This is a genomic window from Flavobacterium collinsii (assembly GCF_902804485.1).
Taxonomy (GTDB): Bacteria; Bacteroidota; Bacteroidia; order Flavobacteriales; family Flavobacteriaceae; genus Flavobacterium; species Flavobacterium collinsii.
In genome coordinates, this window is the sequence record NZ_CADCST010000084.1 from 1 (window position 1) to 43,732 (window position 43,732).

Sequence of the window (43,732 nt, forward strand, 5' to 3'; positions counted from 1 at the left end):
TATTTATACTATTATAATCATGAAAGACCACATCAGGGAATTGATGGAAAAAAGCCAATTGAAATGATAAATCCGTTACCGAAATAAGTAACTTTTACAGAAATGACAATATTGCGTAATATTGTATAATCTAGCATAAAAATAACTGCCCAATAAAAAATAAAATGCATCATTTAGGTTTCAAATTAATTACAATCAAAGAAGTTAAATCGCGATATCCAACTTTAATCGATCGAGAAGGTTTCGATTATTTTGAGGAATGGGAAGATGAGGATTTCTTTTTGGTTGCACCCGAAAGTGTAAATTTTGAAGGCAACTTTTACTTGGACCTTTATGAGGATAAAGAGAAAAAATGGCTTGCTAATGTATTAAATCTTCCCTTAAAAGAAATGGGAGATCTTAGAATTGAGGGAGTTTTAATAAATGGAAATCTTTCTGTAAGCGGAACAATTATAAATGCCGAAGGCGATTACGGTCCTTATGTTTTTATTAAAGGAGACGTAAGTTGTCAAAGTATGTTGTTGGGAGGTTCGTATGTCGAAATTGAAGGCAACGTTACTGCGAAAGAAGTAGTAATGACTTCCTACAATCACGGTAATTTTAAATGTTTGGGCTGTATTGAAGCTTCGATTTTTATAGTAGAAGATCATTATACCACATTCTCAAGCCGTAATAACAATTTGTTCTATTATAATGATAAAACAGACGATATGGATCCTGAAAATGAATCCGAATATGATGAGGACAGTGACGAAGAAGTTATTTCAATGGAATTGCGCAAGCATCTGGAGAACCCGCTTATAACAACTTTTGAAGAGCTAAAAAGAGAGTTGGAGGAAGGGGAGTTAGTTTTAAAAGGAAGTAATCCGTTACCGAAAAGCCAGGAATATTGGCAAAAGAGAGTTTCGTCAAATTACAGAGATTTAAAAATAGTTCCGCTCCAATTTAAAACAGCAGTATTGTGCGAGATGGCACTGAATATCACCCATCATGCATTACCGTTTGTGGAGGAAAATTTTCTTACACCCGAAATTTGCGAGAAATTAGTTAGTAAAGATGGTTTTGCAATTCAGGTAATTCCCGATCAATTTATAACCGAAGAACTTTGCTGGAAAGCGGCTCAAAGTGGGACATTGGTTTCATTGATTCCCGGGCGTTTTTATTCGGAAGAATTAATTATTACAACTTTTAAAAAAGGTAAACACGAACCGAACATTAATGATGTGCCTTCTGAATTTATCACCGATAGTCTACTTGCAGCATATGTAAAAATCGGCAAAGGATTGTGGCTCGACAAGATTTGCAAAGAAAACGAAAAGGATAAATTATCCATTTTAAAAAGTGTCATCGATTCCGGAATACAGCATCTTGACACTATTTTTGGGAATCACTTTAGTAAAGAAGTTGTTGATTATGCAACTTCGGTTTATGATTATGAAATTTATAAAGAGGAATGGAATGCTTATGTTGTGAAATATAAGCAGAAATTTGAGCGAATTGGTTAAAAAAAAAATCAAGAAAAATGTTTTACGGTCAGCCCCATATTGATACTAAAATAAGTTTATTTATAGTCGTTTTTCGTTTATTTGCTGTTTCGGCGATGATGTCAGTTGTCATTATCACTGTTTTTAAAAAATGGAAAGAAATAAGCTTTTCCGACATAATAAAATCGAATCTTATTTTTTATGGAATATTTGTGTTATTGTGCTTAACTAGCTTTTTCCTGAACTTTTATATTTTGAGTTTTAGTCGAAAAAATGATTTCATTGAAAAAATGATTTTCATATTATTATTTTTAATTTTCTTTACTTTTCAAGCATATCTGTTTTTGAAATTCTGGAAAAAAAGGATTGTCGGCACATTCTTAAAAAGATATACTGTTTTGACAATAGGGTTCTATTTTTTCTCTTTAGGGTATATTATTGTAAGTTATTTTCCATCAGATGCATGGGATAAACATTTGTTATTTTCTACAAAGTATTTTTTTCAGCCTAATGTTAAAGAGGTTTTGTTGCTTGATAATTCAAAACTACAAATAGACTCTGCAATCACAGTTATTGATTCTTTTAGTAACAGGAGAAGTTATAGAGAAGAAATTTTGTTTACTATTTATTTTAATTCTCATTATAAAGAAGAGGTTCCATTTTCTTTTAAGCTTTTAGATAGTTTGAATTCTACAGGAGGAACATCTAATGAAGTAAAATTTAAAGATCTTTATTTGAAGAAGCTAAATGATTCGATTGGAGTTGTAGTTGAACAAGTTGATTTTGTAAATAAGATAGGTTGGGACAATCCAAGAAAAACGGATACCATTGAGTTTGTAAAAAAGAAGATACGAAAAATTAATAGGCAGGATTTGTAAATAGTTTTAGGAATGTGAGTCTGTTGTAAGTATTTCTATGGCAAGTAAACATTTTAAAACCTAACGGAGTTGTTGGTGTATATGAAAGAACTTATTTTTAATAGAAGGGTAGAAAATGATGGAAAATCGAAAAATCCAAATCAGAAAAGTAGAAAAACAGGATTTAGATTTTGTTTACCAAGCTATAAACGAGCTTGAAAACGAAGTTTTAGATTTTGAAGTGTTTAGCCAAATATTTGATGAAAACATTTCAAATCCTAAAAATCTCTATCTAATTGCCGAAAACGAAACAGAAGGGTTAGGTTTTATTAGCTTTCACACCCAAAATCTTTTGCATCATTGCGGTTTGGTGGGTGAAATCCAGGAGTTTTTTATTCATCAAAACTATCGTGGGAAAGGCATTGGAAGGCAATTAATAAATGAGATTTTGCAGTATGCCGATCGGAACAATTTGAAAAGTATTGAAGTAACCACAAATAAAAGACGAGTAGAAAATGTACTGATTTACGAAAATCTTGGCTTTGGGTTAACGCATAACAAGTTTACGATTTATAAGTAACGGAAAAAATGGGACATAGTTGTTCTCTAGTTAAATGAAACAATTGAATACATCTCTAAAACACAATCTAATAGTAGGTTTACTTCTTGCCTTATGGATTTTTGTTTTTGCTTTTATCATAAGACCATTCGATGATGGAACATTGAATTTCAGGACCTGGTTTTTAATGAGCATCGGTTTTAGTGTAACAGCATTGATATGTTACGGTATTCTTGCTATTGTCCAGAGGAGACTTTATGAAAAAATATCAAAATGGAATACTGGTCTTGAAGTAGCAAGTCTTATCTTTTTTTATCTGATCTATTTCATTGCGGTTTATGGATATTACAAAAGCCCGATTTTAAACGGAGGCTATCGTTTTGCGAAGTTCTTCATTATAATATTTATCAAAGTTGTATTAGTTTTAACTCCCATAATCGTTCTGGCCAGAAGATATTTGCTTAAACTGATTCCGGTAAAAGAAGATCTTTTAGTTATTAAAGGTGAAAACAAATTAGACATTTTAAAAATCAAAACAAGCGATTTGGTTTGCATCTCTAATGCGCAAAACTACGTGGAGATTTTTTATACCGAAAATGATCAGCTACGTTCAAAATTGATTCGCACTTCGCTCAAAAAACTTCAGGACGATTTTGCTTTTTTAGTTCAAATACACCGTTCACATTTGATAAATCCATTGCATTTTAAGTCCTGGAGAAATCAAAATACGATTGTGCTAACCCAAATTGAACTTCCGGTTTCTAAGAGTTTTAAAGAAAATTTACTGACCTTATAATTTCGTACCTAAAACGATATGTTTTGTACCTAAGTCAGTAAATTAGGCAATTAAGCTGGTTTTTCGTTTTAGTTTTGCTTTCTCAATTTTTAAAATAAATTATGAAAACAAAACACTTTTGCCTCCTCGGATTGCTATTTTTCGGGATCAGTTATTTACTATTTTCTAAAGTTTTACCGGACATTCAAAGTCCAATCGATTTTGCACATTGGTTCAATCTTATCGGAGCTTGTTTTTTAATAGCATTTAATGATGTTTTTCCTAAAAACAAGTTGAATGCTGTTGCTTCTTTTATAACAACTTTGGGGGTTATTGCACACATTGGTCTTTGTACGATTGATTTTATAATGTCGAGTTTTGGAGATAACGATGCCGCGAGAGAAGCTTTAAGCATTCATATTAGTAATACACCCTTGATTTTATATCCGTTTATTATTGTTGGGCCCTCATTGCTTTTTATAGGTTTGGCGATTCATGCTTTAAACTTTATAAAAACTCATTTGATCCTTGTATTAATGGTTGTTTTTGCTGGGCCTGCAGTTGGTTTTTCATTTTTTGTTTTAAAAAATGGCGTTTTTATGTTGTTGAGTTGTATTGTTTTTCTAGTAGGATTAGGTTTGCTTCTTTATAGAAAAGAGACCCCGGAAGCAAATACAGTAGAAGTCAATTGAGAAATAGTCTTCTAGTAGATTAGAACTTTTGTTTTAATTCATATCTTCGCTTTCATCTTGTATAAAAATGAGGATAGAAAAAGCAAATACAACCGATAGCGAAATTCTAACACAAATAACCAAGAAGTCAAAAGCTTATTGGGGATATTCGGCAGAGCAAATTCAAAAGTGGGAGGTGAGCCTTACTATTTCTCAAGATTATATAAGGGAGCATGATGTATTCAAATTGGTAAAGGATAACGTAATAATTGGTTATTATTCTTATCTTTTTGAAGATGGAAAGAATGTAAAAATGGATAATTTATTTATCTTGCCTGAATATATAGGGAAAGGTTTTGGTAAATACCTGTTTCTCGATTTTTTAAACCGAATGAAAGAAGCTGAAATTCAAACCATTCAACTCGATTCAGAGCCAAATGCTGAAGGTTTTTATTCAAAAATGGGATTTGTGAAAATTGGAGCATTCGAAACTTCAATAAAAGACAGGTTTATGCCCGTTATGGAAATGAAATTATAATAAATCAAACCAAAATTGAAAAACTATACAAAATACCTACTTTCGCTCTTTCTGACTTTTGTCGTGATTGCGAGTGATGGTACTTTAGTTTCTCCCTCAAAATCGGCAGATTATTACCAATCTTCATTTGTGATTTTGAGACGAGAATTAGATTTTTCTAGTTCCCGATTATACAAGTTTGCAAAATCAACTTCCCGAACAAAAACAGTGTTTTCGATTGTTCTTGATTATCTTTCTAATAAAGATGTTTTTAGTTTTCAAATTCGGGTAATTCAAAATTTACAAATATTTCTTTTTCAGAAATTAAGTTCATTTATAAAACAATCTGTTTTTGTAAATGAAACAATTCATTCCGGTAATTTCAAAACAAGTTTATACATAGCTTAATTTTTTGGGCTTTTATGCGCTTCAACGCATACGATGATAAAATAATGTCTAATCATTTATCATTTTTAAAATGTATAAACACAATAATCAAACACGTTTAGAGCAATCTAAGCGACCACTTCATTGGATAAAAAGAAAATTTATAGTAATACTAACTGCTTTTATGCTGGGAATGTCACACGGAATGAATGTGCATGATGAAGCTCTTAAAGGAAATCAAAACTATACGGAACAACATAAGAAGGATTGATTTGTTGTTTAACCGCAAAGCGCGCAAAGATTTTGTCTGTTTAATGTTTTAAAAACGCAATGTTTGCAAAGTTTTGTGTTTATAGATCGTACAAAACTTAGCGAACATTGCGTAAATCTTAGTGTTCTTTGCGGTTAAATCTAAAAGTTAAGTTTAATAAAAAAACCGAAGCAATTTGCCTCGGTTTTCTATTTATTGGAATTTAAAAAGTTTGGAATTTTACTTAATCTATCCACTTATAATATCTCGCCCCAATCAAATTTGGGATCTCTTTTTCGATTCGGTCTAGAATCCATTCGTTTTTTGGAGTTCTGACACTTTGTTTTTGTTCTTTTTTATGAAGGCCTTCGTAAGTGTTGAAATCAATTTCTGTGCTTTCTTCCAGATTTTCAAAAAGCTTCACGTTTTCCAGTGCAGATTTCCATTCCGGCTGGATTGTACCTTCAAAAACTTTCGATTTCGATCCGCTTCCGTAAGCTAAGAATCCGAATTGAGTTCCGGCGATTTCTTTATTGGTGTCATAAAAATGAGCCAAAGTCGATAACAATCCCATGAAAATAGAGCCTGTATAAAGATTTCCAATTAAAGAGGAAGCTAATTCAGCAGGTTGTAATTTCCCGGTTACAAAATTTCTGTATTCATCAGATTTTGCGACTTCCTTAATTTTAACCTGATAATCTGCCGGCTCAATGTTTTCTGAAATGATTTTTTCGGCACTGTCTAAAGTGTAAATTTCAGATAACATGCGTCGTCCTTGAAACGAATAGGGAAGATGCATGATAATGCTATTCCAGGAATTGTATAAAGTTTCAGTTGTATTCTTTAATTTCTTAAATGAAAAATAAGCAGCTCTCGTACGATCCATATAACATTGATTCGAATACTGACCATCAAAAACAGGCTGGTCTTTATGGATTTCGATCTCGGCTTCTAAATTATCAAACCACGAGTCGTTGTTTATGTTTTTTGTAATCGCTTCTTTTGAAATGCTTCGGTAGGGTTTGAAAAAATCAAAGACTCCTTTTGTACTTGTCGCCCAATTGTTATCAAAAGCAATGATTCTCGGGTTCGAAGTCACTAACATTGCTAATGCTCCGGCGCCTTGTGTGTATTCTCCGGTAGAGTTTAAATCGTATTTGGCAAAGTCGGTTGTTACGACAATTGCTTTTTTGGCCGGATTCAGTTTTACAAAATCAATACAGTTTTGCAAAGCGTCAACACCGCCAATACAGGCAAAAGTAAAATCGACTACATCGCATTCTGCCAAAGTATCCTCGCCGAATTTTTGCTCTATCAAACTAATTAAGAACGAACTAATAGGCTTCGAACTGTCGATGGCGCTTTCGGTACCCACATAGATCCTGCTAATTTCGTTTAGATTGATATTGTGGTCAAGAATAAGTTTGGTTAAAGCATTGGCTCCAAAAACCACCGCGTCCTGATGAACGTCAGGTAAAGTCATTTTAATTAGTCCGAGGCCTTTTTCTAATTTTTCAGGTTCTATATTTCTGGCAAGAGCCAAAGTTTTTATGGGCAAATGTATGTTGGCTACATCAAAAGAAATAGCGTCAATTCCTGTTTTCATTATCATTTTTTTTGAAGCGGATAAAGGTAAAATTATGCTCTTAAAATTCGGTTGTTTTAATTCAATAAAATTCAGCATCGCTTTATTTTTGAGGAAAACAGCTCAAAAAGGGGCAAAAAATAGCAATTTGGTAATTACATAAAAATTAAGAATTCGTTAAAATGGCTTGTGAAAAATTTCTATTTTCTTGTTTTTAAATAATTTGCAATAATATCGGGGAAAGCTCTTTAAAATCATTATAAATAACAGCGAAATGGTTGTAGTTGATGTCTAATTGCTTTATTTTTGTCTAATTTTTTAAAACAAACTACTTTAACACTTATGGCACAATCTGCACTATTGAATGCTTCCATCTTAAAGAAAGTGGCTATGGCTCTTTCGGGAATATTCTTAATCACGTTTTTAGCGCTGCATGTTTCCTTAAATTTTATTTCTATTATTAGTGAAGACGTTTTTAACGAAGCTTCTCACTTTATGGGATACAATCCGCTGATTCAATATGTAATGCAACCTGTTTTGGCAATCGGAGTAATTTTCCATTTCGTAATGGGATTTGTATTGACTGCTCAAAATAGCGCGGCAAGACCAATTGCTTATGCAAAATACAACGGAGCTGCTAATGCTTCATGGACTTCAAGAAATATGATTATTTCGGGGTTGGTTATTTTGGCTTTCTTAGGATTGCATTTCTATGATTTTTGGTTTCCTGAAGTTACTTACAAGTATATTGCAGGTACAGCACCAGATGCAACAAGATATTATGGAGAGCTAGTGCATAAGTTTCATGACCCGATTCGTACAGGTATCTATTGTGTATCATTTGTGTTGTTAGGGTTTCACCTTTGGCACGGATTCAGTTCATCTCTTCAATCTGTAGGGATGCACAATAAGTATTCTCGATTCTTAAGTAAAGTTGGTTATGGATTTGCGGTTGTAGTACCGGCACTTTTCGTTATCATCGCATTATTTCATCATTTCAATAATTAATATCAATTATAATGGCATTAGATTCAAAAATTCCAAATGGTCCAATATCGGACAAATGGACAAATTATAAAGATCATATTAATTTAGTAAACCCTGCTAACAAACGTAATTTAGATATTATTATTGTTGGTACAGGTTTGGCTGGAGGTTCTGCTGCGGCTACTTTGGCTGAATTAGGATATAACGTAAAAGCTTTCTGTTTTCAGGATTCACCACGTCGTGCGCACTCTATTGCAGCACAAGGGGGAATCAATGCAGCAAAAAATTATAAAGGTGATGGTGACTCGGTTTACAGATTATTTTATGATACTGTAAAAGGAGGTGACTACCGTGCACGTGAGGCAAACGTTCACCGTTTGGCTGAAGTTTCTGCTAATATTATTGACCAGTGTGTGGCTCAAGGGGTGCCATTGGCTCGTGAATATGGTGGATTATTGGATAACCGTTCTTTTGGTGGAACATTGGTTTCCCGTACATTTTACGCACAAGGACAAACCGGACAACAATTATTGCTAGGAGCTTATTCTGCAATGAACCGTCAGATTGGTCGTGGAAAAGTAAAAATGTACAACCGTCACGAAATGCTTGACATTGTTATCGTGAACGGAAAAGCGAGAGGTATTATCGCTCGTAACTTAATTACAGGAGAAATTGAAAGACACTCTGCTCACGCAGTAGTAGTAGGTTCAGGAGGATACGGAAACGTATTTTTCTTATCTACAAATGCTATGGGAAGTAACGCAACAGCAGCTTGGAAAATACATAAAAAAGGAGCGTATTTTGCGAATCCTTGTTACACACAAATTCACCCAACTTGTATTCCGGTTTCAGGAGATCACCAGTCTAAATTGACTTTGATGTCTGAATCGTTACGTAATGACGGTCGTATTTGGGTTCCTGCGAAATTAGAAGATGCTAAAGCAATTCGTGAAGGAAAGAAAAAAGCAACTGATTTATCTGAAGCGGAAAGAGATTATTTCTTAGAAAGAAGATATCCTGCTTTTGGTAACTTAGTACCTCGTGACGTGGCGTCTCGTGCTGCAAAAGAAAGATGTGATGCTGGTTTTGGAGTTAATAAAACCGGAGAAGCTGTTTACTTAGATTTCGCAGCAGCAATTCAACGTTACGGAACGGAAGATGCTTACGTAAAAGGTTTGGATGATAAAGACACTGCTTTGGTGACTAAGTTAGGAGCTGCGATCGTGAAAAGTAAATACGGAAACTTATTCCAGATGTACTACAAAATCGTTGATGAGGATCCTTATACAACGCCAATGATGATTTATCCAGCAGTTCACTACACTATGGGTGGAACCTGGGTTGATTATAATTTAATGACTACAATTCCGGGATGTTTCTCAATTGGAGAATCTAACTTCTCTGATCACGGAGCAAACAGACTTGGAGCTTCGGCTTTGATGCAAGGTTTAGCTGATGGATATTTCGTATTGCCTTATACTATTGGAGATTATTTAGCTCCGGATATTAAAATGGGAGAAATTTCTACAGAGTTACCGGAATTCTTAGAAGCAGAAAAAGCAGTAAAAGATCAAATCGACAGATTTATCAATAATAAAGGAACTCATTCTGTAGATTATTTCCATAAGAAATTAGGAAAAATCATGTGGGATAAAGTTGGTATGGCTCGTAATGCTAAAGGTTTGACTGAAGCTATCGAAGAAATTGCTGCTTTACGTGAAGAGTTTTATAAAGATGTAAAAGTGCCAGGAAGCGCTAACGAATTTAATCAGGAATTAGAGAAAGCGACACGTGTTGCCGATTTCTTAGAATTAGGAGAATTGTTCGCGAAAGATGCTTTACACCGTAATGAATCTTGTGGAGGTCACTTCCGTGAGGAGTACCAGACAGAAGAGGGAGAAGCACTTCGTGATGACGAAAACTTTGCATACGTTGCAGCTTGGGAATACAAAGGAAAACCAAGTGATGCCGTATTACACAAAGAACCTCTAATTTACGAAAACATTAAATTAGTACAGCGTAGTTACAAATAGCAATTAGTCAAAAGACAAAAGTCTTAAAGTCAAATGGCTCAATGTTAACTGACTTTCGACTTTCGACTTTATGACCTTCAAACTAAAACAGTATGAAACTTACATTAAAAATATGGCGTCAGAAAAACGCCCAAGATAAAGGAGGAATAGTTGATTACCCAATTGACGGAATCGAACCAGATATGTCTTTCCTTGAAATGCTTGACGTTCTTAACGAACAATTAATCAATAAAGGTGAAGAGCCGGTTGCATTTGACCACGATTGTCGCGAAGGAATTTGCGGAATGTGTTCATTATTCATCAATGGTGAAGCACATGGACCAGATAGAGGAGTAACTACTTGCCAGTTACACATGCGTATGTTTAAAGATGGAGATACGATTTTTATCGAGCCATTTAGAGCGAAAGCTTTCCCGGTAATTAAAGATTTAGTAGTTGACAGAAGTTCTTTTGACAGAATTCAGCATGCAGGAGGTTTTATCTCGGTGAATACTTCTGGAAATACAATTGATGCCAATACAATTCCAATCAATAAACACGATGCAGATAAATCATTTGATGCTGCAGCTTGTATTGGTTGTGGAGCTTGTGTAGCAACTTGTAAAAACTCATCGGCAATGTTATTTGTTGGAGCAAAAGTTTCTCAATATGCATTGTTGCCTCAAGGTAAAGTTGAAGCAGTTGATCGTGTTTTAAACATGGTACACCAAATGGATTTAGAAGGTTTTGGTAACTGTACCAATACAGGAGCTTGTGAAATCGAATGTCCAAAAGGAATTTCTCTTGAGAATATTGCACGTATGAACCGTGAGTATTTATCAGCAAGTTTGAAAGGATAATATGTTTTTTATATAAAAACAAAAGAAGCTATTTTAAAAGAATAGTTTCTTAGCGGTTAAAAAATAAGGGTCGTCTCACTTTTGAGACAGGCCCTTTTTTTGTGAGCTCCAGGAGAGTGAAATATTTGTAGAAAAAAACAGGCGTTTGTATAAGCTCCAGAGGAGCGATATATTAGATCGTAAATGTATATCGCTCCTCTGGAGCTTTTTTTTATCGGTTTTGTTGAAATTCTATAAATATTTTGCCCCGGTGGGGTCTTGTTGTTGGTGTTTTTTAGATTTTTTTGTTCAATCAAAGGAGTTGTTATTTTAAGGTGCCGCTTTCTTTACTTTTATTCATAATAGAATTGCGAAGCGCTAATTTCCTGTTTTTCTTTTCCTTCCAGCTGAATGAAACAGTTTAAAGTTGTTCCGCCAATCTGATCAAAATAACTGATATTGATTTTATGAAAACCTTTTTCAAGTTTTGCAGTTCCATAAGCTTCGTTGAGCCAATGAATCCCGTCATTGTTAACGATTAGCTCATTGTCGATAAAAAGCTTCGATCCGTCGTCTGAAAGCGTTGAAAACGTATAATTTCCGGTTTCCGGGATATAGAGGTATCCGTCGAATTTTAAGCCAATATAGCGTTCTTTTTTCGTTTTCCATTTTTCACTGCTCACAGTGCCTTCAAAAATTCCGGAATTTACAGGTTTTACTAAATCTAAATCCTGAACCTGCTGGAATAGTGCTCCTGTAAAATACTCGTATTTTAGTCCTTTCTTAGTAGGTTTTTGTGCTAAAGCCGGTTTTAAATCCGGATTTCGGATTATTATTTTGTTGATAGAGCTTCTTCTTCCGCCCGGGCTAATCTGAACTGTTTTGATGGTTCTGAATTCTCCTTGTGGAATATTTATGGCTACCGGTTTGGTGTATAGTTCTGCTGTCTCATCCGGGTTATAACCGTCTATGGTGTAAAAAATTTGCCCGTTTTTGATCGTTGGTTTCAGATCTAAGGTGTATTTTGAAGTGATCAAAGCTGTTTCATTTGCGCCAAAGGGTGTTGGGACTTTGTAGAGCCTTTTTTGTGCTTCTAATTTTTCTAAATGATGCGGCATGCGATTGAGAGCAAAATTATCATAATTTTTATTTTGTGGTTCTGTCCATGCGATCTCTGCTAAAGCAAACATTCGGGGATAGAGTTGGTAGTTTAATTTGGCAGGACTGGTTAAATACTCCGACCACAAATTAGACTGCACACCCATAATGTATTTTTGTTCGTCAATCGTCAGACTGTCTACAGGAGTGGGGTTGTATTGGTACATTTTTTCTACGGTCACTAATCTTCCAACGGTTAAAGGCTCATTTGGAGAATACGCCTGGTTATAGTCAAGATACAAAACTTGCTCCGGATTCATGATTACGAAGTGTTTTTGTTTGGCTGCGGCAATTCCTCCCGATTCTCCGCGCCAGGACATTACTGCTGCGTTTGGAGCCAGTCCGCCTTCCAGCATTTCGTCCCAGCCCAGAATTTGTCTTCCGTTGGAATTCAGGAATTTTTCGATTCTGGTGGTGAGATAACTTTGTAATTCATGTTCGTTTTTTAAACCTAAGTCTTTGATTCTTTTTTGGCAATTCGGGCATTCTTTCCATCTTGCTTTTGGGCATTCATCACCACCAATGTGAATGTATTTGCTTGGAAACAAAGCCATAACTTCGGTTAGAACATCTTCAAGAAAGGTAAAAGTTTCTTCTTTTCCGGCACAGAATATGTCTTCAAATACGCCCCAGTATTCAATAACTTTATAGGAACGATCGGGGAAACAGGATAAATTTGGATAAGCAGTAACTGCTGCTGTGGCATGCCCCGGCATTTCGATTTCCGGAATAACGTTTACATAATGCTCTTCGGCAAATTTTACAACGTCTTTGATTTCTTCCTGAGTGTAAAAACCTTCGTATGGATTTCCGTCAAAAAAATAAGGAAATCTTTCGAATTTATTTCCGACTAAAGTTTGTGCCCGTTTAGATCCTACTTCGGTCAATTTTGGGTATTTTTTAATCTCAATTCTCCATCCCTGATCGTCAGTTAAGTGCCAGTGAAAGTTGTTTAATTTATAACTGGCCATTTGTGCGATAAAATCTTTTATAACATCAACAGAGAAAAAGTGACGGCAAACATCTAAGTGTAAACCGCGATATCCGTATCTGGGCTCGTCTTCGATAGTAACACAGGGTAATTTTACCTCTTGATTTTTGGGTTTGTTCGGAAGCATTTGTAATAAACTCTGAACTCCATAAAACAGTCCCTCTTCACTTCCGGTAACGGTAATTTTTTTTGAGGTAATACTTATTTTATAGGCTTCTTTTTTTAACGATGCAGATGGGTTTTTAGTAATAAATAAAACTTCAATGTTGCTTTTTTTATTGGGCGTATTTGTGTTTATGGCGGATTCAAAAAGGTTCGCAGTTTTTTGTTCTTTGGTACTGAATTTATTGTGCTCAAAAACTACTTTAATTTGTCCGTTTAAACGAATGCTGTCCCCGGTTGCTTTATAAGAATTGGGAGCAGGAATTATCGAATTAGTAGTAGAGGAAGTTTGAGCACTTCCAAAGGAAAAACAAAATATTAAAAGGAGAAATATATTTTTTCGCATGGTTACTTTTTATGTTCGTTAAACAAATTTAAGGTTTGTTGGTTAATTTGCATTTTTTTTGCAAAAGCTATTTACGTTTAAATGTCTTTATTATAGATGAATTAACTTTTTTATTACATTGTATTCTAATTTGTTTCGCAATAATATTGCATTAATTGTTTACATTTGCTTTAATAAAAATGAATTTGCATGAATAATGATAATGAACTGGTTAATTATACCAAGGAAGAACGTAAAAATCTTATTTTAAAAGAGATTAACCTACACACTCGTGTAAGTTTTGAAACCCTTTCGGTTAAATTATGTGTTTCAGAAGATACCGTAAGACGCGATATTAATGAACTTGAATCAGAGTCTTTATTGATTAAAGTAAAGGGTGGTGCAATGACAAAGGCATATCACCATTCTTCTTCGAATCAAACTTATGCAGGCGAATCCAAACAAACCATCGCGCAAAAAACATTAGGTTTGCTTCATGACGGAATGGTTTTGTTAATTGGCGGTGGAACTACCATCAGAGAATTCATCCGATTGATTCCGGATACTTTAAATCTGACCATTTTTACGGTTACTGTTTTATCGGCAGTAGAACTTCTGGACAAACCCAATGTTAAAATTATCATGATTGGCGGCAGCATTTCTTCGTACAGCCAAATGTGTGTGAGCGGCGACGTCTATAATCAGTTGGCGAATATTAAAGTTGATTTATTGATATTAGGAACTAATGCTTTAGATATCGAAGGCGGATTTTCAGATTCTGACTGGGAAACGGTTCAGGTAAAAAAAGCTATGATTCAGGCTTCTGAAAAAACAGCGATTCTTACTATTTCTGAAAAACTGGATACGGTTCTAAAAATGAAAATTGCCAACTTATCCGAGGTTGATTATGTGGTGACGGAAGTCGATCCCGATCACGAAAAACTACAGGCGTATAAGAAGGCAGTTCCCAGTTTGGTTTTTATTTAGTCCCAATTCTTTATTAAAAAGTTAATCCAGTTCTGGTGAAAGATTTTATTCAGATCTTCGTCTGAATAACCATGACTTTTAAAAATCAGAACTAATTTTTGCAAATCGGCAATGGTGTTTAAATCGTATGGCGATTGCTCTGTACCAAAAGCTCCATCAAGATCAGAGCCTATACCAATATGATTGGCATTTCCGGCCAATTGACAAATATGATCCATGTGCTTGAAGACTGTCTCAAGATTGCAGTTTGTTCCTTGTGGAGTCGAAACACCTCTTTCCCAATCCGGAACCAGCATCCATGCATCTAAAGCCCCTCCAATAACGGCTCCTCGTGAAATCAGGGCTTTGATCATTTCATCGCTGTATTGGCGGTTGTGATTTACAAGACTTCGACAATTGTTATGACTTGCCCAAACAGGTCCGTTATAATGATCCAATGCCTGCCAGAAAGCATCGTCACATAAATGTGTTGCATCTAAAATAATGTTCAGACGTTCCATCTCTTTTAGCAAGTCGATTCCGTTTTGTCGCATTTTTCCAGTGGCATCCGTTCCGTTTGCATATCGCCCGGGACCGTAATGTGCCGGTCCAATAGCTCTTAATCCGTATTGATGTGCTTTTTCTAAGTAAGAAATGTCAATAATAGAATCAGCACCCTCTAAGCTTAAAATATAACCAATGGGTTTTTTGTCATTTGGCGTTCCGTCATTCCATAAATCGATTTGTTGCAGCAATGATGTTTTGTCTGTAATTGGAGTTATTTCTCCGGCTTCTTCCATGGTTTTGTACCACGCGAGCTGTCCCTGTGTTTGTGCCCAGGCCTGCTCAGGTGAATTCCAGCCGGGAATAATGCTGCCGGGTTTTACAAATCGTGCAATTTGAGTGGCAACTACAATTCCGATATTTCCTCTTCGCAAATCAGGAAAAGAAACCGTTGCACGCTCGCGATCCGGTTTGTCAGTCATTCCTTTTTCCAAATGGCGCAAAGTAGGTACGTCATTTCTTAAATCTCGATTCCATTCCATCGCATTCATGCTAAGGTCTAAATGGGCGTCTATTATAAACATAGTATTTTTTTAAGGCACAAAGGTTCAGAGGTTTTCTGCAAGGTCTATAATCTTTACTCTATTCTCTTTCCTCTTCGCTCTATTTTCTATTTTTTTTCTCTGTTGCTAGATATTAATTTTTCTGCTGCGGGCCACAACCTGCCATTGATCGCAGATCTGATGTTCATTATTTACAACCTGAACGGAGTCATAAAGGGCACAGGTTGGGCAAACATGATAAGGTTGTGCGTAAATAGTATCGCCGATAGCATATTCGTTTTTTCCTTTGTTTTCGATAATCAAATGTTCTTCTGAATGTCCGGTGGGGATTAGATTCTCATCGTTTAAAATCACAAGTCTTTTATCGATTGGGTTTTCAGAAGCTATAGCTTTGTATCCAATATCAATACAAAAAGTAGAAGAAGTTGGTTTTGAAACTATGGTTCCGACAATGACCAGTGCGGGTTTGAAATTTTGCTCCGGTAGATGAATTTGATAATTGGAATCCCAGAAAACAAAAGTTCCGGGACTGCATTCTACATTTTTCTGAGCCGAATAAAATGGAAAAGTATTAGATCCTCCGGCAACAATTTTCAGTTCGTAATCAAATTTTTCCTGAATAGTCTTTATTTCTTCATTGATACTGAAGAAAATATTGGAAGCTATTGATGTTCGGTGTTCGATATCACCTTTTAAATGACCGTCGTAAATGTGGATACCTGCGAAATGAATGTTTTTTAACTTAATAATTTCGTCAATTAAGGCTCCCCAATTTTTAGAAATTGAGATTCCGGTTCTGTTCATTCCGGTATTCAAATCCAGATATACAGTTAGGGTCAGATTGTTTTTATGCGCGATGGTATCCAGTGCTTTTGCCGATTCGAAATTATCTACAATTGTCGAAAAAGCGATAGCTGGATATTTTTGAATTAACGAAATCCATCTTTCTTTTTTAACACCAACAGGTTGATAGGCGAGAAGCACATCCGGAATTTCGTGTATGGCGGCAAGTTCAGCTTCGGCAATTGTAGCACATTTAATTTTGTTGATGTTGTAAGTTTTAAATAAATCCAGAATTTCCCCAATTTTATGGGTTTTGATATGTGGTCTTAATTTTTGAGTATCACCGTTTACAGACTCAATCAAATGCTCAATATTGGACTGAATGCGATCTTCGTAAACAGCCAAAAATGGAGTATCAACACGGATTTCGGAATTTATTTTCCACCAATTGTTTCGCATAATTTAGGTTCTTGTTTTTTTGACAACTTCAATTAAATTTTGAAAAGCCTGAAAGGATTGCTCATAACTTAAATTTAGCAGCATTTCTTTTGTAAATAAATTAGAACCAATCCCAACGCAGACAACTCCGGATTTGAACCAGGATTTCAAATTGCTTTCTTCTAAGGTTACACCTCCGGTTGGCATTATCTTTAAATTCGGAAAAGGAGCTCTGATGGCTTTTACATATCCGGGACCGCCAATTTTATCGGCAGGAAAAAGTTTTACAATTTCAGCCCCTAATTTATTGGCGTGAAGTACTTCGTTTAAGGTAGCAGCTCCAGGAATCCAGTAAATGTTATTTTTAAAACAATAATTTCCAATTTCGAAATCGGTATGCGGGCATACAATACAATCTGCCCCTAACTGATGAAAGGTTTCGGCATCATGAACATTTAAAATAGATCCTACGGCTATTTTAACCTGCAGATTATTGGCTTTTCTAAAAGCAATCATTTGAGTAAAAACTTCTTTTGCATTATCTGCACGAGCAGCAAACTCGATAATTTTTATGCCAGCATCAGCCGCCGATTGCAAGACTATTTGGGCTGTTTCAATGTTGATTTGTGTGACTAACGGAAGTACACCTTGCGTTTTTAATATGCTGTACATGTTCTTATTTTATCTGTTAATTCTATTACTTGAGCCGTTTTTAATAAAATGACTTACTTCATCAAGAGTGCTTATAGCAAAATCTCCGTGAATACTTTGTTTGATTACACCGCAGGCAGTTGCCCATTCGATGCATTCCTGACCGGATAATTTATGGGTCAGTCCGTATAATAATCCCGCGTTGAAGGCATCTCCGGAACCAATCTGGTCTGTTACGACATGTATTTTGTGTTCGGGTGTCTGATAAAAGTTGCCTTCGTGAATCAGCAATCCTTTGTATAAATGCGCCGGTCCGTCTGACTTTCTGAAACTCATTGCCAGTGTTTTTAAAAAGGGCATTTTTACTTTTAACAATTCGAATGTTTTTTGAAAACGATCAGCATCGGATTCGTTTGGATCTGTTTTGATTCCGAAATAAATTTCAATAGCATCTAAATCGGCAACAGTAATTGTGCTGTACTGAAGTAAATCAGGCATGATTTCAGAGGGATGTTTTCCGTATTGCCATAATTTAGAACGGTAATTAAAATCGGAAGAAATTGGAAGTCCTTTTTGATGTGCAGCCAAAATAGCTTCTTTACAGACCTGAGCTGCTTCATCCGAAACTCCCGGACTTATTCCGGACCAGTGAAAATGGTTTACATCGGCTAATGCCAGATCCCAGTTAATCTGATCTTTTTGTATGGTTGCAAAAGACGAATTGCTTCGGTCGTAAATAACTTGTGATTGTCTGATTTGATTTCCGGCCTCGACAAAATATAAACCTAAACGGTCTCCGCCATAAACACATTTCGAGGTGTTTACTTTGTATTTCTGAAGTTCGTTTACAGCCAATTGGGCTAAGTCATTTTGAGGCAATCGGGTAATGTAATCGGTAGGTATTCCCAATTGGGATAGTAAAACACAAACATTTGCTTCGGCACCGCCCACGTAAATTTTTATTTCGTTGGCCTGTGTAAATCGATTTCCGTTGGCAACATTCATCCGGAGTAATAATTCACCGAAAGTTGCGATTTTTGTTTGTGAGGTATTTGTATTCATTGTTGTCTTTTTTTAGCCACTCCCGATAGCTGTCGGGATTATATTGATTTATAAACTTAGCGTTTATTTTTTTTAACACATAGAAGCATAGTTTTTGAAACCTTGTAATAGGCGTTTCACTTGCATTAATACACACAGCTATATGTGAAAACGAGTTTTTTTGTTATCCTCAATGAAGTAAAAAAAAATATGTTTCTATGTGTTTAATTCTTTCGCCACGAATTTCACTAATTTTCGCAAATCAGTACGTGAAAAATTAATTCGTGTTAATTCATGGCAAACAAAAAATAATCCTTTTTTATTATGTAATCTGTGGCATAACTTTTTTTAATATAATTCGAAAACGGCTTCTACTTCAACGGGAATATTATCCGGTAAAGATCCCATACCTACGGCACTTCTTACTCCGATTCCGTTTTCCTGTCCCCAGACTTCGGCAAATAATTCACTGCAGCCGTTTATTACATAGGGATGTCTTAGAAAATCGCCATTGCAATTCACCATTCCAAGTACTTTTATCACTTTTTTTACTTTGTTCAGGCTTCCAAAATTGGTTACAATTGTAGAAAGCATTGTTAATCCGACTTGTCTCGCTGCTAATTTTCCTTCTTCGATATCCATGTCATCGCCAATTCGGCCAATGATTAGTGATTTGTCGTCTCTAACAGGCCCGTGACCTGAAAGGTATAAATATTTACCATCAACCAAATAGGGTTTGTATATACCCAAAGGCTGAGGCGCCGGAGGAAGAGACAAACCAAGTGTTTCAAATTTTTCTTGTGGTAATAAATTCATGATATTAATGTATTATAGAGTTTAAAATAAAAACGAAAATGATTCCTAAAACAGATACTAAGGATTCCATAACGGTCCATGATTTGAAAGTATCTTTCAGGCTGATGTTAAAATATTCTTTGAACATCCAGAAACTTGGGTCGTTTACGTGCGAGCACATTAAACTTCCTGCTCCAACAGACAAAACCAGTAAGTTAGGATCAAGTCCGGTTGATTGTAGTAATGGGAGTAAAACACTCGCGGTCATTAATCCTGCCGCTGTCGCCGAACCTACACAAACGCGAATAATCGCTGCCATCATCCAAGCCAATAAATAAGGATGAATGTTTATTTGTGTTAGAGCTGTAACGATAGTTTCGTTTACGCCGCTTACAATCATGACTTCTTTTAGGCCGCCCGCTCCACCAACGATCAGAACAATTAAGGCAACATCTTTGATGGCAACGGCGTAGTCATCCATTACCGAGCTGATGCTTCGGTTCATTCGGATCCCTAAAGTATAGGTACAGATCAATAAAGAAATCAGCATGATGATACTAGGCTCTCCAATTGTTTTGCAGATGTCAGCTAAAGTTTCATTTTTAGAAATCATAGGTAATATCGAAGTCACTGTTAATCCGAAAACCGGAAATAAAGCAGAGAACAGACTAAGTGAAAAGCTTGGAAGTTTGCCTTCGTTTACAACTTCTTCAATATTTAAGATTTCGTGATCTGATTCGGTTTTAATGTTTTTAAGTAAATTCGAAAACAGCAAACCTGCAATAAAAATGGTTGGAATCGCAATGATGATTCCATAAACCAAAACAAGTCCAAGATCGGCATTAAAAATACTGCTTAAAGCCATTGGAGACGGATGTGGGGGTAAGAAACCGTGTGCTACTGAAAGCGACGCCAGCATTGGAATACCAAGATATACTTTTGACAATTTAAATTGGTGGGCTACTGAGAAGATTAAGGGTACTAACAAAACAAAACCAACACTATAAAATAGAGGTATCCCAACAATAAATCCGGTAATCATTAAGCCAAGGCGAACGTATTTTTTACCCGTCCATCCCATAACAGTTTTGGCAATAACATTGGCGGCGCCTGATGAAACAGTAAGTTTACCAATACAGGTTCCGAAAACAATAATCAGCGTAATAGATCCTAACATTTCGCCCAAACCTTTTTGAACGGTTTGTGATAAAGTGTTTATCGGCAGACCTAAAAAAAGACCTGCTAATAAAGCTGTAATGATAAAGGCAATAAACGGATTGATTTTAAGCCAGGCTATCTGGACGATTAGAAACGCAATGCATGCCGTAAGAATTAAAATGCTCATTTATCTGTTGTATTATTAACTCCGCAGAGTGTAATTCGTATAAAATTGATTAAACACATAGCAACATAGATTTTTTTACTTAATAAAAGAATAATAAAAAAAAATTAGCTTTTAAAACATAGTAACTATGCGTATTAATGCAAGTGAAACATCTTTTTAGGATTGCACGATCTATGTCTCTATGTGTTTAAATTAATTATATCAATGGATTTTTATTGTTTATCCCACCAGATTCTTGTAGTAAAAGTATCAGGTCCTTGTTGTTTAACTGCTTCTGCTAAGTTAATTGTATTTACTGAATATTCACTGGTTGGATATCTAAGACGCCTTGGTATTGTGCCATTTGTTACATTTCCAGGGAAATTTACGGGAGTTAAAACAGGGTATCCGGTTCTTCTCCAATTGGCATAAATTTCCTGTTCGTCTACAAATAAAGCTACATAAATCTGGGTATGAATTTGATTCATTTTGGCTTCAAAATTCCCTGCTGCATTATAAGGATTAGCAGTTAAATAAGGAGTTGCATCTGTAATGGCGTAGGATGTTCCATAAATTCCCATATTTAGGAAAGATGCTTTCACTCCTTTTTCATATAAATCCTTATCGGTTTCGGCGGTGTACCATCCTCTTGCAGCAGCTTCGGCCAGATATAAATTAGTTTCGGCATTGCTTATTAATACCAGCGGAGCATCGAATCTTAAAATGGTATTTTGATTTGGCTCAGAATAAGTAGCTTGCTCTAATGGTGCTAGTGCTGTTGTGGTTCCATTTGGGAAACCTTTTTGCACGGCTGGGTTAGTATTTTGTACAGTTCCTTGCCAAACTCCGGCGTAAACACTGATTCTCGGGTCAGCAGTAGTTTTTAATAAGTCAATGAAAGTTTTGGCTAGTTTGCCTCCCTCAGTGTTAGTTTGACCGTATGATCCGTTTGCATAATCTCCGGTTCTTGAGTCAAAAGCAACGGGGTTTCTGTTGAAGTTATTTGGCCCGTCGCTATAGTTCATGATGGCATTGTCTGCTCCATTAACGATTACTCCACCTGCAATGGCTTTGGTAACCCAGGTTTTTGATAAAGCGGGATCCACTTTAGTTAAACGCAAGCCTAAGCGAAGCATTAAGGAGTAAGAGAATTTCTTCCATTTGGCAACATTTCCCTGATAGATAAAATCGGCAGTACCGAAACTCGGTTTCGCTGGATCCAGTGCAGTCGCAGCTTCATCAAGCTCTTTTAGTAAATCTTTATAGATGAATTCTTGCGAGTCATATTTTGGAAGAAATAGATTTGTAGTGTATGCCTGTACTGCTTGGGAGTAGGGAATACTTCCGTACAAATCTGTAATTTTATGATATAAAAAAACTTTCCAGATTCGGGCAATATTAAGTTTGTTGCTGTCGTTCGGCGTGTCTTTTACGGCATTAATTACGATCTCAGTTTCATTTAATGCTGTTGGGTATGCCTGATTAAAGTAACCGGAATAGTATTTTTCTCCATCTAAGTATTTATCACCCACTCCGGAGACTTCTTTGTAAGTGGCATAATGTTGCAGTATTCCGCCACATTCAAGAATGTTTGTAAAAAAATAATTATTGGCTAAGCCGTCAAGTTGCGCCCTGCTGAAAATAAAGTTGGTATTTGGTTTTTCAACAGCATTGGGATTGGAGTTGATTTCTTCAAAATCTTTGGTACATGCTGTCAGGCTACCCAACAGTATGCCTGAAATGTATAATAGGGTTATCTTTTTCATGTCTTTTAATTTAAAAATTAGGGATAGGGGGTGTTTAAAATTTAACATTTAAATTTAAACCGAAACTTCTGGTTCTAGGAACTCCAAATTGTTCTATACCCTGAGCATTTCCCGCACTAAATACAGATTCCGGGTCTACGTTTGGAGTCTTTTTGTAAAGAATGAATAAGTTTCTTGCTATGAAAGAAATGGATATGCTTTGAAGTTTTGATAAACTGCTTATTTTTTCAATAGGGAATTGATATCCAATAATAACTTGTCTTAGTTTTATAAAGCTTGCATCGTAGACAAATTCTGATGAAATGTTTTTTAGTCCATCATAATAATTTCTAAGGTCTTTAGGAGCAATTACCATATCTACCGGATTTCCTTTAGTATCAACTCCCTTAATTGGTAAGCCGTTTTCGCGACCTTCAAGTGTTAATTTGGTTAATCCCATACGGGTTCCATATAAATCAGTTCCGGAGTATAAACTACCACCAAATTTACCGTCGATCAGGAAGCTAAAAGATATGTTTTTGTATTTAAATTCATTATTAAGTCCTGCTGTCCAGGGATGAACACCCTGTCCCAGCTCCTGAAGTGGACCTCTTGCTACGGTTGCGGTATTGCCACTTACATTGTAAACTGTATTTCCGTTTGCATCTTTAAGAGGTTTGTATCCTTTTATAGTACTGTAAGGGCGTCCTACATCACTTGTAATAAGGGCATAATCGTTTACGGAAATTGCCATCGTAATCGAGTTTAATTTGTCTGTAAGTGCTTCAACTGTGTTTTTATTATAGGCTCCGTTGATACTTGCGTCCCAAGAGAAGTTGCTATTGTTTATGATCTTACTGCTAATTAATAATTCTACTCCTTCATTTCTCATTTTTCCAATGTTGAGTAAAGCAGTATTTGCGCCTGACGCATTTGAAATGGTTGTTTGTACAATGTCGTTTGTGGTAGCACGGTTGTACCAGGCGAAGTCAAGATTCAAACGATTGTTAAAGAAGCCTATATCAGTTCCAATTTCAAAGGTGGTTGAAGTTAAAGGACTTAATGTAGAATTTGGCACTCTCGTTCCTGTAGGGACTTGTAGCTGTTGGTTGTTGTGGCCTCCCTGAACCATTGAATACGATCGGTTTAGTGCGTATGGGTCTGGTGTAGCGCCTCCAACCTGGGCCCACGAAGATCTCAGTTTTGTAAATGAAATCCACTCCGGCATTTTTATAATATCAGAAAGAATGATACTAGTTCCTATGGATGGGTAGAACACTTTATTGTTTTCTTTAGATAGGGTTGAAAACCAATCCTGACGTCCTGTAACGTTTAGGAAAATTACATTTTTGTAATCCAGATCTGCGGCAGCATAAACAGAGTTTGTTTTTGTTTTTCCATAAGGATAAGTATACGATAAAGTAGTAAAATTGGTTGGAGCGAAAAAATCATCAAGGACAAAATTTGAACCCTCAAGGCTAACTTCATCTCGTAAGGTTGTACGGGAGTTTACTCCAAGTAATGCATTCAGAGAAAAATCTTTATACAAGTTCTTTTTGGTATAGTTTAGTATAGCTTCGGAATTCAGGTTTGACAGCTTTACGCGGGAACCTTGTGCGTATCCAATTGGATTGTTTAGGCTTGTCTTTGGAATGTATCCAAAGTAATCGTAATCGGTGTAATCCTGTCCAATTCTTCCCTGAAGAAATAGTTCGGGTGTAAAGTTTAATTTTACGTTTAACATTCCAAGGAAACGATTTTTAGTGTCCCTGTTTTTGATTTTATTGATGGTGAAGTAAGGGTTTGTTGCAACTGGAACAGGATTCCATGCTATTTCCTTGCCGTTTTCGTCATAACCGGGTGAAAGATTTCTAATGTCTACAGTGTTACCAAGCAGATAGGTGGCCCAGTTCGGGTTGGCTTCTGCATCTGAAACCGTAATTCTGTTGTTTGATTTCTCTATGTTGTATTGTGCGACTACGTCAAATTTTAACCAATTGGTTAAGTTTACATTGCTGGCAATGTTGACACTTTTACGGTTGAAATCAGAATTTGGTACAATCGACTGGTTGTCTGTATTAGAGAAGGAAAGACGTCCTGAAGCTTTTTCGGTTCCTCCTGAAAGTGCGATAGAATTGATAAATGTTGTTCCGGTTTCGTAGAAGTTTTTGATGTTGTTTTTTTGTGCAACATAAGGTCTTTTTACGCCGTCAAATTGAATAACATCAGTTCCGTCTATTTTTGCTCCCCACGACCAGCGACCAAATTCTATAGCTTTTTCTTTCGTTAATGGTTTTTGTCCTGCATCTCCGGCTCCGTACTCGTACTGCCAGTTCGGGATCACAGCTGGGGTTTCAAAAGTATAAGAGGAATTGAGTTCTACACCGATGCCTTTTTGTGCGCCTCCTCTTTTGGTTTGAATAAGGATTACACCATTGGCAGCATTTGCTCCATAAAGCGCTGCTGCAGTTCCTCCTTTTAATACAGTGATGCTTTTAATGTCATCAGGATTGATAACAGAGGTACCGTCACCTCTATCGACGTTCATTCTTGGTGAGCCTGCTCCATTTCCGGTTCCAGGCAGGTTAAGTTGTGTATTGTCAATTGGTAAGTCGTTTACTACATACATGGGCTGGTTATTTCCGTTTAGGGAACCATTTCCACGAATGACTACTCTGGTCGATCCGTTTGCGCCTGTTGCAGAGCTGCTTACGTTTACTCCGGCAATTTTACCTACTAAAGCGTTTGTGATATTGGTTTCTTTTGCCTTGGTGAATTCAGTTCCTTTTAATTCGGTAACAGCATAGGCAACTGCTTTGTTACTCTTTTTAACCCCTAATGCGGTTACTAATACTTGCTCCAATACATTTTCGGCAGGTTTTAAGCTTATTAAGACATCTCTAACATTGTCTAGTTTGTATTCTAAAGTTCCATAACCCATGTAAGAAACGATAATGTGAGTTTCGTTTTCCGGAACATTTAATTTAAATTTTCCTGTTTCATCGGTTATAGTGGCTGTTTTCTTATTGCCTTTGGCATAAATAGTAGCTCCGGCAATTGGCATTCCGTCGTCCTGACCAATGACTTGGCCCGAAATTTCAATCTGACTGCTTTTTTGTTCAAAGAGGTGCGTTTTAATTGCAGCTTCTTTTGCATTTGCTGAGAAGAGTACTCCCCCAATAAATACTAATGAAATTAGCTTTGTTTTCATAATACTTTGGTTTTCATGTTTTATTTTGGTTTTATTGGCGATCAAATATATATATTATTTTTATTCATTTGCATTTTTTTTGCATAAAGTGCATTTTTTTTGCAATATTTTTTTCTGAAGTGTTTTTATAATCCAAAAGAAATGAGGTTTCTAAAGGTGTTTTGAGAAAATTTTGCAGAATAAGCCTTTTTTGAAAGACCTCATTTTAATCTTAAAATTCGTATTTTTAGAATAGGAGGATTGGGTATTTTGGTTTGTTTTTGATCGTGAAAGCCTAAAAAAATACCATTCATAATTCAATCTGAATTACGAATGGTATTATGGTCAACATGAAATTAGTTGTACTGGATAAGGTTTAGAGGTTTAATCGACATCCCACCAAAGTTTAGCCAGCCAGCTGTTGTTGTTGTATTTGGCACTGGCGGCTAAGTAGTTTTGCCTATTACCAGTAGATTCTTCAGGCGGGTAAGGCATTCTTGATGGCATAATTCCGTTTGTTGTTGATCTTACGGTTGTTATTTTAATCAAAGTTGGAAGATTTAGGCGTCTATGATTACTGTAAGCTTCCATTCCGTTTAAGAATAAAGTGAGCCACTGCTGGGTTGCGATCTCTTCTAGCTCTTTTCCAGGTGTAAGGTTTTTTGTGGCTAAAAAGGCAGTAATAGCATCATTATCAATAATGCTGGCATCTTTAAAAATAATCCATTGTCTGATTCCGGCTTCAATTCCTTTTTTGTAAAGATTCTTAGTGTCACCTGTATATAGATTTCTAAAAGAAGCTTCTGCCAAAAGGAGTTGTGTTTCAGAGTAGGTGAGGTGCAGGTACGGAGCGCTGTTTTCGTATAGATAAGGTTGTATTTTAGATAGACCATTGTTTCCTCCGGGTACGAATTCGTATCCGTAGATGTTTGGGTTAATACCAACATAATTGCCGTTAGCTATGGGTAAGAACCATATTTTTTTTCTAGGATCATCTCCCAGTGCATTTAGTATAGTGATGGTTGCACTGTCGTATAATTCATTGCCTTTGAAGGCATGAGAAAGTCCATTACCATTGTTTGTGGCACCAGCTGTTTCGGGAGGAGTCGAGTCGTGTTTCATGAAACAATTGTCGCCATTGCCTGCAAATATGCCATTCGTGACTGCTTTTTGAATTTGCTCTTTGGCGAGGGTGGGATCTACTTTTGAAATTCTCATCGCGCAGCGTAATCTCAATGAATTAATCATTTTTTTCCATTTTGTGATATCACCAGCATAAAAAAGATCTCCTTTTATTGGATCGGTTCCTGATTGTAGTTGGTTATAAGCTTCGTCCAGAAGTTTAAAAAAGTCAGTGTAAATATCCTTTTGGCTGTCATATTTTGGATAGAGAATCTCTTTGTGATAGCCTAAGCCTGCTTCAAAATACGGGATATCGCCATATAAATCTGTGAGGCGCTGAAAAGCCATAACTTTGAGCGTTTTTGCTAAGGCATTTGTATTTTTGTATTCCGGTTTTCCGTTGGTTCTCTCGGTGAGATCTATGACATTGCGTATCAGTCCTCCACCATAATTTGCGTTCCAAAGTGCTCCTTGATATTCCGTACTGGCAGCGTAAAAAGAACCGTAAGTTGTAGTTGCCCATGCTGCGCCCACGTGCTGAACAAATCCTTCGCCATATATAAGATTGGCTCTCCACTGTTCAAAAATTCCGCCTGAAAGAGCGGCCTCAACTGCGGTCAATTGTAAGTGAGGAGCTACAGTTAAGAAAGATTCAGGATTGGTATTGGTTTCTCTAAAAAGTTCGTCGTTTGAACAATTGGTCGTGCTAAGTAATAGAATTACGCCCAGCACGCAGTTCGTTAGATGTATTATATGTTTTTTCATTTGGATCAAATTTGAGAATTAGAATGATAATTGTAAGTTAAAGCCATAAGATCTTCTGTAGGGTAAAGAACCATACTCAAACCCTTGCCCGTTTCCGTTAGTATAGGTAGATTCCGGATCGATATTCGGAACTTTAGAATATACATTCCATAGATTTCTACCGATAATAGAAAATTTAAATCTTTCGAATCCTGTGCCTTTTAGCCATTTTTTTGGAAAATCATAACCTATAGAAGCTTCTCTAAGTTTAACATAGGAGGCGTCATAAACAAAAGGTTCCGGTGTAGTGCTGTCACCATACAAACTTCTCCAGTACGTTTGAGGATTTACAGGTCTTGTATTGTTTTGGTAGGTTACATTTCCATTTGTGTCTTTAACTTCGGTTACGCCTGGTACAATAAGACCTGCGGTTGGAGTTAATTTGCCTATGTCTTCTAATGTTTTTCCTGCTGCAACCTGCTGGGCAACCCATGCATTGTATCCGTCTCTTCCTTCCAGGGTTTCATTTGTTAGTCCGTTATAAGCGGCATAAGCATTGGTCATTGAATAAACCTTGCCTCCAAATTTCATGTCAAAATTGGCTCGTATACTAATTCCTTTATACGAAAATTCATTGGTTACGCCGCCAATCCAGTCTGGAGCAGTTCTTCCTAAACTCTCATAGCCATCGGTTAAAAGTGGAAGTCCGTTCGATCCGATAATGACTTGTCCATCAGGCGATCGCTGTAATTTTCTTCCGTAAATTTCAGTAGAACTTTCTCCTACTTTGGCAACAATTTGCGCGCCGGCCCATCTTGCGTTGGATACTACTTGTGTGTTAGTTTGATCTGTTAATTCCAGTAAAGTGTTTCTGTTTCTTGCAAAGTTCAGGGTCATGTCCCAATTGAATCCATCGGGATTTCTAAAAATTCCCCCAGTTATTAAGGCTTCAAAACCTTTGTTTTCAACTGCACCGGCATTGGCATTAACCCCTACAAAGCCAGAGGCCTGTGAAACGTTTAATACGATTAACTGGTTTTTAGTTCTGGTGTAATAATAGGACAAATCAAGCTGTAAGCGATTTTTAAAAAATCCTAAATCAGCACCTACCTCGTAACTTGTGGTAAATTCGGGTTTTAAGGTATTGTTCGGAAGAATGCCGTTTGTTATAGAGCCTATAGAATTGCCGTATAATGGTTTAGATTGTATGTTGTAATAAAGAGCTGTATTGTAAGGAGTCTCCAGTGCTTTTGCGGTTCCGGCCCATGAAGCCCTGATTTTTCCAAAGGTTAATACATCGCTTTTAATATCGAAACCATCAGTAAAGATAAAGCTGGAAGATATTGACGGATAAAAGAAGGAATAGTTATTATTGCCTGATGTGCCAACAGCTGAGGCTAATGTTGAATTCCAGTCGTTACGTCCCGTAAAATCTAAAAACAGATAGTTTTTATAATTGGTTCTTAAATACGAGTATATAGAGCGTACTAGTATTTCGTCGTTTGTTTTTGGACTTAGTATGCTGGATACAAAATTAGCTTGTTTGTTGATTCCGTTCGTAATCATATCACTAAGTGCAGCTCCCGAGATTATTCTTTGGGAATTTCTTTGATTGGCTCCAACACCAAAGGTTACGTTAAAATCGCCAAACGATTTTTGAGCATTTAATAAAGCTTCTGTGTTGTATTCCTGGAAGGTGGTTGTGTTGTTGATTAAGGATCCAGTTTGTCTGGATAACCATGTGCTTCCGGCGTTGACAAAATCGGAACTTTCAAATGTAAAGCGGTCAATTCCTGCTCTTGCGGTAGCGCTTAACCAATTGGTAATAGCGTAAGTGGCACTGAAATTTCCTAAAATTCTGTTCTTTTGCGTTTCGTTTTTATTTTCGTTTATTACAAAATAGGGATTTAGTCTGTTGGGGTCTGCGTTCCATGGATAATATCTGCCGTTTGGGTCTTCGTAATTTTTTAACCAAGCCTGGTCAATGTTTGGAGCTATTGCGGCTACAGATAATCCGAGATTTCCGGCATCATCTGATAAAGAAGGTCTGTTATCTGTGTTTTCGGTAACATAGCTAAACTTTGCGTCCAGAGTTAATTTCTGAATTTGAGAGTTAACTCCTAACGTGAAGGTATTTCTTTTTAAGCCGCTTTTAGGAACTATATCAGTAGCGTCGAGATTGGAATAATTTAATCTAAAGCTGGTATTGTCTCCTCCTCCTGATAAACTGAAGCTGTTATTAATACTTACCCCGGTTCTGAAAAAATCTTTAATGTTATTTTTTACATTTTCATAGGGTTTGTAAGATCCGTCAAAGATTCTTGTCGTTGTGTTGCCAGCTGATCCGAATTTTGGCCCCCAAGCACTGGTAGTGGCGTTTTTTCCATTCGCAATATCATTTGGATTTGGGAGTAGACCATTTGCTCCCGTACCATATTCTCTTTGGAAATCTTTATAGGTTGTATTGATATGATCAAAGGTAGTTGTACCGTTGTATTCTGCTTTTAAAGAGTTTCTTTTTCCTTTTTTTGTGGTGATAACAATAACCCCATTGGCTCCTCGCTCGCCATAAAGTGCGCTGGCAGCTCCTCCTTTCAGAACAGAAATATTTTCAATGTCGTCCATGTTTAAGCTGGATAGTCCGTCCCCATTGTCGGCTCCTTCTGAGTATCTTCCCGATTTAGAATCGGTTATTGCGGCTAATCCGGTATTTCCTAAAGTAACACCGTCGACTACAAATAAAGGTTGGTTGTCGCCGCTAATCGATCGGTTTCCTCTTATGACAATGCGGGAACTGCTTCCAAACCCCCCTGTAGTTTGTGAGATGTTAACCCCTGCGACTTTTCCGTATAAAGATTGTGCTACGCTTAGTGTGGGATTATCTGCTAAATCTTTTCCTTTTACATCCTGAAAGGAATAGCCAAGTTCTTTTCTTTCTCTTTTGATGCCTAATGCGGTAACTACCACGCCGGAAAGGGCTGTTGCAGCAGCTTCTTTTAGTTTTATGTTGAGGTTGTTAGAATTGCCTATTAGGATATTTTGTGGTTCTAATCCTAAAAAGGAAATTGTCAGTGTTTTTCCTTCTTGTACGTCGATAGAGAATTTACCATCAAAATCGGTTGTAGTGCCTCTTTTTTCTTCTTTTATGCTTATGGATGCTCCCGGTATCGAGATGCCATTGGTATCGGTCACCGTTCCTTTGATGGTTTTTACTTGCGCCTGGGTGACCTGTATCGCAAAAAAGAACATAAATAATAAAATAGTTTGTTTCATTCTTTGGGTTTTTAGTTAGTTGAGGTTTATTGATTGATTGTTTTTTTGTTTCACTGGTGAGGTGAAAGAATTTCTTAATTCGTTTCCTGAAGACGAATTATTACAAATAGAATCCTGCTACTTTTACTACAGTTGTGGTCTTTACTGTAGCTTTAGTATTATGCTTTAAAGAACAAGGAATCTACTTGTGTTATTTTAGTGATTTGCTTTTTTATTGCAAATGATTCGTGACTGTTTGTAAGAATCATTGTTGGCGGTGCGCCCTTTAAAACTGGGTGTTTTTTCATAATTAAGTGTTTTTTAAGGTGTTGTGTTTTTTAATCAGCGGTCAAATATATATAAATTATATTCATTGTTAGCAATATTTTCGCATAAATTGTGCAAGATTTTTGCATAATTTTTTCAAATAATGTTTTTTTATTCTGAAAAATCCGATATTTACTAGGCTTGTGGCTCTTTGTAGGAGGGTTTGTGAAACTCAAATCTTGTTTGGGCTTTTTGTTTTAAAAAAAAGGTATTTTTACCATATGAAAATCGCACTTATACAATCAAATCTTTACTGGGAGAATGCTTTAGAGAATAGAAGGCAATTTGAGGCCAAAATCAATTTAATTGATGCTGACGTTAATCTGATCGTGTTGCCGGAAATGTTTTCAACGGGATTTACGATGAATGCCGCAGCTGTTGCCGAAACGATGCAAGGGGAGACTATCTCCTGGATACAGTCTTTGGCGAAACAAAAAAATGCAGCTATTGTGGGAAGTCTTGTTATTGTGGAGAACGAGAAGTATTACAATCGAATGGTATTTGTTTTTCCGTCAGGTGAAATTCAATATTACAACAAGCGCCATTTGTTTTCGCTTGCAGGAGAAGATCAGTTTTATACCAGAGGAGATGAAAAAGTAATTGTGAATTATCTGAATTGGAAGATTTGCCTGCAGGTTTGTTATGACTTGAGATTTCCCGTTTTTGCCAGAAATGTAGAAAACTACGATTTATTGCTGTATGTGGCCAACTGGCCAAAAGTGCGAACCAATGCTTGGGATGTTTTGCTTAAAGCCCGTGCGATCGAAAATCTAAGTTATGTGATTGGGGTTAACAGAGTAGGGCTGGACGCCAATAATTTTGAACATACTGGACATTCGCAAGCGGTGGATTTTTTAGGAAATTATATTCTGGAACCACAGGAAACTGAAGATACTTTTGTGGTGGAATTGGATAAAAATTCGATGTTGGAAACCCGAAAAAAACTTGATTTTTTAAGTGATAAAGACCAGTTTAGAATCGATTTTTGATTCTAATTCGAAAGCTTATTTTTGAGGTTCTTCTAAGACGATAATTTCGTTTTCAGGATTTTTGGTGCGGACAGTAATTTTTTGGTACTTCCATTCTGTTCCTTTTTTGATAGCAGAAAGGTCTAGTTTTCCCTTTCTTTTGGCTCCGTTGATTCTAACGGATAAGCGGACAGTATTGTGGTTGTTGGAATAAAGAATGTTGCCTTCTAAAATTGCTAATTGATCAATCGGCTCAATTTTTCCAACATTTTCAAGGACGTTTGGGTTCTTGTTGGCTTTTTCAATTGCCTGTTCAAAAAGCAAATTGTCGGAATATGCCTGAGCGATATCGGTTATGTTTTCTTTGGAAGTTGAAGCTGCCAGGATTCCGATTAAAAAAAGTACAGCTATCAGGATTATAGGTAAAACCCATTTCCAGTTTCTTTTTAACCAATTTTCTTTTTCAATCAAATCGTTTTCCATATTGGTGTATTCGGGCGTTAAAATCTAGAAGGCTTTTCTTTTCTTCTCGTCTTCTTTTTTCTTTTTCTCGATCTGTTTTTTCTCCACTTCAGGGTTGTAGGGAACGCTTAAATCAATGGCCTGATCGACATCCCAATTGGTTCGGACATCTACATTGGTTTGAAAATAGAATACTTCTTCAGCGTATTTTTTATTCAGGAAATCACCCGAGTCATATATTTTGTTCTTATTGTCGTCATAGATTATTCGAATCGTAAATTTATCAGGGACTAATAGATTAAATTCAATTTTAGTTTTGCCTTCCGAGTAATCACTTGCATATACCACATCTCCTTTAGCGTTAGTCGCTTCGACTATAATTGGAAAACGTTTCACATTTTGCAGGTTCAAAACAAGATTTCCGTAATCGGCAGGTACTTTTGTGCTTAGTTTAATGGCAAGGGTATCGTTAGATTTTTCATAAAAATCAGTCAGTGCACCTGGGAAAAAGGTTATATTGTATTTTTCAACAGGCTCTTTTTTGAAATCAACATAGAATTTTTGTTCAAATTCATCATATTCTGTGGTGAAATCTACAGCAACTGAGTCCTTGTTAACCAGTTTAATTTTTGATTTGTCAAACTTTACCAGCGGAGTGGCTGATTCTAAGGTAAAACGATCTCTGAAATTGATGTTTCCGTTTTGAACGGCTGTTATGTTTAAAGTGTCTTTCTTTTGGTCTTTAATTTTTAGGCTAAATCTTTTGTTGTATTTGTCTTTGCTGACTTCTAGAGATAAAGAATCGGCTTTTAGGGGTTTGTACCAAATTTGTAAGGAATCTTTTTTAGGAAAAGCGGTAACAATCGTTTGCAAAGTTTCATTGCCGTGTTTCAGGACAACTTTGGGTTTAGAAAGTTTGAAGTTTTGTTTGCCTTCGTAGGGAAGATAGAGTTTATTTCCTGATGCCTGTATTGGTTTTAATGCTTTGAAAGGAAGTACTTCCTTGAACAATTCGAGCTCAAAAATAGTATCGTTCGGAACGGTGATATAATGTTTGATAAACCCGATTTTGTCATCTTTAGGGTTGTATCGGTTGTTGTTTCCTTTGTCTTTCATTGCTACCAACAGGTATTTTCCGGCCTTTAAATTTTCTAATTTAAAAGTACGCAAACTGTCCAGAGTGTTTGTGATGTAGCGTGGACTCTGTTTGTAAATCAAAGAATCTTTATAAGTATCGTTAACTTCATATAGCATTACTGAAACAAAATTATCAACGTTTTTTTCATACGAATCTTTGATTTGCCCACTTATAGAGAGAGAATCAATATACGGGCCTGTCGAGAAAACATATTTAAACTGGTTTATCGAGTTTCCTTCATTATTGTCTGCAATACTTTGTCCGAAGTTAAAACTGTACGTAGTGTTTGGCAGTAAAGTATCTTTTATTTTGATGGTGATTACTTTACTTGCGGTAGTTGGTAAAATTAACGGCTCACGTTTCATAGGAGGTGAAATGATAAGCTGTTTGTTGAGGTTTTTAAGTTTTACGTACTCATCAAATCCCAGAATAATTTCATTTCCTTTAAAATCAGTACTGAAATTTTTAGGCGAGCTGTATTTTAAAACCGGAGCCAGCGTATCTTTTAGTCCGCCGGTAATGCTTCCGCGTTTGGCACAGCTTAACATAAAAAAGACCAGTAAAAATGCAATATATCTAAAGTTGTTTTTCAACATAACGGTTTCTGAATTTGATTGCACAAAATAACAATTATATTTGCTTTAATTGAAACTTTTTAGCCATTTATTAGGATTTACAGCTTTTGCAAATTGCTCTTTTTTTTAAAATTCAAAACCATAACAGCGAAGAATTTCTTACTTTTGGGTTTAAAATGTAATTTTTCCTAAGTTTTGATCAAAAGATTTTTTATTGGTTTCTTAATTCTTTTTCTGATTTCCTGTAGTAAGAATGAAAAGCCGGTTGTTGCTTTTTATTACTGGAAAACCATTCTGAAATTATCTGAAACGGAGAAGCTTGCTTTGAAGCACAATGAAGTCACTAAACTTTATATTCGGTATTTTGATATTGGCCAGCATCCCCAGACCAAAGAGCCCATTCCGCTTAGTCCGATTCGTTTTCAGGACGCCGTAACCAAGTTCGAAATTGTACCCGTAGTATTTATTCAAAACAAAGTTATGTTGCCTTCTTCGCTTGATGTAGAGGATCTGGCACAGAAAACAGTTCGTTTGATTGAAGAAATCAGCACGAAGAACAAAATTACATCTCAGGAAATTCAGATCGATTGCGACTGGACCCTTAAAAGTAAAGACAACTATCTTAAATTTATTGAGAGTGTTAAAAAGCTTTCCGGAAAAAAACTCTCCGCAACAATTCGCTTGCATCAGGTAAAATATTTTAAGAAAACTAAAATTCCCAACGTAGATTCCGGAGTTTTGATGTACTACAACATGGGGTCAATTGCTCCCGATTCTTTAAATTCGATATACGATCAGAAAATTGCAGAACGCTATTTAAAAAGTCTGAAAAAGTATCCGATGCATCTCGATTTTGCCTTACCTATATATTCTTGGGGAATTCATATCCGAAACCAAAAAGTAATTGGTTTACGTTCTAAAATGAATGTAGCTGAACTCAAAAGGGATTCAAATTTTCAACAACTAAGCGGAATCTTTTTTAAAGCGAAAAAATCCAATTATAAGAATGGAGTTTTTTACGAAGAAAATGACCTCTTAAAAATGGAGGTAATTACGGCAGCAGATTTAAAACAAATGGCAGAAGAACTGGGCGAGAATACCGCGCAGCAGCCAAAAGAAATTATATTTTACGATTTAGACGAATTCAATTTAAAAAACTATGAAAAGAATATTTTTGAACAAGTTATTTCTTGTTTCTAGTGCGGTTTTACTTTTTGCATACGGAGTAATTTATGCCTGTGCAGATGGCGATTGGGATTATTTTGGATCGTACAGTTCTAATTTTACTCCCGAAACTTTTGCAGACAAATCCTATTCACCGCTTTTCCTGTCGGGTGGAATTTTCTACGGAATTGGTTTTGATACCGAGCACAATTCCCGTTTCAACAAAGATATTAAGTCTGATTGGGGAACGTATCTTAAAGGGAAAATCGATACCACTACCGTAAATTATTTTTTAATTGGAGAAGAAAAACCGGATTATTATTCAGAAAATAAAAGTGCGATAAAAAACAAGGAAGAAATTAAAGATCTTCATACGTTTTATAAAAACAAAAAGGAAAATAAATCCTCTTTGAAATGGGGGAAAAAGATCTCGCTGAAGGATGATAAGGTAAAAAGCTTTGTCGAGTTTTTGTATCTGGCGCAAAAAATAGAAACCGTTTCTATTAACAGAGATTACTGGAGTTACGATCCGGTGGAGGCAAAAACGTTCAACGATGCCAAAATGATTCAGTCGATCGAGAATGTGTACAACACGACTTCAGATCCTTTTCTGAAAAACAGATATTGGTTTTTGACTATGAAAGCTCGTTTTTACAGCAACAATAAACAAAAAGCCGTTGATTTTTTTAATAAAACAGAAAAATCGGTTCCTAAAAATGTACTGTATTATCGAGCACTTTCCTACGTGGCAGGAGTGAATCACAAGCAAAATAAATTTGCAGCTTCAAACTATTTGTACGCACAGGTTTTTGATAAATGCCCGGAATTGAGAATCGTTACCGCTTATTGTTTTAGGCCAAAAAATGAAACCGACTGGAATAAAGCGTTGACGATGGCTAAAAATAATAAGGAAAAAGCAGCGCTTTGGGCTGTTCGAGGTTACTACAAAGACGAAAAAAAGTCCATTGAAAAAATCTATGAATTAGATCCTAAAAGCGAACATCTGAATTATCTGGCAACACGATTAGTGAACAGACAAGAGGAGGCGATAAACAATTCTTTTCAGAAAGATGGAGGAGAAAATCAGCCTATGAAAAAACTTAGTGTGGCCGAAAACAAAACCGAAAATCAGGTGAAGGTGGATCAAAAAACATTGGATTTAATTGCTAGAATTTCAGCAGCAGGAAATACAGACCGACCTTACTTATGGGATTTGTCTCTGGGGTATTTACAGACTTTAAAAGGAGATTATGCCAATGCAGATAAGAATTTTGATAAAGCGGTAAAAACGCTTCCTAAAACAGAACTGGCAGGAATGCAGCTTCGTTTGCTTCGTTTTGTAAATAATTTGAGCAAAATAGACAAGCTTACGGATAAAAACGAAAAAACAATCCTCGCCGATTTAAACTGGCTGTATTTTGAACTTCCTAAGAATTACAAAGGGCAGGAATTTCGTTATCAGAATGCTTCTTCCTGGAGCAGAAGTTATTTGTCAACGCTTTACCGAGAAAAGGGAAATCCGGTGATGGCTGAAATTTATGGCGAATCGCGCTACAGTTACTGGAACGATGGAAATTCATTTTATGACAATGAAAAAGTTTTATTAGACATGAAAGCTTTCTTGTCTAAATCCAATAAATCTGAAATTGAAAGTATCGGTGCAGGGATTTATAGTTTAAAACTAAAAGATATTAATAATTTTCAGGCGGTTGAGGCAACCTTTAAAAACAAGATTCCGGAAGCTATTGAGTACATGAAACAGACAGATTCGGTTCAATACAGCAAGTTCTTGGGGAATCCGTTTAACGGAAATATAAAAGACTGTCACGACTGCGATCACACGGCGTATCAAAAAAGAAAATATACTTTTATGGATTTCCTGACTACGGTAAAGGAAATGCAGGGTAAACTGGCTCAAAAAGAAGATGTGTACACGAACAGTCTGCTGCTGGGAAATGCCTTTTATAATATTACACATTTCGGAAACGGAAGAACTTTTTATGAAATCACAATTATAGGTTACGGTTCAAGTCCATATTCGTTTAGAGATTCGATGAAGCGAATGATAACCAATTGTGATCTTCCTAAAATGTACTATCAAAAAGCGTTGGAAGCGGCCACAACAAAAGAGCAAAAAGCAAAATGTATTTATATGCTGGCCAAATGCGAACGAAACGAATATTACAATAATAAGTACAACAACCTTAAAAACTGGTGGGAAGCTGACGACGATAAAATTAATTTTATTGCCTGGAGCGGTTTTAAAGCGTTGCAGAAAGACTATTCGGATACGAAGTATTATCAGGATGTTATTGCCGAATGCGGTTACTTTAATACGTATGTAAATCAATAATTGAAATTAAAATTTAGAGGTTATGGTAAATAAAATTGAGCATATCGGAATTGCCGTGAAGAATATGGAGGACGCCAATGTGCTGTTCGAAAAATTACTGGGCGTTCCATCCTATAAAATGGAGTCGGTAGAGAGTGAAGGAGTCTTAACCTCGTTTTTTCAAACCGGAACCAATAAGATTGAACTTTTGGTGGCGACGAATCCTGAAAGCCCAATTGCAAAGTTTTTGGAGAAAAAGGGGGAAGGAATTCATCATATTGCTTTTGATGTCGAAGACATTCATGCCGAAATCGCCCGTTTGAAAAACGAAGGTTTTGTACTGATTAATGACGTTCCTAAAAAGGGAGCCGATAATAAATTAGTGGTTTTTTTACATCCAAAGAACACAAATGGTGTTTTGGTCGAGCTTTGTCAGGAAATTAAATAAAAAATTTTCTTTTTCTGATTCGAAATAAGCAGTTGAAAATCAATTGTGTTTTAGGAAACACAGGGTATTGTTTGAAATTAAATGCAAATCATCTCCCAAAATATTTGGTGTGAATGAAAAATAGTAGTAATATTGCATCCTCAAACCGGTCCTATAGCTCAGCTGGTTAGAGCACCTGACTCATAATCAGGTGGTCCCTGGTTCGAGCCCAGGTGGGACCACAGAAATTCAAGCCTTTACAGCAATGTAAAGGCTTTTTTGTTTTCTTTGTCCATCATATTTTTGGAGACCAAACGCAATTAGGGTTAGACTATATAAAACTTTTGTATGAGAAACCTACGCAGACTTTGCCAATTCTTTGTTTAGTGAGCAAAGAGCGATCAACAGGAAAAAGCTCGTTTATAAAGTGGTTGAAAGCTATTTTTGGAATGAATATGACTTACATAAAAGGCGATTCGTTTGGCTCGCAATTTAATTCTGATTGGGCAAGTATGTTGCTTGTAGCGATTGATGAAGTATTTTTTGATAAAAAGGAGATTACAGAACGATTAAAGTATCTTTCTACGACTGACAAAGATAAAATGGAAGCAAAAGGCAAGGATTGACAAGAAATTGAATTCTTTGCAAAATTTATTCTTTGTTCTAATAATGAAGATAATTTTATCTAAATAGACGAAGAAGAAATCCGTTTTTGGATTCGAAAAATCCGTGTCATAAATACAGAAGATGTATTTTTTCTTGAAAAACTCAATAAAGAAATTCAAATGCAACAAATTCAAAACGATAAGATAAGAAAAACTTGGGGATATATGTATACTACTAATAATAAAGAAACTAAAAAACTCATGGAAAAAGCTTATTTCAACTCATTAGAGAGTAAATAATGATGGAAAAGGTTCGAAACGGCTATTCTTTATATATTTTTATTTTTATAAATTTCAATTATTTCTTTCAATTCATTTATTCGTTTTTCATATTGCTCAATTAGTTTATAGGATAGTTCCTGAGCCGAATATGTTGAATTTAATTTTTGTTGATTATCATTTCCGTCCAACAAATCTCTTTTGATTAAATCTTCTGGATAAATTGTGAAAATTTCGCAAATTCTTAAAATATGGTTTGCCCACGAATGATTCTCACCATTCTCCATTCTGGCATAAGAAGATTATGATATATTCAGGTAGTCTGCCATTTCCTCTTGTGAAAAACTTTTACTCTTTCTGAGTTTTTTAAACCTATTTCCAACCAATGCATTCATGTCCTTTAAGTAATATTTTTCCTAAAAATATGGAGAGCCGATTTGCTTTTAAATACTCACTAGATCGTGTTTTTATTTATGTAAGAAAAAAAACAAAAAAATTGGGTAAAATTACCCGTTTAGAGCATAAGACAAATCATCATAAAAACATAAATTTGAATTTATTAACAATTTAACTATTATATTTATGAAAAAATTAGAATTAAATCAAATGGAAAATTTGAACGGAGGACGACCTACTAAACAACAAATAGGATGTGCGGCCTCACTAGCTGGTCTAGCTTTAACTTACGCTGGAGCATTTGCTATTACTGCCGCTACAGGTGGCGCAGGATTATTTGCTGCTGCTTTTATCGTTGGATCAATAGGTGTAGGAACATCTTGTTAAGTTAAATTAATCTTTTAATTTATTAATGATTTTATTAGCGATAAAGCACTAATTAACTAGTTTTAGAACATTGTAAAAAATATACAACATGACTTTAAAAACAAAAAAATGGTTTTACTTTAACCTTATTTTCGTTAGCGGAGGTTTGGGGGGGTTTTTAATTGGTCATATGATAAAAAATGGTTTTTCAATTGGAATGGCTTTTACTGTGGCCGGTCTATTGATGACAACTTTAGCATCATACATCCAATGGAAATATATTGTAAAAACATTAACTAGCCAAAAATGATTTTATCTTAAATAATCTGAAATTTATTTTTCAAAAAAAATCGTGATAAAAAAGATAGCTTCTAAATAGACCTAAGCAATATTTTATGGATTGTTGATAATCGTAAATTATTTTACGAAATTCTGTCCAGAAATTAATAGTTTTTTGATTTTCGTGACTTTCTTTTGTTATCTCATTTTTAGGTAAAAAAAATCTTTACTTGGAGTTCGTTTATTTAAAAATAAATCAACTCCACAATTAAAAAAACAGCAACTGAAAAGTTGCTGTTTTTCAACCCTACAATTTTATATTTATGAAATCTCCATTTATAAAATGGTTAGTGCTTTCTATTGTCTCAATTTTAATTGCTGAAATTTTAAAAAAAGCGACACATTTTGATGATTTATTTTACAACTCACTATCCGAGCAACTTACTTCTCAACAAATAGAAAGTTTTCTTGGATTTCAGAAAAAATGGCAATGGGTTGGCGATTTATTTATTCCTGTTTTGATGCTAATCAAAACATCGATAATCGCTACCATACTTTATATTGGTTTGTTTTTCTCTAGTAAAGATTTAAAATTTAGAAACCTTTGGAACATTGTCTTAAAAGCAGAATTTATTTTTTTGTTAGTTCCTGTTTTTAAAATAGTTTGGTTTTATTTTTTTCAAACCAATTATAGTTTAGATGATGTTCAAAATTTCTACCCTTTATCAGCTTTGAATATCGTAGGGTATGAAAATTTGGAAACTTGGTTTCTTTATCCGTTTCAAACTTTAAACTTATTTGAGTTAGCCTACGTTATCTATTTAGGATATCAAGTCGGAAAGCTAACAAACACTAAACCAGACCATGGCTTAAAAATAGTTGCATGCAGTTATGTGCCTGCATTATTACTTTGGGTGGTAACCATAATGTTTTTTACGCTTAATTATTCATAAAACTTCATGAAAAAAAAACTAAAAATAATATTGACTATATCGTTTATATGTATTCTTGCTTTTTTTACTTATCAAATTGTTATCAAAATAAATCACAAAAAAGAAGCAGCAGAAAACATCAAAACCATTCCTGAGTTTTCATATAAAAACATAAACGGAGGTTTTTTTACCAATCGGGATATAAAAATCAATACTCCAACTTTGTTTATTTACTTTAACAGTGAATGCGAATATTGCAACGAAGAGGCCAAAATGATAAAAGAAAATGCAGAAAAATTCCAAAATGTTCAACTCATTTTTGTTTCGTTTGAAAAACTGGAACTTATCAAAACATTTGTCACAAAACACCAACTTACGTCTTATGATAATATTCATTTTTTATGCGATAACAAAGTTACTTTCTCTGCTACATTTGATGTTAAATCTTTGCCTTGTTTAGTTTTATATAATAAAAATCAAAAACTAGTAGAAAAAATAAAAGGACAAACGAAAACCGAAATTCTTCTAAAAAAATTGACTTCAGAATAAATTCTAATGAATCTAAAGCATATCGAAAAAACACATACCCTGCAACTTGACCAATCAGATTGTGGCGTTGCTTGTTTAATGAGCATCATAAAATTTTATCAAGGCAATAATACTATTGAAAAAATTCGTGGACTAAGTGGTACAACCAAACAAGGTACTACGATGTTAGGTTTGTATCAGGTTGCAAACGAATTAGGCTTTACTGCTGAGGGTTGCGAAGCCGATATTCAGGGACTTATAGAGCACAAACAACCAGTACTTTTACATGTTCTAATTGAAAATCAACTCAATCATTATATAGTTTGCTATGAGTATGACGAAACAAAAGGCTTCCTAATTGGCGATCCGGGAAAAGGTGTTTTTTATTTATCGATAAGTGAATTAGAAAAAATTTGGGTTTCAAAAACCTGTCTCACTCTTGAACCCAATGAAAGTTTTATTAAAGAAAAAACAGAGAAAAACGCTCAAAGAAAATGGTTTTTAGAAATTCTGAAAGAAGACTATAAACTTTTATGGATTAGTATTTTATTAGGTGTTTTTGTTGCAGGTTTAGGAATGGCAATGTCACTATTCTCTCAAAAACTAATTGATGATATTTTGCCATCTCACAATATTAAAAAATTAATTTCGGGTATTGGCTTGTTGACTATTTTATTATTGGCAAGAGTAGGGTTAGCTATTTTGAGAGAATTCTTTTTATTACAGCAATCTAAAGATTTTAATAACCGAATCAACAATCAATTTTTCGGTTCTCTTTTGTATTTACCAAAACCGTTTTTTGACACTAGAAAAATTGGGGAGTTAGTCGCCCGATTAAACGATACACAACGTATACAAAGCGTTATAAAAATATTAACGAGTTCTTTTGTTATAGATGTTTTGATTTCTCTTATATCGCTAGGATTTCTGTTTGGCTATTCCTGGACGCTGGGATTAATTTCTTTGTTGAGTTTGCCTATTTATTTTTACATCATCTACAGAAGCAATAAAAAAATAATCAATGCTCAAAAAGAAGTGATGCAAAGTTATGCTTTTAACGAAAGTAATTACATTAATACTATTCAAGGAATTTCGACTATAAAAAATGATAACAAACAAGCAATTTTCGGCAAAATCAACAATCTGATTTTTGCTAATTTTCAGGAAAAAATATTCAATCTCGGAAAAATAAACATTACTCTTTCCTGGCAATCAGGTTTGGCAAGCGTTTTCTTTTTGATAGGTATTTTAATTTATACTTCCATACAAGTATTTGATAAAGAAATAAAAACCGGGGAGTTAATTGCAATTTTAGGGGTTGTCGGTTCACTTTTACCATCAATTGCAAATCTGGCATTGGTTGCCATTCCCATTAACGAAGCCAAAATTGCTTTTAACCGAATGTATGAATTCGCATCAATTGAAAAAGAGAAAAAAGAAGGACTCGAAATTTCAGGAATTGAACAAATATCTATTCAAAATCTTTCTTTTCGTTTTGCAGGAAGAAGTGAATTATTTCATAATGTTAATATAGAAATCAAGAAGGGAAAATTTATTGCGATTGTTGGCGAAAGCGGTAGTGGTAAAAGTACATTAGGGCAAATTTTACAGCGATTTTATAATTTTGAAAACGGAAATATCATTATAAACAACAAACACGAACTTTCGGAAGTACAAGTAAAAAACTATAGAGATCTAATAGGTGTTATTCCGCAAGAAATAATCATTTTTAATGGTAATGTTGTCGACAATATTTTACTTGGAGCGATAGAAACGTCCGAAAACTTAATCGAGTTCATAGAAAATTATGGTTTTGATGTTTACTTTAACCAATTTCCACAAGGATTAGCTACAATTTTGGGCGAAGAAGGAATTAATTTATCTGGCGGACAAAAGCAAATTATTGCTTTAGCAAGAGTACTTTACAAAAAACCACAGTTCTTAATACTTGACGAAGCTACTGCGGCAATGGACAGAAACACTGAAAACTTTACAATGGATTTATTCCAGAGAATAAAAAAAAATTGTTCTATATTTTTTATTTCGCACCGCTTAAATATGCTTAAAAATGTTGCGGACACTATTTATGTCTTAGATAACAAAACCATAAGTCATTTTGGAAATCATCAGGATTTAATGACTACTTCAAATTTTTATAGTGATTATTGGAAAATTGAATAATATAAACAGAAAGATTTCACTTTAAAGTGAAATCTTTCTGTTTATATAAAACGCTATAACATTTCCCATTATTGAATACTACTTAAAGCTATTAAC

The 43,732-nt window shown here is 35.4% G+C and carries 36 protein-coding genes, 1 tRNA gene and 1 pseudogene; 22 read left to right on the plus strand and 16 right to left on the minus strand.

The window, feature by feature from the left end:
* The first annotated feature begins 164 nt into the window (after positions 1–164).
* The 7 genes from FLA105534_RS11665 (at position 165) to FLA105534_RS11695 (ending at position 5,271) form a co-directional block, all read left to right on the plus strand.
* On the plus strand, positions 165–1,505 hold the full coding sequence (locus FLA105534_RS11665; protein WP_173966297.1) for a polymer-forming cytoskeletal protein: 1,341 nt from the start codon (positions 165–167) through the stop codon (positions 1,503–1,505).
* Between the two features lie 17 nt (positions 1,506–1,522).
* On the plus strand, positions 1,523–2,362 hold the full coding sequence (locus tag FLA105534_RS11670; RefSeq protein WP_173966298.1) for a hypothetical protein: 840 nt from the start codon (positions 1,523–1,525) through the stop codon (positions 2,360–2,362).
* Between the two features lie 118 nt (positions 2,363–2,480).
* Positions 2,481–2,921 (plus strand): GNAT family N-acetyltransferase, encoded by a 441-nt coding sequence (locus FLA105534_RS11675; protein ID WP_173966299.1) that lies wholly within the window; start codon positions 2,481–2,483, stop codon positions 2,919–2,921.
* A 34-nt stretch (positions 2,922–2,955) separates the two neighbouring features.
* Positions 2,956–3,696, plus strand: coding sequence for a LytTR family DNA-binding domain-containing protein (locus FLA105534_RS11680; RefSeq protein WP_173966300.1), 741 nt, complete (start codon positions 2,956–2,958; stop codon positions 3,694–3,696).
* A 101-nt stretch (positions 3,697–3,797) separates the two neighbouring features.
* Positions 3,798–4,367, plus strand: a complete 570-nt coding sequence (locus FLA105534_RS11685) for a hypothetical protein (RefSeq protein WP_173966301.1) — start codon at positions 3,798–3,800, stop codon at positions 4,365–4,367.
* A 67-nt stretch (positions 4,368–4,434) separates the two neighbouring features.
* Positions 4,435–4,884: a GNAT family N-acetyltransferase gene (locus tag FLA105534_RS11690; RefSeq protein ID WP_173966302.1), complete on the plus strand. Its 450-nt coding sequence runs from the start codon at positions 4,435–4,437 to the stop codon at positions 4,882–4,884.
* A 15-nt stretch (positions 4,885–4,899) separates the two neighbouring features.
* Positions 4,900–5,271: a hypothetical protein gene (locus FLA105534_RS11695; RefSeq protein WP_173966303.1), complete on the plus strand. Its 372-nt coding sequence runs from the start codon at positions 4,900–4,902 to the stop codon at positions 5,269–5,271.
* Between the two features lie 473 nt (positions 5,272–5,744).
* Here FLA105534_RS11695 and FLA105534_RS11700 read toward each other — a convergent pair whose 3' ends face one another.
* The gene (locus tag FLA105534_RS11700) at positions 5,745–7,106 is read right to left on the minus strand and encodes a hydroxymethylglutaryl-CoA synthase family protein (RefSeq protein ID WP_173966304.1); all 1,362 of its coding nucleotides are present in this window, start codon (positions 7,104–7,106) and stop codon (positions 5,745–5,747) included.
* A gap of 321 nt (positions 7,107–7,427) precedes the next feature.
* On the opposite strand from FLA105534_RS11700, the gene FLA105534_RS11705 reads away from it, so the two are divergent.
* The 3 genes from FLA105534_RS11705 to FLA105534_RS11715 all read left to right on the plus strand — a co-directional run bounded on the left by FLA105534_RS11705 (position 7,428) and on the right by FLA105534_RS11715 (position 10,944).
* A complete protein-coding gene (locus FLA105534_RS11705; protein WP_173966329.1) occupies positions 7,428–8,093 on the plus strand; it encodes a succinate dehydrogenase cytochrome b subunit in 666 nt (221 codons plus the stop codon).
* Positions 8,094–8,104: 11 nt separating this feature from the next.
* Positions 8,105–10,105, plus strand: a complete 2,001-nt coding sequence (locus FLA105534_RS11710) for a fumarate reductase/succinate dehydrogenase flavoprotein subunit (RefSeq protein ID WP_173966305.1) — start codon at positions 8,105–8,107, stop codon at positions 10,103–10,105.
* A 92-nt stretch (positions 10,106–10,197) separates the two neighbouring features.
* The gene (locus FLA105534_RS11715) at positions 10,198–10,944 is read left to right on the plus strand and encodes a succinate dehydrogenase/fumarate reductase iron-sulfur subunit (RefSeq protein ID WP_173966306.1); all 747 of its coding nucleotides are present in this window, start codon (positions 10,198–10,200) and stop codon (positions 10,942–10,944) included.
* A 332-nt stretch (positions 10,945–11,276) separates the two neighbouring features.
* On the opposite strand, the gene FLA105534_RS11720 is transcribed toward FLA105534_RS11715, so the two are convergent.
* Positions 11,277–13,580 carry a family 20 glycosylhydrolase gene (locus FLA105534_RS11720; RefSeq protein WP_173966307.1) on the minus strand — a complete coding sequence of 768 codons (2,304 nt, stop codon included), beginning with the start codon at positions 13,578–13,580 and terminating at the stop codon, positions 11,277–11,279.
* Positions 13,581–13,769: 189 nt separating this feature from the next.
* Between FLA105534_RS11720 and FLA105534_RS11725 the strand changes: the two genes are divergently transcribed.
* Positions 13,770–14,546: a DeoR/GlpR family DNA-binding transcription regulator gene (locus tag FLA105534_RS11725; RefSeq protein WP_173966308.1), complete on the plus strand. Its 777-nt coding sequence runs from the start codon at positions 13,770–13,772 to the stop codon at positions 14,544–14,546.
* On the opposite strand, the gene FLA105534_RS11730 is transcribed toward FLA105534_RS11725, so the two are convergent.
* The 11 genes from FLA105534_RS11730 to FLA105534_RS23940 all read right to left on the minus strand — a co-directional run bounded on the left by FLA105534_RS11730 (position 14,543) and on the right by FLA105534_RS23940 (position 30,985).
* Positions 14,543–15,613 carry a dipeptidase gene (locus FLA105534_RS11730; protein WP_173966309.1) on the minus strand — a complete coding sequence of 357 codons (1,071 nt, stop codon included), beginning with the start codon at positions 15,611–15,613 and terminating at the stop codon, positions 14,543–14,545. The genes FLA105534_RS11725 and FLA105534_RS11730 overlap by 4 nt on opposite strands.
* 105 nt (positions 15,614–15,718) lie before the next feature.
* Positions 15,719–16,834: a D-TA family PLP-dependent enzyme gene (locus FLA105534_RS11735; protein WP_173966310.1), complete on the minus strand. Its 1,116-nt coding sequence runs from the start codon at positions 16,832–16,834 to the stop codon at positions 15,719–15,721.
* Between the two features lie 3 nt (positions 16,835–16,837).
* On the minus strand, positions 16,838–17,485 hold the full coding sequence (locus tag FLA105534_RS11740) for a beta/alpha barrel domain-containing protein (RefSeq protein ID WP_173966311.1): 648 nt from the start codon (positions 17,483–17,485) through the stop codon (positions 16,838–16,840).
* Between the two features lie 9 nt (positions 17,486–17,494).
* Positions 17,495–18,526: a sugar kinase gene (locus FLA105534_RS11745; RefSeq protein WP_173966312.1), complete on the minus strand. Its 1,032-nt coding sequence runs from the start codon at positions 18,524–18,526 to the stop codon at positions 17,495–17,497.
* A 327-nt stretch (positions 18,527–18,853) separates the two neighbouring features.
* Positions 18,854–19,321 (minus strand): RidA family protein, encoded by a 468-nt coding sequence (locus tag FLA105534_RS11750; RefSeq protein ID WP_173966313.1) that lies wholly within the window; start codon positions 19,319–19,321, stop codon positions 18,854–18,856.
* Positions 19,322–19,325: 4 nt separating this feature from the next.
* The gene (locus FLA105534_RS11755; protein WP_173966314.1) at positions 19,326–20,645 is read right to left on the minus strand and encodes a GntP family permease; all 1,320 of its coding nucleotides are present in this window, start codon (positions 20,643–20,645) and stop codon (positions 19,326–19,328) included.
* 212 nt (positions 20,646–20,857) lie between these two features.
* On the minus strand, positions 20,858–22,390 hold the full coding sequence (locus tag FLA105534_RS11760) for a SusD/RagB family nutrient-binding outer membrane lipoprotein (RefSeq protein ID WP_173966315.1): 1,533 nt from the start codon (positions 22,388–22,390) through the stop codon (positions 20,858–20,860).
* 34 nt (positions 22,391–22,424) lie between these two features.
* The gene (locus FLA105534_RS11765; RefSeq protein WP_173966316.1) at positions 22,425–25,580 is read right to left on the minus strand and encodes a SusC/RagA family TonB-linked outer membrane protein; all 3,156 of its coding nucleotides are present in this window, start codon (positions 25,578–25,580) and stop codon (positions 22,425–22,427) included.
* 363 nt (positions 25,581–25,943) lie between these two features.
* Positions 25,944–27,446, minus strand: coding sequence for a SusD/RagB family nutrient-binding outer membrane lipoprotein (locus FLA105534_RS11770; protein WP_173966317.1), 1,503 nt, complete (start codon positions 27,444–27,446; stop codon positions 25,944–25,946).
* A gap of 18 nt (positions 27,447–27,464) precedes the next feature.
* Entirely contained in the window at positions 27,465–30,698 is a 3,234-nt protein-coding gene (locus FLA105534_RS11775) for a SusC/RagA family TonB-linked outer membrane protein (RefSeq protein ID WP_173966318.1), read from the minus strand.
* A 158-nt stretch (positions 30,699–30,856) separates the two neighbouring features.
* Complete coding sequence (locus FLA105534_RS23940; protein WP_262888449.1) at positions 30,857–30,985, minus strand: hypothetical protein; 129 nt, start codon at positions 30,983–30,985, stop codon at positions 30,857–30,859.
* Between the two features lie 240 nt (positions 30,986–31,225).
* On the opposite strand from FLA105534_RS23940, the gene FLA105534_RS11780 reads away from it, so the two are divergent.
* Positions 31,226–31,993 (plus strand): nitrilase family protein, encoded by a 768-nt coding sequence (locus tag FLA105534_RS11780; protein WP_173966319.1) that lies wholly within the window; start codon positions 31,226–31,228, stop codon positions 31,991–31,993.
* 15 nt (positions 31,994–32,008) lie between these two features.
* On the opposite strand, the gene FLA105534_RS11785 is transcribed toward FLA105534_RS11780, so the two are convergent.
* Together FLA105534_RS11785 and FLA105534_RS11790 are read right to left on the minus strand one after the other, a co-directional pair.
* The gene (locus tag FLA105534_RS11785; RefSeq protein ID WP_173966320.1) at positions 32,009–32,455 is read right to left on the minus strand and encodes a cytochrome c oxidase assembly factor Coa1 family protein; all 447 of its coding nucleotides are present in this window, start codon (positions 32,453–32,455) and stop codon (positions 32,009–32,011) included.
* 24 nt (positions 32,456–32,479) lie between these two features.
* Positions 32,480–34,168 (minus strand): Ig-like domain-containing protein, encoded by a 1,689-nt coding sequence (locus FLA105534_RS11790; RefSeq protein ID WP_173966330.1) that lies wholly within the window; start codon positions 34,166–34,168, stop codon positions 32,480–32,482.
* 174 nt (positions 34,169–34,342) lie between these two features.
* On the opposite strand from FLA105534_RS11790, the gene FLA105534_RS11795 reads away from it, so the two are divergent.
* The 5 genes and pseudogenes from FLA105534_RS11795 to FLA105534_RS11815 all read left to right on the plus strand — a co-directional run.
* The gene (locus tag FLA105534_RS11795; RefSeq protein ID WP_173966321.1) at positions 34,343–35,347 is read left to right on the plus strand and encodes a hypothetical protein; all 1,005 of its coding nucleotides are present in this window, start codon (positions 34,343–34,345) and stop codon (positions 35,345–35,347) included.
* Positions 35,307–37,664 (plus strand): hypothetical protein, encoded by a 2,358-nt coding sequence (locus FLA105534_RS11800; protein ID WP_173966322.1) that lies wholly within the window; start codon positions 35,307–35,309, stop codon positions 37,662–37,664. Before FLA105534_RS11795 ends, FLA105534_RS11800 begins: the two co-directional genes overlap by 41 nt.
* A gap of 22 nt (positions 37,665–37,686) precedes the next feature.
* Entirely contained in the window at positions 37,687–38,091 is a 405-nt protein-coding gene (mce, locus tag FLA105534_RS11805) for a methylmalonyl-CoA epimerase (RefSeq protein ID WP_017497728.1), read from the plus strand.
* 147 nt (positions 38,092–38,238) lie between these two features.
* A tRNA-Ile gene (locus FLA105534_RS11810) sits at positions 38,239–38,312 on the plus strand.
* Between the two features lie 45 nt (positions 38,313–38,357).
* Positions 38,358–38,852, plus strand: a pseudogene (locus FLA105534_RS11815) (primase-helicase family protein); the annotation flags it as partial.
* Between the two features lie 152 nt (positions 38,853–39,004).
* On the opposite strand, the gene FLA105534_RS11820 reads toward FLA105534_RS11815, so the two are convergent.
* On the minus strand, positions 39,005–39,241 hold the full coding sequence (locus FLA105534_RS11820; protein WP_173966323.1) for a hypothetical protein: 237 nt from the start codon (positions 39,239–39,241) through the stop codon (positions 39,005–39,007).
* A gap of 319 nt (positions 39,242–39,560) precedes the next feature.
* On the opposite strand from FLA105534_RS11820, the gene FLA105534_RS11825 reads away from it, so the two are divergent.
* From FLA105534_RS11825 to FLA105534_RS11845, 5 genes are all read left to right on the plus strand, one after another.
* Positions 39,561–39,737 (plus strand): hypothetical protein, encoded by a 177-nt coding sequence (locus FLA105534_RS11825; protein WP_173966324.1) that lies wholly within the window; start codon positions 39,561–39,563, stop codon positions 39,735–39,737.
* 88 nt (positions 39,738–39,825) lie between these two features.
* Positions 39,826–40,026, plus strand: coding sequence for a hypothetical protein (locus FLA105534_RS11830; protein WP_173966325.1), 201 nt, complete (start codon positions 39,826–39,828; stop codon positions 40,024–40,026).
* A 292-nt stretch (positions 40,027–40,318) separates the two neighbouring features.
* On the plus strand, positions 40,319–40,948 hold the full coding sequence (locus tag FLA105534_RS11835) for a hypothetical protein (RefSeq protein ID WP_173966326.1): 630 nt from the start codon (positions 40,319–40,321) through the stop codon (positions 40,946–40,948).
* A 6-nt stretch (positions 40,949–40,954) separates the two neighbouring features.
* The gene (locus tag FLA105534_RS11840; protein ID WP_173966327.1) at positions 40,955–41,476 is read left to right on the plus strand and encodes a peroxiredoxin family protein; all 522 of its coding nucleotides are present in this window, start codon (positions 40,955–40,957) and stop codon (positions 41,474–41,476) included.
* A gap of 6 nt (positions 41,477–41,482) precedes the next feature.
* Entirely contained in the window at positions 41,483–43,636 is a 2,154-nt protein-coding gene (locus FLA105534_RS11845) for a peptidase domain-containing ABC transporter (RefSeq protein WP_173966328.1), read from the plus strand.
* Positions 43,637–43,732: the final 96 nt, after the last annotated feature.

Excerpts from the sequence above, each read along its gene's own strand:
- FLA105534_RS11665 (WP_173966297.1), top strand. The coding sequence starts at position 165 with ATGCATCATTTAGGTTTCAAATTAATTACAATCAAAGAAGTTAAATCG.
- FLA105534_RS11670 (WP_173966298.1), top strand. The coding sequence starts at position 1,523 with ATGTTTTACGGTCAGCCCCATATTGATACTAAAATAAGTTTATTTATA.
- FLA105534_RS11675 (WP_173966299.1), top strand. The coding sequence starts at position 2,481 with ATGGAAAATCGAAAAATCCAAATCAGAAAAGTAGAAAAACAGGATTTA.
- FLA105534_RS11680 (WP_173966300.1), top strand. The coding sequence starts at position 2,956 with ATGAAACAATTGAATACATCTCTAAAACACAATCTAATAGTAGGTTTA.
- FLA105534_RS11685 (WP_173966301.1), top strand. The coding sequence starts at position 3,798 with ATGAAAACAAAACACTTTTGCCTCCTCGGATTGCTATTTTTCGGGATC.
- FLA105534_RS11690 (WP_173966302.1), top strand. The coding sequence starts at position 4,435 with ATGAGGATAGAAAAAGCAAATACAACCGATAGCGAAATTCTAACACAA.
- FLA105534_RS11700 (WP_173966304.1), bottom strand. The coding sequence starts at position 7,106 with ATGAAAACAGGAATTGACGCTATTTCTTTTGATGTAGCCAACATACAT.
- FLA105534_RS11705 (WP_173966329.1), top strand. The coding sequence starts at position 7,428 with ATGGCACAATCTGCACTATTGAATGCTTCCATCTTAAAGAAAGTGGCT.
- FLA105534_RS11710 (WP_173966305.1), top strand. The coding sequence starts at position 8,105 with ATGGCATTAGATTCAAAAATTCCAAATGGTCCAATATCGGACAAATGG.
- FLA105534_RS11715 (WP_173966306.1), top strand. The coding sequence starts at position 10,198 with ATGAAACTTACATTAAAAATATGGCGTCAGAAAAACGCCCAAGATAAA.
- FLA105534_RS11720 (WP_173966307.1), bottom strand. The coding sequence starts at position 13,580 with ATGCGAAAAAATATATTTCTCCTTTTAATATTTTGTTTTTCCTTTGGA.
- FLA105534_RS11725 (WP_173966308.1), top strand. The coding sequence starts at position 13,770 with ATGAATAATGATAATGAACTGGTTAATTATACCAAGGAAGAACGTAAA.
- FLA105534_RS11730 (WP_173966309.1), bottom strand. The coding sequence starts at position 15,613 with ATGTTTATAATAGACGCCCATTTAGACCTTAGCATGAATGCGATGGAA.
- FLA105534_RS11735 (WP_173966310.1), bottom strand. The coding sequence starts at position 16,834 with ATGCGAAACAATTGGTGGAAAATAAATTCCGAAATCCGTGTTGATACT.
- FLA105534_RS11740 (WP_173966311.1), bottom strand. The coding sequence starts at position 17,485 with ATGTACAGCATATTAAAAACGCAAGGTGTACTTCCGTTAGTCACACAA.
- FLA105534_RS11745 (WP_173966312.1), bottom strand. The coding sequence starts at position 18,526 with ATGAATACAAATACCTCACAAACAAAAATCGCAACTTTCGGTGAATTA.
- FLA105534_RS11750 (WP_173966313.1), bottom strand. The coding sequence starts at position 19,321 with ATGAATTTATTACCACAAGAAAAATTTGAAACACTTGGTTTGTCTCTT.
- FLA105534_RS11755 (WP_173966314.1), bottom strand. The coding sequence starts at position 20,645 with ATGAGCATTTTAATTCTTACGGCATGCATTGCGTTTCTAATCGTCCAG.
- FLA105534_RS11760 (WP_173966315.1), bottom strand. The coding sequence starts at position 22,390 with ATGAAAAAGATAACCCTATTATACATTTCAGGCATACTGTTGGGTAGC.
- FLA105534_RS11765 (WP_173966316.1), bottom strand. The coding sequence starts at position 25,580 with ATGAAAACAAAGCTAATTTCATTAGTATTTATTGGGGGAGTACTCTTC.
- FLA105534_RS11770 (WP_173966317.1), bottom strand. The coding sequence starts at position 27,446 with ATGAAAAAACATATAATACATCTAACGAACTGCGTGCTGGGCGTAATT.
- FLA105534_RS11775 (WP_173966318.1), bottom strand. The coding sequence starts at position 30,698 with ATGAAACAAACTATTTTATTATTTATGTTCTTTTTTGCGATACAGGTC.
- FLA105534_RS23940 (WP_262888449.1), bottom strand. The coding sequence starts at position 30,985 with ATGAAAAAACACCCAGTTTTAAAGGGCGCACCGCCAACAATGATTCTT.
- FLA105534_RS11780 (WP_173966319.1), top strand. The coding sequence starts at position 31,226 with ATGAAAATCGCACTTATACAATCAAATCTTTACTGGGAGAATGCTTTA.
- FLA105534_RS11785 (WP_173966320.1), bottom strand. The coding sequence starts at position 32,455 with ATGGAAAACGATTTGATTGAAAAAGAAAATTGGTTAAAAAGAAACTGG.
- FLA105534_RS11790 (WP_173966330.1), bottom strand. The coding sequence starts at position 34,168 with ATGTTGAAAAACAACTTTAGATATATTGCATTTTTACTGGTCTTTTTT.
- FLA105534_RS11800 (WP_173966322.1), top strand. The coding sequence starts at position 35,307 with ATGAAAAGAATATTTTTGAACAAGTTATTTCTTGTTTCTAGTGCGGTT.
- mce (WP_017497728.1), top strand. The coding sequence starts at position 37,687 with ATGGTAAATAAAATTGAGCATATCGGAATTGCCGTGAAGAATATGGAG.
- FLA105534_RS11820 (WP_173966323.1), bottom strand. The coding sequence starts at position 39,241 with ATGGAGAATGGTGAGAATCATTCGTGGGCAAACCATATTTTAAGAATT.
- FLA105534_RS11825 (WP_173966324.1), top strand. The coding sequence starts at position 39,561 with ATGGAAAATTTGAACGGAGGACGACCTACTAAACAACAAATAGGATGT.
- FLA105534_RS11830 (WP_173966325.1), top strand. The coding sequence starts at position 39,826 with ATGACTTTAAAAACAAAAAAATGGTTTTACTTTAACCTTATTTTCGTT.
- FLA105534_RS11835 (WP_173966326.1), top strand. The coding sequence starts at position 40,319 with ATGAAATCTCCATTTATAAAATGGTTAGTGCTTTCTATTGTCTCAATT.
- FLA105534_RS11840 (WP_173966327.1), top strand. The coding sequence starts at position 40,955 with ATGAAAAAAAAACTAAAAATAATATTGACTATATCGTTTATATGTATT.
- FLA105534_RS11845 (WP_173966328.1), top strand. The coding sequence starts at position 41,483 with ATGAATCTAAAGCATATCGAAAAAACACATACCCTGCAACTTGACCAA.